The sequence below is a fragment of the Streptomyces sp. 1-11 genome (assembly GCF_007176755.1).
GTDB lineage: Bacteria > Actinomycetota > Actinomycetes > Streptomycetales > Streptomycetaceae > Streptomyces.
Map to the genome: position 1 here is coordinate 112,731 of NZ_BJTV01000003.1, position 55,428 is coordinate 168,158.

The following is a 55,428-nucleotide window of genomic DNA, read 5'->3' on the forward strand; positions in this document are numbered from 1 at the left end:
CGCACCTCCTCCAGGGCCCAGTCGGCGCCGGACAGCGCCGCGGAGCCGCGGGCGCCGCGCAGGGCGGCCTCGGAGGTGATCTCGTTGCTGCGGCGCCGCATGACCCGGTGCCCGTAGACCCGGTCCACGGCCTTGCGCACGGATTCCACGGACTCGGCCACGCCGGGCAGCGAGCCCAGGGCCGCGAGCGGATCGGCGGTCGCGCCTGTCGTACTCATGAGTACGACACTACGCACCCCGCCGCCCCACCCCACGAAGGAGTGGTCTTCTTCACTTCGCCTGACACGTACAGCTATCTATTGACTACTGTTCGTGAACATGAAAATTGCTTTCGTCGGGAAGGGCGGCAGCGGCAAGACCACGCTCTCCTCCCTCTTCGTCCGCCACCTCGTGGCCGCCGGCGCCCCGGTGCTCGCCATCGACGCCGACATCAACCAGCACCTCGGTCCCGCACTCGGGCTCGACGAGGCCCAGGCGGCCGCGCTGCCCGCGATGGGCGAGCGGCTGTCGCTGATCAAGGACCACCTGCGCGGTGCCAACCCGCGCATCGCCTCCGCCGCGACGATGATCAAGACGACTCCGCCCGGCGAGGGCTCGCGGCTGGTCCGGGTGGGAGAGCCGAACGCGGTGTACGACGCCTGTGCGCGTCCGGTGGAACTCGACGGCGGTGCCGTCCGTTTGATGGTCACCGGCCCCTTCACCGACGCGGACCTGGGGGTCGCCTGCTACCACTCCAAGACGGGAGCGGTGGAGCTGTTCCTGAACCACCTCGTCGACGGCCCCGACGAGTACGTCGTGGTCGACATGACGGCTGGTTCGGACTCCTTCGCCTCCGGCCTGTTCACCCGCTTCGACATGACGTTCCTCGTCGCCGAGCCGACCCGGAAGGGGGTCTCCGTCTACCGCCAGTACAAGGAGTACGCGCGCGACTTCGGCGTGGCCCTGAAGGTCGTCGGCAACAAGGTTCAAGGGCAGGACGACATCGACTTCCTCCGCACGGAGGTCGGCGACGACCTGCTGGTGACGGTCGGGCACTCGGACTGGGTGCGCGCCATGGAGAAGGGCCGCCCGCCCCGGTTCGGTCTCCTGGAGGAGGCCAACGTCCGTTCCCTGCATACACTGCGGGCCGCCGCCGACGCCACGTACGCATCACGCGACTGGGAGCGCTACACGCGCCAGATGGTCCACTTCCACCTCAGGAACGCCGAGGCCTGGGGCAACGAGCGCACCGGGACCGATCTGGCGGCGCAGGTCGATCCCGGGTTCGTGCTCGGTGAGGGTCTGGCAACCCCTGTGTGACGTCTACTGCTTGACCGCCGGCGCCCCGGGGACGCCCTTGGGCGCCGGGGCCGGACGCCCGGACAGGAAGGAAGCCCAGCCCTGCCGGGGCGCCTCGCCCACCTTCAGAGTGCGCAGCTTGGCCAGCGTCTGCGGGTCCTGCGCGTCCAGCCAGTCCGCGAGCTGATGGAAGGAGACACAGCGCACCTCCGGCTTGTTGCACACCTCCTTCACCACCTCGTCGACGGCACGCATGTAGGTGCCGCCGTTCCAGGACTCGAAGTGGTTGCCGATGATCAGCGGTGCGCGGTTGCCGTCGTAGGCCCGGTAGAAGCCCTTGAGCAGGCCGTCACGCATCTGGTCGCCCCAGTAGCCGTACATGTCGGGGTCGCCCTGGGTCTTCGAGCCGGACTGGTTGACCATGAAGTTGTAGTCCATGGTCAGCTGCTCGTAGGTGTGCCCCGGGAATGGGACGAGCTGCATCGACAGGTCCCACAGGCCTTCCTTCTTCTCGGGCCACACCTGGTCGTCGACGCCGCTCGAGTCGTAGCGGAAGCCGAGTTGGCGGGCCGCCTTCCTGAAGTTCTTCTGGCCCTCGAGGCAGGGAGTCCGGGCGCCGATCAGCTCTTTGTCGTAGTCGAAGGGCAGGGGGGCGGCCTTCTTCATGCCGGTGTTGGTCCGCCAGCTCTTCACGAACTGCTTGGCCTGGGCGATCTCGCTCTCCCACTCCTTCACCGACCACTCGCCGACGCCGCCGTCGGGGCCGCAGAAGTGACCGTTGAAGTGGGTGCCGATCTCGTTTCCCTCGAGCCAGGCCAGCCGCACCTGCTGGAGGGTGTCGGCGATGCCCTGCGCGTCGTTGAAGCCGATCTCCGAGCTGCCCGGGGCGTGTTGGGGCGGTCTGTAGAGCTCCCGCTTCTCCTTCGGCAACAGGTACACGCCGCTGAGGAAGTACGTCATCGTCGCGTTGTTCTCCTTGGAGACCTTGCGGAAGTGGGAGAACAGCTTCTGGCTGTCCTCCCCCGCGCCGTCCCACGAGAACACCACGAACTGGGGAGGTTTCTCACCGGGCTTCAGCCGCTCGGGCACGGGCAGGTGGGGCTGCCCGCCGGTGTAGGCGGTCGATCCGTCGCCGATCAGACGGAGCACGCTGTTGGGCGCCGGCGCCCCCTGCCGCGGGCCGGACGCTCCTTCCTTCGGGCCGTCGCCGCCGGACGAGCAGCCGGCCAGCGACGCGGTACAGGCCGCGGCGACCATGACGCCCACGGCGATCCTCTGGGTGGCGGCCATCTTCCGCCTCACCTTCTTCCTTCTCTCAGGCCAACGCTGATGAGGGCGTTCTCAGGTGATGTGCCGGGTTGTGCCGACAGCGCCGCCAAGGTCGCACGGGGCCGGGAAGGAATTAGTACGACAAGCCGATGAAATGATCGCTTCGCCCGCAGAGGTGACTCTTTACCCCATTTGCCGCTAAAAGCTATGCATGACCTTTACTCTGGATTACGGTTCATTTACGAAGCGTTGATCTCTTCCCGCCACTGCACGCCGTGACCCCACGGCCGCGACCGAGCCCCCGCCATGACGGGGAACCCCCCAGTACGCGACCGCGCCACCCGGAGGAGACGGGACCATGTCAGCCTGCGCACCCGCGCCCACCCACCACTCCCACCCGCCGCACAGCCCGCCACAAACCCCGCGTCGCCGCCTCGTTCAGGGCGCCGACCTGTCCGCATCCATCGCGGTCTTCCTGATCGCACTGCCCCTGTCCCTCGGCATCGCCCTGGCGACCGGCGCCCCGCTCCAGGCCGGCCTGGTCGCCGCCGCGGTGGGCGGACTGGTCGCCGGCCGGCTCGGCGGCTGTCCGCTGCAGGTCAGCGGACCCGCCGCCGGACTCACCGTGGTCACCGCCGACCTCATCCACCGCTACGGCTGGCGGACCACCTGCGCCATCACCGTCCTCGCCGGACTCGCCCAACTGGGCCTGGGCTGCCTGCGGGTGGCCCGCGGCGCGCTCGCCGTCAGCCCCGCCGTGGTGCACGGCATGCTCGCCGGCATCGGCGTCACCATCGCCGTCGCCCAGTTGCACATCGTCCTCGGCGGCAGCCCGGACAGTTCCGTCCTCGCCAATCTGCGCGCTCTGCCCGCCCAGCTGGCGGACCTGGACCCGGCCGCCCTGTCGATGAGCGCGCTGACCCTGACCCTGCTGCTGACCTGGCCGCGCGTCCCCGGCCGGGCCGGCCGGCTGCTGCGCCGGGTCCCGGCCGCCCTGGTGGCCGTCACCGGGGCCACCGTCACCGCCGCGCTGACCGGGCTGGCCCTGCCCCGGGTCGACCTTCCGTCCTGGAGCAGCCACGCGCTGGCCGGATTTCCCGAGGGCCCGGGGCTCGGGATCGCCGCCGCCGTGCTCACCACGACCCTGGTGTGCAGTGTGCAGTCACTGCTCGGCGCGGTCGCCGTGGACAAGCTGGTCGCCGCCCGGCCCGGGCCCCCGCCCGATGTCGGACGCTCGGACCTCGACCGCGAGCTGCTCGGCCAGGGCGCCGCCAACATCGTCTCCGGAGCGCTCGGCGGACTCCCGGTGGCGGGGGTGGCCGTACGCAGTACCGCGAACGTGAACTCGGGTGCGGTGAGCCGGAACTCCACGATGCTGCACGGCGTTCTCGTAGTGATCGCCGCGCTGCTGATGGTCCCGCTCCTGGAGTGGATCCCGCTCGCCTCGCTCGCCGCCCTGGTGATGGCCGTCGGCATCCAGATGGTGTCCCTGCACCACATCCGCACGGTGACCCGCCACCGTGAAGTGCTGGTGTACGCCGCCACCACCCTCGGCGTGGTGATCTTCGGAGTTCTGGAGGGCGTTGTCCTCGGGATCGCCGTGGCGGTCGCCCTCGCCCTGCACCGCCTCGCCCACACCCGCATCTCGCACACGGAGAAGGAAGGAGTCCATCACGTACACGTGCGCGGCCAGCTGACGTTCCTCGCCGTGCCCCGGCTCAGCAGAGCCCTGCATCTCGTGCCCCAAGGCACGCATGCCGTCGTGGAGTTGGACGGTTCGTTCATGGACCACGCGGCGTACGAGTCACTGCAGGACTGGCAGAACACCCACACCGCGCGGGGCGGGACCGCCGAGCTGACCGGCCGGCGCGGAAGAGTCCGGCCGTCGGATCCGGGCCCGTCCGCGGAGTGCCGGTGCAGACCCTGGACGCCCTGGCGCAACCACCAGGCCTGCTTCGCGCAGGCCCCCGCCACCCCGGTCACCCATGACCTCGCCCGTGGCATCAGCTCGTTCCAGCGCAACACCGCCCCACTGGTCCGCGAGGAGCTGGCGCGACTCGCGCGGGAGGGACAACGGCCCTCGCAGCTCTTCCTCACCTGCGCGGACTCCCGGCTGGTCACCTCGATGATCACGTCGAGCGGTCCCGGTGACCTGTTCGTCGTCCGCAACATCGGCAACCTGGTGCCGCCGCCGGACGAGGAGCACGGCGACCACTCGGTGGCCGCCGCCGTCGAGTACGCGGTGGACGTGCTCGGGGTGCGGTCGATCACGGTGTGCGGGCACTCCGGGTGCGGGGCCATGCAGGCGCTGCTGGCCGCCGAGCCCGGGGGCGCGGGGACCCCGCTGGAGCGCTGGCTCGGGCACGGGCGGCCGAGCCTCGCCCGGATGGCCGGCGACCACCGCGTCCGGCCCCGGCTGGCCGGGCGTCCGCCCGCCGATGCGGTGGAGCGGCTCTGCCTGACCAACGTGGTCCAGCAGCTCGACCACCTGCGGGCCAACGAGACGGTCGCGCGCGCCTTGGCGGCCGGCGCGCTGGAACTGCACGGGATGTACTTCCACGTGGGCGAGGCGCAGGCCTATCTGCTCGACGCGGGCGGGGACGGCGGCGCGGTTTTCGAGTATGTGGCGGGAGCCGCGGGAAAGGAGGCGGAACAGAAGACGGGTACGGCCCCGGAGCTGCGGAGTCCGGTCTGAGTGCCGAGCCGGTCGACAGGTCTAAACCAATTTTGCCGTCGACCCTTGTCATCGGACCCCCGCGTCTGATGAGCTGTGGCCTGGGACACAACGGACACCCTGGGAAAGGGAGATGTCGTGAGCAACGAAAGCCTGGCCAACCTCTTGAAGGAGGAGCGACGCTTCGCGCCGCCCGCTGACCTGGCCGCGAACGCCAACGTCAGGGCAGAGGCGTACGAACAGGCCAAGGCTGACAGGCTCGGCTTCTGGGCCGAGCAGGCCCGCCGGCTGACCTGGGCCAAGGAACCGTCCGAGACGCTGGACTGGTCGAACCCGCCGTTCGCCAAGTGGTTCAAGGACGGCGAGCTGAACGTCGCGTACAACTGCGTGGACCGGCATGTCGAGGCCGGGCACGGGGACCGGGTCGCCATCCACTTCGAGGGCGAGCCCGGCGACAGCCGGTCGATCACCTACGCGGAGCTGAAGGACGAGGTCTCCAAGGCGGCCAACGCGCTGCTGGAGCTCGGGGTCCGCAAGGGCGACCGGGTCGCCATCTACATGCCGATGATCCCCGAGACCGCGATCGCGATGCTGGCCTCGGCCCGGATCGGCGCGGCGCACTCGGTGGTGTTCGGCGGCTTCTCGGCGGACGCGCTCGCCACCCGTATCCAGGACGCCGACGCCAAGGTCGTCATCACCTCCGACGGCGGCTACCGGCGCGGCAAGCCCTCCGCGCTCAAGCCGGCCGTGGACGAGGCGATCACCAAGGTCGACAACGTCGAGCACGTGCTCGTGGTGCGCCGCACCGGGCAGGAGGTCGCCTGGGACGGCGAGCGGGACGTCTGGTGGCACGAGCTGGTGGAGCGGCAGTCCGCCGAGCACACCCCGGAGGCGTTCGACGCGGAGCACCCGCTGTTCATCCTCTACACCTCGGGCACCACGGGTAAGCCGAAGGGCATCCTGCACACCTCCGGCGGCTACCTGACCCAGACCGCCTACACGCACTGGGCGGTGTTCGACCTCAAGCCGGAGACGGACGTCTACTGGTGCACGGCGGACGTCGGCTGGGTCACCGGGCACTCGTACATCGTGTACGGGCCGCTGGCCAACGGCGCGACGCAGGTCATGTACGAGGGCACCCCGGACACCCCGCACCAGGGACGCTTCTGGGAGATCGTGGAGAAGTACCGGGTCACGATCCTCTACACCGCGCCGACCGCGATCCGTACGTTCATGAAGTGGGGCGACGAGATCCCCGAGCGGTTCGACCTGTCGTCCCTGCGGGTCCTCGGCTCCGTGGGCGAGCCGATCAACCCCGAGGCGTGGATCTGGTACCGCAAGCACATCGGCGCCGACGCCACCCCGGTGGTGGACACCTGGTGGCAGACGGAGACCGGCGCGATGATGATCTCGCCGCTGCCCGGCGTCACCGAGGCGAAGCCCGGCTCGGCGCAGCGCGCGCTGCCCGGCATCAGCGCCACCGTCGTGGACGACGAGGCGAACGAGGTGCCCGACGGAGGCGGCGGTTACCTCGTGCTCACCGAGCCGTGGCCGTCGATGCTGCGCACCATCTGGGGCGACGACCAGCGGTTCATCGACACCTACTGGTCGCGTTTCGAGGGCAAGTACTTCGCCGGTGACGGCGCCAAGAAGGACGACGACGGCGACATCTGGCTGCTGGGCCGGGTGGACGACGTGATGCTGGTGTCCGGCCACAACATCTCCACCACAGAGGTGGAGTCGGCGCTCGTGTCGCACCCGTCGGTCGCCGAGGCGGCGGTCGTCGGAGCCGCCGACGAGACCACCGGCCAGGCCATCGTCGCCTTCGTCATCCTGCGCGGCTCGGCGTCCGAGGACGACAAGCTGATCGGCGCGCTGCGCGACCACGTCGGCGCCACCCTCGGCCCGATCGCCAAGCCGAAGCGGATCCTGCCGGTGGCGGAGCTGCCGAAGACACGTTCCGGCAAGATCATGCGCCGCCTGCTGCGGGACGTCGCCGAGAACCGTCAGCTCGGTGACGTCACCACGCTGACCGACTCCGCGGTCATGGACCTCATCCAGGCGAAGCTCCCGGCGACGCCGAGCGAGGACTAGGACGGGGCGCGGGCGGCGGCCACGCCGCCCGCCGGACCCGCGGGAGCGGCGGAAAGGGGCACCCGGACGGCAGGAGCACGCCGGGCGCCCCTTTTGCGTCTGATGTTCGGATCGCCGGATGCGTCCCGCGAGCACCTTGGGTAACCTGAACAGCGCTCGAAACGAAAGAGCCTCAAGGTGCGCCGGGAAGTCTGGTCGGCATGTGCTCAGCCCTGCCCGCCACACCCGGAGGTCTCCACCGTGCCCGCCCCCCGTGACACCGCGTCCCCCACCGCACGCACCGCCCGCAGGGTCCTGGAACGTCTGTCCCTGCCCGAGCGGAACGTCGTCGCGGACGCGCTGCGCACCGAGACCGTGGGCGGCATCCTCCTCCTCGCCGCCGCCGTCACCGCCCTGATCTGGGCGAACATCCCGGCGCTGCACAGCGGCTACGAGGCCGTGAGCGACTTCCACTTCGGTCCCGCCGTTCTCGGCCTGAACCTGTCCGTGGCGCACTGGGCCGCCGACGGCCTGCTCGCCGTGTTCTTCTTCGTCGCCGGCATCGAGCTCAAGCGGGAGCTGGTCGCCGGTGACCTCCGCGATCCCAGGGCGGCGGTGCTGCCCGTGGCGGCCGCGCTGTGCGGAATGGCCGTACCCGCCGTCGTCTACACGGTGACCAATCTGACCGGGCACGGCTCCACCGACGGCTGGGCCGTGCCCACCGCCACCGACATCGCCTTCGCACTGGCCGTCCTCGCGGTCATCGGCACCGCTCTGCCCAGCGCGCTGCGCGCCTTCCTGCTGACCCTCGCCGTCGTCGACGACCTCTTCGCGATCCTGATCATCGCCGTCTTCTTCACCGACCGGATCGACTTCGCCGCCCTCGGCGGAGCCGTCGCCGGGCTGGTGGTCTTCTGGCTGCTGCTGCGCGCGGGGGTGCGCGGCTGGTACGTGTACGTGCCGCTGGCGGTCGTCGTCTGGGCGCTGATGTACAACAGCGGCGTGCACGCCACCATCGCCGGCGTGGCGATGGGCCTGATGCTGCGCTGCACCCGCCGCGAGGGCGAGGAGTGCTCGCCGGGCGAACGCGTCGAGCACCTGGTGCGGCCGCTGTCGGCCGGGCTGGCGGTACCCCTGTTCGCGTTGTTCAGCGCCGGGGTGTCGGTGTCCGGCAGGGCGCTCGGGGACGTGTTCACCAGGCCCGAGACGCTCGGCGTGGTGCTCGGGCTGGTCGTGGGCAAGGCGCTCGGCATCTTCGGCGGCACCTGGCTGACCGTCCGCTTCACCCGGGCCTCGCTCAGTCAGGACCTCGCCTGGGCCGACGTCTTCGCGGTGTCCTCGCTCGCCGGGATCGGCTTCACCGTCTCGCTCCTCATCGGCGAGCTGGCCTTCGAGGGCGACACGGCTCTCACCGACGAGGTGAAGGCGGCCGTCCTCTGCGGGTCGCTGATCGCTGCCGTGTGCGCCACGGTGCTGCTGAAGATACGCAACGCCAGGTACCGCAGGCTCTGGGAGGACGAGGAACGCGACGAGGACCAGGACGGCATCCCGGACGTCTACGAGCAGGACGATCCGGCCTACCACCTGCGGATGGCGGAGATCCTGGAGCGCAAGGCCGCCGACCACCGCCGCGTCGCCGCCGAGAAGGCCGCCGCGGCGCGCGACGGGCTTCAGGAAGTACCGGGCGGGGCAGGCGATGAGGACGACCGTCCGGCATGATCTGACGAGACGGTACAAATCAAGACGGCACCCAAGACTCCACACGGCACGCAAGACTTCATAGGGAGAACGCGATGAGCGCACCCGACGGCACCCCGGTCGGCGCCGAACGCAGCATCGGCCAGCTGTTCGCCTCGGCGACGACCGATCTGTCGGCGCTGGTGCACGACGAGATCGCGCTGGCCAAGGCCCAGCTGAAGCAGGACGTCAAGCGGGGCGCGACCAGCGGCGGCGCGTTCAGCGCGGCCGGCATGCTGCTCCTGTTCTCCCTTCCGATGCTCAACTTCGCGCTGGCGTACGGCATCAGGACCTGGAGCGGCTGGAACCTCGCGGTCTGCTTCCTGCTGTCCTTCGCGGCCAACGTGCTGGTCGCCGGCCTGCTCGCGCTCATCGGCGTGATGTTCGCCAAGAAGGCCAAGAAGGGCCAGGGACCGCAGAAGGTCGCCGCGTCCGTGAAGGAGTCGGCGAGCGTGCTGCAGAACGCCAAGCCGCACCCGCGCCACGAGCTGCCGCAGGACCGTGCGCCCCACGCCATCGAAGCTGTGGCACGCTCGTCCTCATGACGGAACCCGCCGCGGCAGCGGCCGTACGGATCGGCCTTCCCTCCGGGGAGAAGGTGACACACCGGGACGTCGCGGCCAACGGCGCGCGCTTCCACATCGCCGAGGTCGGCGACGGCCCCCTGGTCCTGCTGCTGCACGGTTTCCCCCAGTTCTGGTGGACCTGGCGCCACCAGCTGACCGCGCTCGCCGACGCGGGCTACCGGGCCGTGGCGATGGACCTGCGGGGCGTCGGCGGCAGCGACCGCACCCCGCGCGGCTACGACCCCGCCAACCTGGCCCTGGACGTCACCGGGGTGATCCGCTCCCTCGGCGAGCCGGACGCCGCGCTGGTCGGCCACGACCTGGGCGGTTACCTGGCGTGGACGGCGGCGGCGATGCGGCCCAAGCTGGTGCGGCGGCTCGCGGTCGTCTCGATGCCGCACCCCCGGCGCTGGCGGGCCGCGATGCTCCGGGACGCCCGGCAGACGGCGGCCGGCTCCTACATCTGGGGGTTCCAGCGGCCCTGGATCCCGGAGCGTCAACTGACCGCCGACGGCGGCGCGCTGGTGGGCCGGCTGATCCGTGAGTGGTCCGGGCCGCGGCCGCTGGAGGACGAGGCCGTGGAGACGTACCAGCGGGCCATGTGCATCCCGTCGACCGCGCACTGCTCCATCGAGCCGTACCGCTGGCTGGTGCGCTCGCTGCTCCGCCCGGACGGCATCCAGTTCAACCGCAGGATGAAGCGGCCGGTGCGCGTGCCGACGCTGCATCTGCACGGCTCGCTGGACCCGGTGGCCCGGACGCGCAGCGCGGCCGGCTCGGGCGAGTACGTCGAAGCCCCTTACCGCTGGCGCCTGTTCGACGGACTCGGGCACTTCCCGCACGAGGAGGACCCGGCGGCCTTCTCCGCGGAACTGGTCAACTGGCTGAAGGATCCCGAGCCGGACAGGTGAGGGAACGGGCCCGTGGGGTACCCGGCACAGAACACCTGTTCCTCGAACGGCCACATGCCTGCCGCATAGGCCAATTGGGGGGCGCGGAGGCGGTTATCGACCTTCGGGCGGGGCAGATGTGGGGGTATGGGCTGGACGCACGACTACAGTGACGCACCCCGCAACCGCCGCTCGGCCTCCGGGCTGAGCTCCCCGCAGCGAGGCACTCCGCAGCTCGCGGAGGCGGACCTCAGGGTAGGAATTCCGCGTATCCTGCGCCGCCGTGCGCGCTGGGTCTCCGTGCGCCTGCGTCACCCGCGCGGCTGATCCGCCTCCCGGCAGTCACCGCGGCCCGGCCGCCCCGCCGGGGTCACAGGGCGCAGCTGTCGGTCCCCACCTGCTGGTTCGCCGTGCGGCCCCGGGTGATGTCCTGCTGGATCTCGTCCGCCGTGAGGGCGTAGCCGGTGTCGGCGTCGTCCAGGGACTTGGCGAACACCACGCCGTACACCTTGCCGTCGGGCGTGAGCAGCGGGCCGCCGGAGTTGCCCTGGCGGACGGTCGCGTACAGGGAGTAGACGTCCCGGCCGACCGTGCCGCGGTGGTAGATGTCCGGGCCGTTCGCGGTGATGCGCCCGCGCACCCGGGCGGCCCGCACGTCGTAGGAGCCGTTCTCCGGGAAGCCCGCGACGATCGCGCCGTCGCCGCCGGAGGCGTCCCGGGTGTCGAACTTCAGGGCGTTCGCCTTCAGGTCGGGCACGTCGAGCACGGCGATGTCGCGCTTCCAGTCGTACAGGACGACCGTGGCGTCGTACCTGCGGCCCACCCCGCCTATCTGCACGGTGGGCTCGTCGACGCCCCCGACCACGTGCGCGTTGGTCATGACACGCCGATTGGCGAAGACGAAGCCGCTGCCCTCCAGGACCTTGCCGCAGCTCTGCGCGGTGCCGGTGACCTTGACGATGGACCGCTGGGCGCGGGTGGCGACCGCGCTCCTCGCCAGGGCCGGGTCGGGCGGCTCCACGTCCTTGATCTGCTCGTTGGAGAAGGGGCTGAAGACCTGCGGGAAGCCGTTCTGGGCGAGGACCGAGGTGAAGTCCTGGAACCAGGTGTCGGCCTGGGCGGGCAGCGCCTGGGAGACGCCGAGCAGCACCTTGGAGCTGCGGACCTCCTTGCCGAGCGTCGGCAGGGTGGTCTGGGCCAGGGCGGAGCCGATCAGCCAGGCGACGAGCAGCATGGCGACGACGTTGACGAGGGCGCCGCCGGTGGCGTCCAGGGCGCGGGCCGGGGACCAGGTGATGTAGCGGCGCAGCTTGTTGCCGAGGTGGGTGGTCAGGGCCTGGCCGACGGAGGCGCAGACGATGACGACGACCACGGCGACGACGGCGGCGGTGGTGCTCACCTCGGCCTCACCGGAGACGGCGTCCCAGATGACGGGCAGCGTGTACACGGCGACGAGACCGCCGCCGAGGAACCCGATCACCGACAGGATGCCGACGACGAAGCCCTGGCGGTAGCCCACGACCGCGAACCACACGGCCGCGGCCAGCAACAGGATGTCCAGCACGTTCACTGCTTCAGGCCTCGCCTACTCCACTCCGGTCCCAGCAGCCTCGGCCGGGGGTCCGAGGGCCCGCGGCGCAGCCGCCGCCACTGCCCTCGGGCGAACACAGCACGGGGTCACCCTGTCATGACCGCCAGTCGAGCGGGACCTGGTTGTCCCGGTCCCAGGGGCGCTCCCAGCCCGAGTAGTGCAGCAGACGGTCGATCACGCCGGCGGTGAAGCCCCAGACGAGGGCGGATTCGACCAGGAATGCCGGGCCCCGGTGGCCGCTCGGGTGGACGGCGGTGGCCCGGTTGGCGGGGTCCGTGAGATCCGCCACGGAGACGGTGAAGACGCGGGCCGTCTCGTTGGGGTCGACGACGCCGACCGGGCTGGGCTCGCGCCACCAGCCGAGCACGGGCGTGACGACGAATTCGCTGACCGGGATGTAGAGCGCGGGCAGCACGCCGAAGAGCTGCACGCCGGACGGATCGAGGCCGGTCTCCTCCTCGGCCTCGCGCAACGCCGCCCTGAGCGGCCCGTCGCCCTCCGGATCGCCGTCCTCGGGGTCGAGTGCGCCGCCCGGGAAGGAGGGCTGGCCGGCGTGCGAGCGCAGGGAGACGGCCCGCTCCATGAGCAGCAGCTCGGGCCCGCGCGCGCCCTCGCCGAACAGGATCAGCACCGCGGACTGCCGTCCCGAGCCGTTCTCCGGCGGCAGGAAGCGGCTGAGCTGGAGCGGCTGGACCGTCTCGGCCGCCCGCACCACCGGGTCCAGCCAGTCGGGCAGGCCCTCCTTGCTCAGCGTCACCGGCCCCCTGTGCGTGTCGTGCGTGTACGTCATCGCCACCCCCGTCCTGCCGTGTCCAACGCCCGAGGGCACCGAGATCGTTCCGTCATCCGGCCCCCAGCGGCGGCGCGGGCCTGCCGCCGGCGTCGAGGTAGGCCTGCGGTGGCTTCAGGCGCTGGCCCGGGAAGCCGCCCTTCTCGTACTTCAGGAGCTTTCGCGCCTTCTCCGGGTCGGTCTCGCCCTCGCCGTAGGCCGGGCAGAGCGGAGCGATGGGGCAGGCGCCGCAGGCGGGCTTGCGGGCGTGGCAGATGCGGCGGCCGTGCCAGATGACGTGGTGGGACAGGTCGGTCCACTCGCTCTTGGGGAACAGCGCGCCGACGGCCGCCTCGATCTTGTCGGGGTCGGTCTCGGCGGTCCACCGCCAGCGCCGGACCAGCCGCTGGAAGTGCGTGTCGACGGTGATGCCGGGCCGTCCGAAGGCGTTGCCCAGCACGACGAAGGCGGTCTTGCGGCCGACGCCGGGCAGCTTGACCAGGTCCTCGAGACGTCCCGGCACCTCGCCGCCGAAGTCCTCGGCGAGGGCCTTGGAGAGCCCTATGACCGACCTGGTCTTGGCCCGGAAGAAGCCGCAGGGGCGCAGGATCTCCTCGACCTGCTCCGGGTCGGCCGCCGCGAGGTCCTCGGGGGTGGGGTACTTGGCGAAGAGCGCCGGGGTGGTCTGGTTGACCCGCAGGTCGGTGGTCTGGGCCGACAGGACGGTGGCGACCAGCAGCTGGAAGGGGTTCTCGAAGTCCAGCTCCGGGTGGGCGTAGGGGTAGACCTCGGCGAGTTCGCGGTTGATGCGCCGGGCGCGGCGGACGAGTGCGGTGCGGGACTCCCCGGCCGGGGGCTTCGCGGCGGCCTTCTTGGCGGGCACGGCCTTTCTGGCGGGCGCTGCCTTCTTCACCGGCGCGGTCTCGGCGTCCGCCACCGCCTTCCCGGCCGGCATGGCCTTTTTAGCCGTTTTGCGGCTTTTACTACTACCGCCGGAGCTCTGTTCGCCCACAGCGGAATCACGACGTACAACCACCCGTGCAGCCCCCTTGCCCTGTGCTCTCACCGGCGTTTTGGACACCCGGCCAGCCTAAAGCCCGGCACCGACATCCGCCCCGGACCCGGGGGATCGGCCCCCGATCGGACCCCTGCCGCGTACCCCGGGACATCTGTGCGGCATCCTTGTGACAGATCACACTGTTTGGACCGCCCGGCAAAACGGGGAACACGGTCCCCTGGTACACGGGGGATCATGAACCCCTGAGCAGGTCGACAAGGGAGAGAACTCGTGGACGACGTTCTGCGGCGCAACCCGCTTTTCGCGGCGCTCGACGACGAGCAGGCCGCGGAGCTCCGCGCCTCCATGAGTGAGGTGACCCTCGCGCGCGGTGACTCGCTGTTCCACGAGGGCGACCCCGGCGACCGGCTGTACGTCGTCACCGAGGGCAAGGTCAAGCTGCACCGCACCTCCCCCGACGGCCGCGAGAACATGCTCGCCGTCGTCGGCCCCAGCGAGCTGATCGGCGAGCTGTCGCTGTTCGATCCGGGCCCGCGCACCGCCACGGCGACCGCGCTGACCGAGGTCAAGCTGCTCGCCCTCGGTCACGGCGACCTCCAGCCCTGGCTGAACGTGCGCCCCGAGGTGGCCGGCGCCCTGCTGCGCGCCGTCGCCCGGCGCCTGCGCAAGACCAACGACGCCATGTCCGACCTGGTCTTCTCCGACGTCCCCGGCCGTGTCGCGCGCGCCCTGCTGGACCTCTCCCGCCGCTTCGGCGTGCAGTCCGAGGAGGGCATCCACGTCGTCCACGACCTCACGCAGGAGGAGCTGGCCCAGCTCGTCGGCGCCTCGCGCGAGACCGTGAACAAGGCGCTCGCGGACTTCGCCCAGCGCGGCTGGCTCCGCCTGGAGGCGCGGGCCGTGATCCTGCTGGACGTGGAGCGCCTGGCCAAGCGGTCCCGCTGACCGCCCTGGCGGCCCGCCGTCGCCGTCGGGCGCCGCGGCCATAATTCAGCGGCGCGGACGCCTCGCGCGCGGCACAGTGGCCGCATGACCGAAAGCGTGCGCCGTCCAGGACTCGACGCCGAGGGATACCTCGTCCGCGAGGGCTCCCTCACGCGCGTGACGGACGAGTTCCGTCCCGTGGTGGCCGCCGCGCGCGAACGGTTGCCGGAGCTTCTCGGGACCCGGCTGCACAGCGCGTACCTCTACGGGTCGATCCCGCGCGGCACCGCGCGCGTGGGGCGCAGCGACTTCGATCTGCTGCTCGCGCTGCGCGAGGAGCCCTCGGACGCCGACCGGGAAGCCGTCCGGTCCTTCGGCGAGGCGTTCGACGAGGAGTTCCCGCAGATCGACGGCGTCGGCACGCTGCTCTACGGCCGGGACCGGCTGCTGAGCGACCTGGAGCGGTACGACATGGGCTGGTTCGTCGCCTGCCTGTGCACCCCGCTGCTCGGGCCGGACCTGGCCGAGCACCTGCCCCGGTACCGACCCGACTCCCTGCTGGCCCGGGAGACCAACGGCGACCTCGCCCGGCTGCTGCCGCGCTGGCGCGAGCGGATCCGGCAGACAGCCGGCACCGAGGAGGCCCTGCGGCCGCTCGTCCGCTTCATGTCCCGGCACCTCGTGCGCACCGGTTTCACCCTCGTCATGCCCCGCTGGCACGGCTGGACCAGCGACCTGCGCGAGATGGCCGGGGCGTTCGGCGCCCACCATCCCGGGCGGGCCGCGCAGATGCGCCGGGCGGCCGAGTACGGCTACGAGCCCGTCGGCGACCCGGACGTGCTGCGGTCGTACGTGGATGACCTCGGGCCCTGGCTCGCCGCGGAGTACGCGCGCGTGCACGGCGTGAAGGCGCCCCGCCCCGAGGACCTCTGAACCGCCCCCGGGCCCCTGGAGCCCTTGAGCCCGCCGCACGGGCCTGCCATGGGCCCGCTATATGAGCCCGTGCTCGCTCAGGTAGTCCATCTGGGCCCGCACCGACAGCTCCGCGGCCGGCCACAGGGAGCGGTCCACGTCGGCGTAGACGCGCGCGACCACCTGGGCCGCGGTGCGGTAGCCGTCCTCGACCGCGGTCTCGACCTGGGCGAGGCGGTGGGCGCGGTGGGCGAGGTAGAACTCGACGGCTCCCTGGGCGTCCTCCAGGACCGGCCCGTGGCCCGGCAGGACCGTGTGCACGCCGTCGTCCACGGTCAGGGAGCGCAGGCGGCGCAGGGAGTCCAGGTAGTCGCCCAGGCGGCCGTCCGGGTGGGCCACGACGGTCGTGCCGCGCCCGAGGACGGTGTCCCCGGTCAGCACCGCCCGGTCGGCCGGGAGATGGAAGCACAGGGAGTCCGCGGTGTGCCCCGGGGTCGGTACCACCCTCAGCTCCAGGCCGCCGACCGCGATCACGTCGCCGGCGGCCAGTCCCTCGTCCCCGAGCCGCAGCGCCGGATCGAGGGCACGCACGCGCGTGCGGGTCAGTTCGGCGAACCGGGCGGCGCCCTCGGCGTGGTCGGGGTGGCCGTGGGTGAGCAGGGTCAGGGCGATGCGCTTGCCGGCCTTCTCGGCCGTGTCGACGACGGCGCCGAGGTGACCGTCGTCCAGGGGCCCGGGGTCGATCACCACGGCCAGGTCGGAGTCGGGCTCGGCGACGATCCAGGTGTTGGTGCCGTCCAGGGTCATCGCGGACGCGTTGGGCGCGAGCACGTTGACGGCCCGTTCGGTCGCCGGGCCGGTGAGGACACCGCCCCGCGGCTGACCGGGCAGCGCTGCCGCGTCCGTCATGCGAGGCCTCCCGCGTTGCTCGGCGCCGTCGTCCCGCGTCCCGTCCCAGGTGCCCCGTCGACGGCGGCCCCAGTCGTGGGCACGTGCTTGGTGAACTCGTCGTGCCCGGGCCAGGACAGGACGATCTCGCCGTCCACCAGGCGGGCCCTGGCCAGCACCGGGGTCATGTCCCGCGCCGGCGCCGCCGCGAGCGCCCCGGCCGCGGTGTCGTACGGCAGGAGCTGGCGCAGCGTGGCGATGGTGGGCGGCATCATCAGCAGCTCGCCCCTGTCGTACCCGGCCGCGGCCTCCCCGGGGCGGATCCACACGGTGCGGTCGGCCTCCGTGGAGGCGTTGCGGGTGCGCTGGCCCGCGGGCAGGGCGGCCACGAAGAACCAGGTGTCGTAGCGGCGGGACTCGAACTCCGGGGTGATCCAGCGGGTCCAGGCGCCCAGCAGGTCGGAGCGGAGCACCAGGCCCCGGCGGTCCAGGAACTCCGCGAACGACAGCTCGCGCGCGACCAGGGCGGCGCGGTCCGCCTCCCAGTCGTCCCCGGTGGTGTCCCCGACGACCGACCCGGCGTCGGGGCCGGCGAGCAGGACGCCCGCCTCCTCGTACGTCTCCCGCACGGCGGCGCACACGACGGCCTGGGCGCCGCTCTCGTCGACGCCCAGCCGCTCGGCCCACCACGCGCGCGCGGGCCCCGCCCAGCGGACCAGGCGGTCGTCGTCACGCGGGTCGACACCGCCGCCGGGGTACGCGTACGCGCCTCCGGCGAAGGCCATGGAGGCGCGTCTGCGCAGCATGTGGACGGCCGGTCCGGCCGGGGTGTCCTTCAGCAGCAGCACCGTGGCCGCGCGCTTCGGGGGCACCGGAGCGAGGGTGCCGTCCGCGAGCGCGCGGATGCGGTCGGGCCACTCCGGGGGGTACCACTGACCGTTCGCCATGGCCGGAGGCTATCCCGTGTAGGGCGAATGTTCGAGAGGCGTCCGGACCGGCGGGGTTACGGGACGAGCTCCACCTGGACCTCGACCTCCACCGGGGCGTCCAGCGGCAGCACCGCGACGCCCACCGCGCTGCGGGCGTGCACGCCCTTGTCGCCGAGCACCTCGCCGAGCAGCTCGCTGGCGCCGTTGACGACACCGGGCTGCCCGGTGAAGTCGGCGGCCGAGGCGACGAAGCCCACGACCTTCACCACGCGCGCGATGCGGTCCAGGTCGCCGGCGACGGACTTCACGGCGGCCAGGGCGTTCAGCGCGCAGGTACGCGCCAGCTCCTTGGCCTCGTCGGCCGTCACCTCGGCGCCCACCTTGCCGGTGACCGGCAGCTTGCCCTCCACCATCGGCAGCTGACCGGAGGTGTACACGTACGCACCGGACCGCACGGCCGGCTGGTACGACGCCAGCGGCGGTACGACCTCCGGCAGGGTCAGACCCAGTTCGGCCAGCTTCTCCTCGACCGCGCTCACGCCTGCTTCTCCCGCTTCAGGTACGCCACGAGCTGCTCGGGGTTGTTGGGCCCGGGCACGACCTGGACGAGCTCCCAGCCGTCCTCGCCCCAGGTGTCCAGGATCTGCTTCGTGGCATGGACGAGCAGTGGCACGGTTGCGTATTCCCACTTGGTCATGGGCCGACTGTAGCCGCTGCGGCCGCCCGGGCGGACGGCCGGCCACGGACGTCGCCGGCCAGGCCGGACACCCGGTCGGCGGAGGGCGGCCGACGCCGCTCACGAGGGCGGAGCGGACGCGTAGCGGGGCCGAACGGGAGCCCCGTTGTCCACAGCCTGCCGCGTGCCCGTCGACCGGACTGGTTAGGCTCGAATACGTGAGCAGGCTCCAGGTCGTCAGCGGCAAGGGCGGGACCGGAAAGACGACGGTCGCCGCCGCACTCGCGCTGGCCCTCGCCACCGAGGGGAAGCGGACGCTTCTCGTCGAGGTGGAGGGCCGGCAGGGCATCGCGCAGCTCTTCGAGACAGACGCGCTGCCCTACGAAGAACGGAAGATCGCGGTCGCTCCCGGTGGCGGGGAGGTGTACGCCCTCGCCATCGACCCCGAACTGGCCCTTCTGGAGTATCTCCAGATGTTCTACAAGCTCGGCGGCGCGGGCCGGGCGCTGAAGAAACTCGGCGCGATCGACTTCGCCACCACGATCGCGCCGGGGCTCCGGGACGTCCTGCTGACCGGCAAGGCGTGCGAGGCGGTCCGCCGCAAGGACAGGGCCGGGCGGTTCACGTACGACTACGTCGTGATGGACGCGCCGCCCACCGGGCGCATCACCCGGTTCCTCAACGTCAACGACGAGGTCGCCGGGCTCGCGAAGATCGGCCCGATACACAATCAGGCGCAGGCGGTGATGCGGGTTCTGAAGTCGCCGGAGACGGCGGTGCACCTGGTGACGCTGCTGGAGGAGATGCCCGTCCAGGAGACCGCCGACGGGATCTCCGAACTGCGCGCGGCCGGGCTTCCGGTGGGCCGGGTCATCGTGAACATGGTCCGGCCGCGGGTGTTGGACGCGGCGGACCTGGAACTCGTACGGACCGTGTCGCACTCCTCCGTCGCCCAGTCCCTGTCGGCCGCCGGGCTCGGCGGGGCGCGGCGCGGCGGGCACGCCGAGCGGCTGGTCGACCCGCTGCTGGAGCAGGCCTCGGAGTACGCCGAGCGGTACGCGCTGGAGCAGGAGCAGCGCGCGGTGCTGGGCGAGCTGGAGCTGCCGCTGCACGAGTTGCCGCTGCTCACCGAGGGCATGGACCTGGCGGGCCTCTACGAACTCGCCACCGAACTGCGGAAGCAGGGGTTGTCATGAGTACGGACCCGGCCGAGGCGCAGGACGCCGCCCGCCCCCACCTCTCCCCCGAGCACGTGCTGGACGTCGATCCGCTGCTGGACGACCCGGACACCCGGATCGTGGTGTGCTGCGGCTCGGGCGGCGTCGGCAAGACGACGACGGCCGCGGCGCTGGGCCTGCGGGCGGCCGAGCGGGGCCGCAAGGTGGTCGTCCTCACCATCGACCCGGCCCGGCGGCTCGCCCAGTCGATGGGCATCGACTCCCTGGACAACGTGCCCCGGCGGGTCAAGGGCACCGAGGGCGACGGCGAGCTGCACGCGATGATGCTCGACATGAAGCGCACCTTCGACGAGGTCGTGGAGGCGCACGCGGACGGGGAGCGGGCGGCCGCGATCCTGGCGAACCCCTTCTACCAGTCGCTCTCGGCGGGCTTCGCGGGCACGCAGGAGTACATGGCGATGGAGAAGCTGGGGCAGCTGCGGGCGCGGGACGAGTGGGACCTGATCGTGGTCGACACCCCGCCCTCCCGCTCGGCGCTGGACTTCCTGGACGCGCCCAAGCGGCTCGGCTCCTTCCTGGACGGCCGGCTGATCCGCCTGCTGACCGCCCCGGCCAAACTGGGCGGCCGCGCGGGGATGGCCTTCCTCAACGTGGGCATGTCGATGATGACCGGCACCCTGGGCAAGCTGCTGGGCGGTCAGCTGCTGAAGGACGTGCAGACCTTCGTGGCCGCGATGGACACCACCTTCGGCGGCTTCCGCACCCGCGCGGACGCCACGTACAAGCTGCTCCAGGCGCCCGGTACGGCGTTCCTGGTGGTGGCGGCGCCGGAGCGCGACGCGCTGCGCGAGGCGGCGTACTTCGTGGAGCGGCTGGCCGCCGAGGACATGCCGCTGGTGGGACTGGTGCTCAACCGGGTGCACGGCAGCGGCGCCGGCCGGCTGTCGGCGGAGCGGGCCCTGGACGCCGCGGAAAATCTTGCGGACCCCCGCATTGTGGATCAGGGGGACGGGAAAGCTGGACTTCGTAACTCTCCCGACACGTACGGCAGTTCAGGAACCCCCGCTGCTCCGACGGCTCCGGTCGAAGGCTCCCCCGCCGACACCGACGACGGCTCCCCCGCCGCGGACCCGGAGCGAACCGTGGACCAGCTCACAGCAGGCCTGCTGAGGCTGCACGCCGAGCGCATGCACCTGCTCGCGCGCGAGCAGCGCACGCGCGACCGCTTCCTGGCCCGCCACCCCGAGGTGGCGGTCGTCGAGGTGCCCGCGCTGCCCGGCGACGTGCACGACCTCACGGGCCTGCGCGACATCGGCGACCGCCTGGCGGCGGGGCGTACGGAGCTGTCCTAGCGCGGGGTGCGCAGACATGCCTGCGCACCCGTGCCCGTACCCCGCGTGCGTGTGCGCGCCCGCCGTGCGCGCGGCGCTGGCGCACCCGGGCAGGTGCGCACGGGTCTGCTCGGCGCACGGTGTTGGCGCGCGGGTGCCGACGCGCGCGCATGGCGCAGGTCACCCGCGCTGCGTACGACGCGCGTCACCAGCGCTGCGTACGGCGCGCGTCATCCGCGCTGCGAGCGGTGCGTGGACCGGCGCGCACCGGCCGTCCGGCGCCGCGCCGAGGGCCGGATCGTAACGCGGGCCGCTCTCGTGGCGGCCGTCGCCTCGACCGCGCCCGCCCGGACCCTGCCCACCCCGGGCGGCTGACGGGTCGGCACCTGAGGCGTCGCCCTCAGCTGACCGCGGCGTAGTTCTCGTAGACCTCGTCGCTGTCGAGGGACACGATGCCGGCGCCGCGCTCGTACTCCGAACGCGCGGTCTCCAGCAGCCGGCGCCATGAGGTCACGGTGGGCCGCCTGCGCAGCAGTGCGCGGCGCTCCCGCTCCGTCATGCCTCCCCACACGCCGAACTCGACGCGATTGTCCAGCGCGTCAGCCAGGCATTCGGTGCGTACCGGGCATCCGGTGCACACCGCCTTGGCCCTGTTCTGCGCTGCTCCCTGCACGAACAGTTCATCCGGATCGGTAGTGCGGCAGGCAGCCTGCGCACTCCAGTCGGTTACCCAGCCCATACCGGCGCCGTCCTCTCCCGAATCGAGGCTCCCCCACGGCGGCAGCGGCATATTCACCGCAGCCAGTTGAGGACGTTACGGAAGGTGGGCACGGCGCAACACCCCCGTCGGGCCCAATCTTGAATGGTCCGAACGGACTATGGGTAAGCGGCAGATCACCCGGGGGAGTGAGCTGACGACATGCGCGACCATCCCGGCATACCGGGACGGCTGCGGTGCGCCACACCGGGCGCCAGGTGACACACGAGGCGGATTCAGACACGCCCCGCCAGAGAACCAGGGGTACTTCCGGAACGATTCGGGGTCGTCGGACGTATTGATGTGTGGCCGCGCCGCTGTGACAGTTACGAGCAGCTTAGGCCAAGGCCTTTGCGCCTGTCCGGCGAATGAGAACCTGGGCCGCTCTTCGTCGTGCCGTGACAGCGGCCGCCGGCCGCCCGGCCCGGAACGCGCACGTCACGATCCGGCACCCGAACCTCCCGACGCAGGGCCGCTCCCTCGGAACGCTCATAAGTACGGATTAGGCTGCCCCCATGGCAAAGAAGCGCTCGAGCGGCGGCCTGTCCGCAACGCAGCAGGCTGCCAAGTTCCTCGGTGTCAGTGTGCTCGCGGGAGCCGTGATGGCGGGCATCGCGCTGCCCGCAGCCGGCGCCCTGGGCCTCGCGGCCAAGGGCTCGGTGCAAGGCTTCGACGAGATCCCGGCCAACCTCAAGAGCCCCCAGCTCAGCCAGCGCACGACCATACTGGACAGCAAGGGGCGGCAGCTCGCGACCGTCTACTCCCGTGACCGCACGGTGGTGGACCTCAAGAACATCTCGCCGTACATGCAGAAGGCGATCGTCGCGATCGAGGACTCGCGCTTCTACAAGCACGGCGCGATCGACCTCAAGGGCGTGCTGCGCGCCCTCAACAAGAACGCGCAGAGCGGCGGGGTCGCGCAGGGCGCCTCCACCCTCACCCAGCAGCTCGTGAAGAACTACTTCATCGAGGAGGCCGGCGACGACCCGACGAAGGTCGCCGAGGCCACCCAGCAGACCCTCGGCCGCAAGGTCAAGGAGCTGAAGTACGCGATCCAGATCGAGGAGAAGCTCGGCAAGAAGAAGATCCTCGAGAACTACCTGAACATCACCTTCTTCGGCGAACAGGCCTACGGCGTCGAGGCGGCCGCCCAGCGCTACTTCTCGAAGCACGCCAAGGACCTGAACCTGCAGGAGTCGGCGCTGCTGGCCGGCATCGTGCAGTCCCCGAGCCGCTACGACCCGGTGAACGACGAGGCCGAGGCCACCAAGCGGCGCAACACCGTGCTGCAGCGCATGGCGGAGGTCGGCAACGTCTCCCAGGCGGAGGCCGACCGGGCGAAGGAGGCGCCGCTCGGACTGCACGTCAGCCAGCCGAAGAACGGCTGCATCACCGCCACCAAGGGCTCGGCGTTCTTCTGCAAGTACGTGGAGAACGTCTTCCTGACCGACCCGACCTTCGGCAAGACCCGCGAGGAGCGCGCCAAGCTCTGGAACCGCGGCGGTCTGACGATCCGTACGACGCTCGACCCGCAGGCCCAGGACTCCGTCCAGGCCTCGCTGAAGGACCACGTCTACAAGTCCGACAAGGTCGCCGCGGCCGCCACGCTGGTCGAGCCCGGCACCGGCAAGGTCCTGGCCATGGGCCAGTCGAAGCCGTTCGGCTACGGCGACAACGAGACGGAGTACAACTTCTCGGTCAACCGGGACATGGGCGGCTCCAACTACGGCTTCCCGACCGGTTCGACGTTCAAGCCGTTCGTGGCGGCGGCCGCGATCGAGGGCGGCAAGCCCGCGACGCAGGAGTACTCGGCGCCGTACAAGATGAACTACCCGAGCCCCGTCCAGCGGTGCAGCAGCAACCCGTACGTCAACACCAAGGGCGAGACGGTCGAGAACGAGAACGAGTCGGAGAAGGGCCCGTACCGCATGAAGGAGGCGATGGCCAAGTCCATCAACACCTACTTCGTGCAGCTCATCTCCGACATCGGCCTGTGCCCGGTGGTCAAGATGACCGACGCGCTCCACGTGGTGCAGGGCGACGGCTCGAAGCTCCCGGAGACCCCGTCGATCGCGCTCGGCTCGATCGGCCTCTCCCCGCTGACCATGGCGAGCGCCTACGCCACCTTCGCCTCCCGCGGTATGTACTGCACCCCGGTCGCCATCGAGTCGATCGTCCAGAAGGTCGGCAACGAGCAGAAGTCGCTCGAGGTGCCCAAGTCGACCTGCTCGCGGGCGATGAGCGAGAAGACCGCAGACACGGTCAACACCCTGCTGCGCGGTGTGGTCGACTCCGGCACCGGCCAGGAGGCGGGCCTGAGCGACCGTGAGAGCGCGGGCAAGACGGGTACGACCGACGAGCGCAAGAACGCCTGGTTCGTCGGCTACACCCCCAACATGTCCGGTGCGGTCTGGGTGGGCAGCGCCAAGCAGAACGTGAAGATGACCGGGATCAGGATCGGCGGCGTCTACCGCGACCTGGTCTTCGGCGGGCAGGTCCCCGGTCCGATCTGGCGGGACGCCATGGCCGGCGCCCTCTCCGGCAAGGACGCCCCCGACTTCCAGCTGGTCGACATCCCGGACGACCAGAAGGACGGTGGTGACCAGGGAAAAGGCGATCAGGGGGGACGCGACAGGAACGGGGGAAACACGGGGGGAACACTCGGGGGCCTGATCGGCGGACTGACGGCCGGGGGAACAAGCCAGGGCGGTGACACCGGCGGCACCGCACCGACCCCGACCTTCTCCCTCCCCGGCGGCTTCCTCCAGGGCCAGACGAACGGCGGTACCCACGGGAACGGGAACGGCGGGCGCCGGGGATAGGCACGGCCTCTCGGCCCGGCGGCGACCGTGAAACGGCGGGGCCGCACCCTCGATGGATAAGCGTCAAACGGCGGGGCCGCACCCTCGATGGATGAGGGTGCGGCCCCGCCGTCGTGCGTGCGGCAGACCGGCCGGGCCGCACAGGGGTGCAGGTCGGGCCCGCGCCCCTGTGGGGGTACTGGGCCCCCGTGAGGGTACGGGTCCGGGTCCCCTTGGGAGTACGGGTCCGGGCCCCGTGGGTACGGGGCCGGGCCCGTGTCTCAGCCCTGCAGCAGCTTCTTCACCGCGGCGGCGACGCGGCCGCCCTCGGCCTGGCCGGCCACCTTCGGGTTCACGATCTTCATGACGGCGCCCATGGCCCGCGGCCCCTCGGCGCCGCCCGCCTTCGCCTCCTCGACGGCCTGGGCGACGATCGCGTTCAGCTCGTCGTCGCTGAGCTGCTTCGGCAGGTAGGCGGCGAGGACCTCGCCCTCCGCCTTCTCCCGCTCGGCCTGCTCGGGGCGACCACCCTGCGCGAAGGCGTCGGCCGCCTCACGGCGCTTCTTCGCCTCGCGGGTGATCACCTTCTGCACCTCGTCGTCGGAGAGCTCGCGCTTCTCCTTGCCCGCGACCTCCTCCTTGGTGATCGCGGTGAGGGTCAGCCGGAGCGTCGAGGAGCGGAGCTCGTCGCGCTCCTTGATCGCGGCGTTGAGGTCGTCCTGCAGCTTCGACTTGAGCGTGGTGGTCATGGGGACGATTGTCTCAGGTACCGGAGCGCGGACGCCCACCGATTTAGCGGCGGCCGGTCCCTGACCGACCGCCGGGTCTGACACGATGGTCGTATGCGCGCGCGATACGGAGTACCCCTGGGAATCATGGCGGCAGGCGCCGCCGGAGTGGCCTACGCGGCGGGCTTCGAGGCCCGTTCCTTCCGCCTCCGACGGGTGACGGTCCCGGTCCTCCCGCCGGGCATGGGCCCGCTGCGTGTCCTCCAGGTCTCCGACATCCACATGGTGCGCGGCCAGCGCAAGAAGCAGCGCTGGCTGCAGTCGCTCGCGGGGCTGCGCCCGGACTTCGTGATCAACACGGGCGACAACCTCTCGGACCCCGAGGGCGTCCCGGACGTCTTGGACGCGCTCGGCCCGCTGATGGAGTTCCCGGGCGCGTACGTCTTCGGCTCCAACGACTACTACGGCCCCAGGCCCCGCAACCCCGCCCGCTACCTGGTGGAGAAGATGAGCGGCCGCCACGGCCTGAACGGCAACCCCCCGGCCGTGGGCGTGGTCCACAACCCCTGGGAGGACATCAGGGACGGCTTCGACGCGGCGGGCTGGCTGAACCTGACGAACACCCGGGGCGCCCTGAAGGTGGAGGGCGTGTCGATCGAGCTGACCGGCCTGGACGACCCGCACATCAAGCGCGACCGCTACGCGCAGGTGGCGGGCGGCCCCTCCGGCTCGTACGACTTCTCGATGGGCGTCGTCCACGCTCCCTACCTGCGCGTCCTCGACGCCTTCACGGCGGACGACTACCCCCTGGTCCTGGCCGGCCACACGCACGGCGGCCAGCTGTGCATCCCCTTCTACGGCGCCCTCGTCACCAACTGCGACCTGGACACGGACCGCGTGAAGGGCCTGTCCCGGCACACGGCGGAGGGCCGCACGTCATACCTGCACGTCTCGGCGGGCTGCGGCACCAACCGCTACACCCCCGTCCGCTTCGCCTGCCCACCGGAGGCGACGCTGCTGACGCTGGTGGGGCGGGAGTAGCGAAACCCCGGGGGCGGGGGGCGGGGCTAGGGAGTCTCGGGGTCGATGGCCCGGGGCTCAGGACTGGGGGCCGGAGGCGGCCTCTGGTGCCCCAGCCGCCGCTGACGCTCCATGTGGCTCAGGGGCCCAGACGGCCCGGGCAGCTTGGGTGGCCCAGGCTGCCCCTGGGGGCTGGTGATTTCTTGGGCCGACGAATCTTGGTGGATCGGCGGTTCTCAGTGGATCGGCGATTGTCGGTGATGACCAGCGGATGTCGGTGACCAGCGGATCTCTCCGAGAGAGCGAATCTCGCTGCCCGGCGAACGTCGGTGGCCCGGCAGCCACACACCCATTCAGACCGCCCCAATAGCCCCATTCATCCCCCCTGCCTAGCGTGAGGGCATGACCGCCCCGATACCCAGGGACATCCCGGACCTGCCCGCGCTACCGCACCCGCCCCGCCGGCTGCCCGCCCCGGTCCCGGCCACGGCGGTGGTGGCCCCGGTGCACCGTCCGCTGGCAGCGCTGTTCCGGCTCCTGACCGCCGTCACGGCGGCTGCCGGTGTCGCCCTGGAACTGCTCCTCGGCTCCCCCACCCGGACCCTCAGCCACTTCAGCGTCCAGGTCGGCATCCTGCTGGCCGTCGTCATGCTCTCGTCGGCCTCCAGAGCCTGGCGGACCCGACGTCCGCTGCCCGCGGCCGTGACCGGCGCCGCGCTGCTGCACATCCTGATCGCCGCGCTGACGTACCACCTGCTGCTGGCCCACACCACGCCCCCGTTCACCATGACGGGAGCGGCTCCGCCGCCGGCCCGCTGGCACGGCCAGTGGGCGGCGCTCCAGCTCCTCCACACGGTGGCCCCGCTGGCGGCCCTCCTGGACTGGCTCCTGCTCACCCCCGCGGCCCGCCTGCACCTCCGCAACGCCGCGACCTGGCTCCTCTACCCCCTGGCCTACCTGGCCTTCTACCTCGCCCAGGCCGCGTTCCTGCCCCCCTCCACCCCGTCCCGCTACCTCTATCCCTTCCTCGACGCCCAGACCCACGGCTACCGCGACACCCTGGCGAACGCCCTCCTCATCGGCCTCGCCATCTACGCCGTGGCGGTCCTCCTCGTCACCCTGGACCACGTCCGCCCGAGCCCGGTCCGCCACCGTGGCTAAACCGGATTTCGTCTCCGGCCACCAGTGGGCTAAAGTAAACGACGTCGCCGCGAGAGCAGCGACATCGGGGTGTAGCGCAGCTTGGCAGCGCGCTTCGTTCGGGACGAAGAGGTCGTGGGTTCAAATCCCGCCACCCCGACAGCCGTAACAGCAGGTGAGGCACCTAGGAACGTTCCTAGGTGCCTCACCTGTTTCTGCTGACTACCGCTTCTCGCCTGCCCACGGGCGCCGTTCCTGCGCGCCGAAGATGCCGTCCATGACCACAGCTCCAGTCTGGATCACGGGCCGGATCTACTTCCGCCACCTTCTCAGTCACGGCAGTCCTGGAGTGCCCGACGAGCCGAGAGATCTCCTCCAGAGGGATGCCCCGGTCGGAGAGCAGCGAGACAAGTCTGTGCCGCTGTACGAGTAAGCGCGTCGGTGTGTACGGGTTCGGAGAAGCGTCCAGCTCACTGAGCGTTTTCCAACCTCAGGCTGAAGGGGACAGGAGCCAATGGCGGGGCCTGGCAAGAACAGCGCGAGCATTCGCGAGGTAGCACAGGTTGCGACTCAAGCTCACTGCGGTCTAGGACAGGGACTGACCTAAAGCGCCCATATCGTCGCTGCTGCCACCAACATCAGCGAAAGGACCGCGATGCCCGAGCAGACCAGCCCCGCGCCGGAGGGCTACACCACCGTTGCGCCCTGGGTCGTCACCGACGACACGGGGGCCTTCCTCGACTTCGTAGCCCAGGCGTTCGGGGGTGAGGTGCTCGGGCGGGTCTCGACCGAGGATGGCTTGATCGGTCACGGTGAAATTCGAGTCGGCGACACCGTCGTGTTGGCCTTCGACCGACACGCGGACTGGCCCACCATGCCGAGCCTGCTGCGCGTGTTTGTTGCCGATGCGGACGAGGCGTTCTCACAGGCTGTCGCAGCCGGCGGCCATATTGTCACTTCCCTGACCGACGACGCCTTCGGACAGCGCGGAGGGCGCATCAAGGACCCCTTCGGCAACATCTGGTGGGTGGTCAGCTGCGTGGAGGACGTCTCTGAGGGCGAGATGTGGAAGCGACTGCAGGACCCCGTATACGCCGAGGCCATGCGCGTGGCTCAAGAGACACTCGACGCCGAGCTCAGCGGTCGACCCCGCGGGCGCAGCAGTGCACCGGTCAGGACAACCAGCTGACCCATGATGTCGGGGTTCGCATGCGCGAGATCGTTAGCCAAGGAGCGTTTTCATTCTGCTTCGGCAGCTTGCCAGTTGGCCTGACACACGGGTGAAGCCCCTGGTAGATGGTTTTCGACCAAGAAATCCGTCTCTACTAAAGGCTTCACGTGCTTGTTTACCCGTCGGGGCTGGACGTGTCCAGTTCTGCCCTCCGCTTCCTCTCCGCCCGTCTGCGGGAACACCGCCGTAGTCTCGGCACCCGGTGGCGGCGACTGAGCCCGGGTCGGCAGGCTCTGCTCGCCCTCGCCCATCTCCGCAACGGTCATCCGTATGTGCAGCTTGCGGCCGGGTTCGGAGTGGGCACCACCACCGCCTACCGCTACGTCACCGAGGCGGTTGAGGTCCTGGCCGTCCTTGCCCCGACGCTCGCCGAGGCGGTCCGGGCGGCGTCGATGAAGGCATTCGTCCTGCTGGACGGGACGCTGCTGCCGATTGGCCGAATCGCCGCCGACCGGCCTTTCTACTCCGGCAAGCACAAGAAACACGGGATGAACGTGCAGGTGATCGCGGATCCTTCCGGCCGCCTGGTGTGGGCCTCGCCAGCCCTGCCCGGGGCCGTTCACGACGTCCGTGCGGCACGGAAGCACGGCATCATCGACGCGCTTGCCGAGGCCGACGTCAACTGCTGGGCCGACAAGGGCTACCAGGGCGCCGGAGGCACGGTCCGTGTCCCCTGCCGCGGCCGGTGGGAGACGCTTTCTGCAGGGCAGCAGGCCGTCAATCGATCCCACGCCAAGATCCGGGCGCTCGTCGAGCAAGCCGTCGCCACCCTCAAGTCCTGGCGACTCCTCCGCAAGCTCCGTTGCTCGACAACCCGCATCACGGTCCTCGTCCAGGCTGTCCTCTGCCTGCATCAGGCCAGCTCAACTTGAGCATGGAAAACGCTCACTGAGCAGACGGTCGTACTAGATCACGCAGGGAACGACGGGAACCAACCAAGCCAGCCAACCCCCTCAGCCCCCATGCCAGGTCACCCCGGCATCTGCCCGTGGACGAGCTAATGGCCCGTTACCGTTGCCACGGGCCGGCCGTCACGACTTGCTCTGGTCGACGACACCTACAGCGTGGCGGGGGCCGGCGGGGGTGCAGCGGAGCACACGCGCGCGTCACTGGTCAGCCGACGCGCCGTCGTGGCTGACTGTCGTCGACCGGGGCTCAAACCTGCACCCGCCGCACGCCGGTGCAGGCGGTCAGCTTGCTGCCGTCATCAGTGAGGAACAGCATGAACGTCCACGAGCCATCGGCAGTCCTGATCTGCCCCAAGCGAACCGGCTGCTGATGCCGACCGAGCAACTCCACGGCGCGTTCCAAGTTGGTGGTCTCGATGCCCCGACGACGCGTAAGTCGCAGCCGGCGTCCATAGACACGGGCGAGCAACTCGGCCGACGTAGCCCCGTCCCAGACCATGTAGGAGCCGCCGCAGCGGAGCGCCGCCAGAGCGGCTACAGACGCCTCATCGCTACCGACCAGCAGTCGTTCGAGTCGTTCCCGCTCCACCCCCGTCACCCCCGCCCGGATCCTGCTGTACAGCAGCCAGATACAGCCACCACAGCAACCGGCCCCACCCCGTAGCGCCCCCTGGAGGCCAGAACGCAACCTGTATGACCGTCTCCGACCCATCTCTCTATAGCTACGGATCAGAAAGCTTCTGACATCCACTGCTGACATCAACGACGGCGGATGGGGGCGGCCCCCTTGCGTAGCTAACCGGCCGTCGTACCAGCCACCAACAGCAGCCACAGAGTGCTCGGATCGAACTCCTAAAGCGGTGGTCGGCGGTACCCCGTTCGGTGGCAGGCGGCCGTACGCCTACTCGCAGGTCGGAGCGGCTGCCATCAGCATGCTGCTGATCGAGCCTGTGTCGGCGGCGGCGCTCGTGGGATCGATGCTCGATTCCTCTGCGACCGTCGTGGCCCAGCAATCTCCCCAAGTGGCTGCCCAGTCACCAGCGAGGTCGCTGTCGGGATCGAGATCCTCGGGCTTGCCCGTGATTCCGTAGGCATCGAGAAGTCGTCGCTCCACGCCGAACGGTTCGCCCATGGCGAGCTCCGGGTACTCACTGATCCAGCGCCTGAGAATCCGTCCGCCTTCGGCGATCAGCCACGCTTCTCCGTCGTTCTGTTCACTGTGGAAGAAGAGTTGGGCCTTACCGAAGACCGCGCTCAAATCTCGGCACAGGCTGGTGACGTGCGCCGTCTGCTGGGTGTATGGCAGGCCGAAGTACGGCCCGATGACCAGGGTCCACCCCTGCATCGGCGGCGTGACTACAACGGTGGAGAACGGCTCCTCCTCGTCGTGCGCCACCTCGTCGATGAGTGCCACACCCTCGGTCCAGCTCGTCTCCTGTACCTCCGTCAAGCCGAGGGCCATCACTACCTCCGCCTGATCGACAGTCTCGACCGCGAGCCATGAAAGCCAACAGGCGCGTATGAGCGGTGCGGAATCAGATGTCCCCATGGCCTGCATCGTAGGGGCGCAGGTGTTCGCCGACCTGAGGCAGTCTCTGGGCATCTGCGGTGGTTGCTGTACAACAGCGAAGTACAGCAACCACCGCAACCGACCACCAAAGGCCGTGGAAGACCCCACGACCTGCGTGCTGGACCGCAATGGCCGTCCCGCCGAGAGTTCAGGACGAAGAGGTCGTGCCAGACCCGTGCCAGATCGTGCGGAGAGCCACGGGGAACACTGGGGAGCCAGCCGACCTCGCACCAGGCGTCGGCGCCGCTCAGTCGCAGGTCAGCCTCGGGGTAAGCCCTAGATGCCCTTAGCTCTTCCCAAGCTCAAGTCTCGTCTACGTGACCGTTCAGATGGAAGAGGAGCCATTCGAGCCAGTCCGGTGTGACACCAAGCTCCGAGGCCCAGACGTGCATGGCACTGACGTAAGTGGTGTATCGGGTGGGCCAATGGCGGGTGCCCGCCGCCTTCCAGCTCGACCACCCGAGGGCGTTCAGCGAACGAAAGACGCGGTCGTCGAGGATCAAGGCCCGTTCACACGCGGCTTCACGATCGTCCACGGCCGCGAACCACTTGGTAAAGAAGGATCGTCCCACTCCACTAAGGACGAACTGCCGGTAGGCCCCGCTCAGGTCTCCGCTTCGGACGGCATGGCGTGTGGTCCGAAGGACTCTGGGCAGGCGCGGGTCGGACAGGGCCGCTTCGGTGTACCGCGGCCCGCGTCCGTTGGTGGTGCCTGAGCCCCAGACCATGACAGCTACGAACAGGTCACGCAGGCCGTCGGGGTCATCACCAGCGAGGTCACGGAGACGGGCCAAGTCGCCGCGTTCGATCAGACGGTCACCGGCCGGCTTACCCAGGGATTCAACGCCGATATCGAGTACATGCGCCGCCCCATGCGACGCCAACCGCGGGTGCCATGTTCCTGGACGGAAGCGCACGGGCTTCTGTGCACATTCGCCGTAGCCGACAACGAGCCTCTGAAGCTGCTCCACCATGCTCCCCCTGGCCATGACGGCGGCATGCCGTGGGCCGTAGCGTATGGGAAGTCGACCATGAGCGCAGGTGAATGGCCTCGTCCACCGCCTCCTGGAGCACCCACCGAACACTGAAGGCTTGTATGCGCGACGTGCTGTACCTACTCGCGCGCGCACGGAGCTTTCACACCGTGGATTATGCGCCCTACACAGTGCTTGCGCGACGCTGCACGCTGAGTGCCGAGTCTTCAAGCGGACTACCCGGGGGGGAACCGTGGGCGAGTGGAAGCAGAGCAAGTGCGGCTGGCCGACGGCATCTGGAGGGCGTTGCCAGAACAAGACGCTGAAGGGCACCTCACGCTGCTACCGACACCAAGGCGACTGGACGAAGCGCGGCCAGGCCGAGCTGAAGAAGAGGGCGAGCAAGCGTCGCAAGAAGTAGGGCGCAGTCGGGGGTGAGTGCCCAACTGCGTGACAACGTCGGCGCACACCGGCGAACGAGCACGGACGCCTGCGGACCATTGACGCAGGTGAGAAGCACACCAGCCCAAGGCCGCGCCCCCGCCCAAGTTGCTTCGGGACGAAGAGGTCGTGGGTTCAAATCCCGCCACCCCGACAGCCGAAACAGAAGATAAGGCCGGTACTGAATTCAGTACCGGCCTTATCTGCTTCCGGTAGACCTCCTCGGTCACAGCCGTCCCGGAGTGCCCGACAAGCCGAGAGATCTCCTCCGGAGGGACAAGGCGTCCATTCGTCGGCGTTGATCCCGTCGATGCCCTTGAGCGCCTGGCGGAAGGCACGGCGGACGTTGGCGGCATCGAGTGGCTTGCCCACGGCCGAGGAGATGGGCCCGGGGTTCTTCCGTACGGGCCGCGGTCGGGAGCGCGACGTCGATGTACGCGTGCATCGACCCGCAGGTCAGGCGGTCGGCCGCGTCGTGTGTGCTGGCCGGGGTCAGGCCGCGTGACCACCGTCGGCGTTCAGTTCGGTGCCGGTGATGTAGCCGGCCTCTTCACCGGCGAGGTATGCGATGAGCGAGGCGATCTCGTCGGCGGAACCGAAGCGGCCGAGGGCGGTCGTCGCCCGCTGTGGTTCGGCGAACGGGCCGTCCGCGGGGTTCATGTCCGTGTCGACGGGGCCGGCCTGGATCAGGTTCACGGTCACCCCTCGGGGACCGAGCTCCCGCGCCAGCGCCTTGGTCAAGCCGATCAGGGCGGACTTGCTCATGGCGTACAGCGTGCCGCCAGGAGCTCCGGCATACCGCGAGAGGGCGGTACCGAGCGAGATGATTCTGCCGCCGTTCTCCAGACGTGCGGCCGCAGCCTGGGACGCAGCGAAGACGCCTCGCACGTTGACGGCCAGGACCCGGTCGACGTCGGCCATGGTGAGACCGTCGATCGGGCCGAGGACGCCCACTCCGGCGTTGTTGACAAGGACGTCCAGTCGGCCGAACCGATCGGCGGCGGTCGCCACGGCACGCACCACCGCTGAGACGTCCGCCGCATCGGCCTGCACGGCCAGCCCACGGCGCCCGGTGGACTCGATCTTCTGCACCACGTCGCGCGCCGCTTCCCGGTCCTGCACATACGTGATCGCTACGTCAGCGCCCTCCTGGGCTAACCGGAGCGCCGTCGCCGCCCCGATCCCCCGGCTCCCACCGGTGACCAGAGCGACCTTGCCGCCGAGCGGATTTTGGCTGTTCATCAGATCTCCCTCGATGTCGCGTCGTTGCGACTTCAAGGACATCGCAGATGCGGAGCCGCCGCTGGCGGGAAGCAGACGTCACGCTGGGATCGGACGTCGCGGTCGATCGACGTAGCGGCTCGACGGCAGTGGTGACGGCAACAAGGTGGACGAGCGCGAAAAGACGTCGTTTCGGTTGTGGGCTGATCATCGGCCGCTCAACCCTGGAGGAGCCGGGGATCGCATCGGCCGACATGCTGGGCCGCCGCACTACAGCAGCGTGCCGACGATCAGTTGACGCCGGCGAGTCAGTCCCACCAGAACGACCAGTGCGTCCGCAGCGGCAAGCTTTTCGCGTAGTCGGGGAAGGGTGTCGGCGGATCATCGACGATGTTGTCGGCGGTCGACAGGACGTGCTCCAGGGCAAGAAGCTCGGCGTGCGCCGCGGTCTGCGGCGGGCGGGCGACAGAGACGAACAACTCGCCTCCCATTCCCACCACCCGGGCGCCGAACCGCTCCTCCCAGCTGCGCAGCAGCGCGCACACCAGCGGCAGCGGAGCGTCCGCATTCCAGCCGAGAAGCGCCGGGACGTCGGCGCTGCGCTGTGCAGGGACCAGCACGAGGCGGCACCCGTTCAGCCCGTACGGGTTTGCAGCCATGAGGTGACCGATCGTCCGCGCCGCAGCGTCCGCCGCCGAGGGATCGGCATCCGTGACCGGCGTCGCCGGTGCCAGACCCGGCCATGTCTCGAAGGGTGGGCCCGGATCGTGCGGCCACGGCGCGATGCCCTCCGGCACCGGCACCGGCTGCGGATTCGTCCACCAGGACAGACGGCGGCGCCGGTACTCGGCGAAGTCCGAGGCCAGTACGTTCTCCAGACGGACAGCGGATATCTCGGCCAGGCCCGTCGGACGGCCCAGGAACGGGCCGCCGAGCAGCGGCACCAGCCCGGTGTCTTCCTGCCCGTGCAGCAGGCGTCGCCACACGCCATCGACGTCGGACGGCGGTTCGTCCGCAATCCAGACACACACCGACCCCGAGGAGACGAACCGCCCCGGGGGAAGACCCTCTGGCAAGGCGAAAACCATGCCTGGACAATAGACCTCGGCTCCCTTCGGTCGCACACCGCCCTGAACGCCCGGGAAACAGCGGCGCTGATCGCGCCCCGGCCCAGGTAAGTGCCCTGTCATGTCAGCCGCGATCCGCATTCGGATTCCGCCGAAGCGGTGAACGTGGCGGCGCCCGTCGTCCGGGTGGGCGACGGGGCGTTGAGCTGCGTCATCCGCTCTTGTCGACTGGTTGACCGACTCCGTGGACCCCCAGCGATCCCGACGCCAGGTCGCACCCTGTGGACATGCCTGCTCGCGAACCCTTGCCAACTGCGCCTGATGCGCATCTCCGCCCCCGGACGGCAAGCGTCCGGGAGGCCCTCGGTCAGGCGGATCACCGGGTGAGCGGCCAGGCGCTCCAGGACTGAGCGGGCCGGCCGGAGCCTCGGTCGGGACGCCCTGTCAGGCTGCCGCCGGGGCGATCTCGTCGACGAGGGCCCGGACGCGCTGCTCGATGTCGTCGCGGATGGGGCGTACGGCGTCGACGCCCTGGCCGGCCGGGTCGGGGAGCTGCCAGTCGAGGTAGCGCTTGCCGGGGAAGACCGGGCAGGTGTCGCCGCAGCCCATGGTGATCACGACGTCGGACGCCTGGACCGCTTCGGCCGTGAGCACCTTGGGCACCTCCGCGGTGATGTCGATGCCCGCCTCCGACATGGCTGCCACGACGGCCGGGTTGACGCTGTCGGCGGGGGCCGAACCGGCGGAGCGGACCTGGACGCGGTCGCCCGCGAGGTGGGTGAGGAAGGCGGCGGCCATCTGGGAGCGGCCGGCGTTGTGGACGCAGACGAACAGCACGGACGGGGCTGTGGTGTCAGGCATGTGCGGGGTCTTCCTCGGGGGCGGGGGCAAGGGCCGGTGCGGATGCGGCCGGATCGGTGAAGTGGCGGCGGGCGTACAGGGCGACGTACACGAGGCCGATCAGCACGGGTACTTCGATGAGGGGGCCGACGACCCCGGCGAGTGCCTGGCCGGACGAGGCGCCGAAGGTGGCGATGGCGACCGCGATGGCCAGCTCGAAGTTGTTGCCCGCGGCGGTGAAGGCCAGCGTCGTGGCGCGCGGGTGGTCCAGGCCGACGGCGCGGCCCAGGGCCATCGAGCCGGTCCACATGACGGCGAAGTAGACCAGCAGCGGCAGTGCGATCCGGGCGACGTCGAGGGGTCGTGAGGTGATCGCGTCACCCTGCAGGGCGAAGAGGACGACGATCGTGAACAGCAGCCCGTACAGGGCGAAGGGGCCGATGCGCGGGAGCAGCCTGGTCTCGTACCAGGCGCGGCCCTTCGCGCGTTCGCCCACGCGGCGGGTGAGGTAGCCGGCCGCGAGGGGGATGCCCAGGAAGACGAGCACGCTGCGGGCGATCTCCCACACCGGCACATCCAGGCCGGTCTGCTCCAGGCCGAGCCAGCCGGGCAGGAGGGACAGGTAGAACCAGCCCAGCGCGGAGAACGCGACCACCTGGAAGACGGAGTTCAGGGCGACCAGGACGGCGGCGGCCTCGCGGTGGCCGCAGGCGAGGTCGTTCCAGATGATGACCATGGCGATGCAGCGGGCGAGGCCCACGATGATCAGGCCGGTGCGGTAGGCGGGCAGGTCCGGCAGGAACAGCCAGGCCAGGGCGAACATGAGCGCCGGGCCGGCGATCCAGTTGAGCAGCAGCGACGGCAGCAGCAGGCGGCGGTCGCGGGTGACGGTGCCGAGGCGGTCGTAACGGACCTTGGCCAGCACCGGGTACATCATCACCAGCAGGCCGAGGGCGATCGGCAGGGACACCCCGGCCACGGTCACCCGGGCGAGTGCGTCTCCGAGGCCCGGGACCAGGCGGCCCAGGCCGAGCCCGGCGGCCATGGCGGCGAGGATCCATACGGCGAGGTAGCGGTCGGTGAAGGACAGCCGGGCCGCCACGTTCGACCCGGGGGCGGCTGCGCTCACGAGGCGGCTCCGGCCGGTGCGGTGCGGCCGGGGAGGGGCCGGCCCGCGGGGCGGCTCAGGATGCCCGCGAGGCGGTCGGTCATCTCCGGGACCAGCCGGTAGTAGACCCATGTGCCGCGCCGCTCGGAGTCGATCAGGCCGGCCTGCCGCAGCAGTTTCAGGTGGTGGGAGATCGTCGGCTGGGACAGGTCGAAGGCCGGGGTCAGGTCGCAGACGCACACCTCTCCGCCCGCCCTGGAGGCGATCATCGACAGCAGGCGCAGCCGCACGGGGTCGCCCAGCGCCTTGAACACCTTGGCCAGTTCGACGGCCTGGCCCTCGTCCAGGGGAGCGGTCAGCAGTTCGGGGCAGCACGCATCGGCGCCGTCGCCCCGGCCGAGTACCGCCGGCTCTTGATTCGACATGCCTCTATGTTGACAGTCTTCGATACAGCACGCAATCTTGCATCGAAAGGCATCGATACAAGCCGATGGGGGTCCGTCATGTCCCGTGTTCAGCTCGCCCTGCGCGTCAGCGACCTGGAGGCGTCGATCACCTTCTACTCGAAGCTGTTCGGCACCGAACCGGCCAAGCGGCGCCCGGGCTACGCCAACTTCGCCGTCGCCGAGCCGCCGCTCAAGCTCGTCCTGATCGAGGGCGAGCCCGGCGAGGAGACCCGCCTCGACCATCTCGGCGTCGAGGTCGGGTCCACCGGACTGGTCCGCGCCGCCACCGCCCGCCTCGAGGAGGCCGGCCTGGCCGCCTTCGAGGAGAACGACACCTCGTGCTGCTACGCCCTCCAGGACAAGGTGTGGGTCCACGGCCCCGGCAAGGAGCCGTGGGAGGTGTACGTCGTGAAGGCCGACGCGGACACCCTCGGCAGGAGCGCCGACCCCGGCGCGCCCGACCCCGGCGCGCCCGACCCCGGCGCGCCCGACCCCGGCGCGCCCGGCGCCGGCTGCTGCGCCGACCGGGCGCCCGAGAAGGCTCCGGCGGCCGAGGAGGCTCCGGCGGCCGAGGAGGCTCCGGCGGCCGAGGAGGCTCCGGCGGCCGGTGATCCGGGCGGCGCCGGGGTTCCACCGGCGCCCGGCCCGCCTCGTGTGCCGGCACCTACGGCTGAGGAGTCGGGCTGGGGCTTGTCGGACTGGTCCTAGCGCACGTCGACGAAGTCGCCGGTGGCGTTGACCGCGGGGGTGGTCGCCGTGCCGGCGAAGCTGTAGCGGAAGTAGCCGTCGACGGAGGCGGTGACCGTGGTCTTCAGGCTGCCCGTGGAGGTGGTCCTGATGGTCTTCAGGGTGGTGTAGGTGCTGCTGCCCTTCTTGCGGAACTGCAGCTTCACCGGCTGGCTCGCGTAGCCGTGGTACTGGTTGTCCTCCCAGTTGGCGCGGGAGAGCTTGCCGGTGACCGTGATGGCGCGGCCCTTCTTCACCGGCTCCGGCGAGGCGTCGGCCGTCAGCTTCGAGGCGCGCTGCACCTTGAACGTGGTGGCCGCGTCGCGGTGGATGAAGTCGTGGTCGTTGGCCGAGACGAGCGTGCCGAGCTTCCAGGTGGCCGCCGCGCCGTTGTCGACGAAGCCGGTCGACGCCTGCGGGTCGAACGTCAGCGTGCCCGAGCAGGTGGACGTGGTGGCGTTCGTCTTGACGCAGGTGATGTCGCCGTCGTCCGCCCAGATCTGCGCGAAGTTCGGGGTCGGCCCGAAGGCGCTGATGTACGTGGTCTCGGCGATGCCCGAGTCGTCGGACGCGGTGACGGAGACCTTGGCGGACACGGCCTTGGTGGTTCCGACCACGACCGGCTTGCCGCCGTTGACGACGACCTTGTCGATCGTGATGTCGCCGCTGCCGCCGTCCCCCGCCTGGGCCGGGGAGACGCAGACGGCGGTGGTGAGCAGCGAGACGCCCGCGCCGAGAAGCGCGAGACGCGTGGTGGTGCGCATGGAGGTCCCCCTACGAAATCCTGATCGATCAAGGAGGAGCGTAGGACGTCGGCCAAGGGTTCGGCACGCCCTTTGCGTGCTCCGGCGCCCCGGCCCGGCATTCGGGTGGCATATGCGGTCATAAGTACCGTTTCATGACCCCTTGTTCCATTCTTGGGAGGTCGCGAGTCCGCGAGCCGCAATCACGGAGAGGGTCGCCCATGACCACCACGATGCAGGACGTCATCACCACGAAGCTCGAGCGCAACTTCGACGCCATGGACGCCAACCACGACGGGTACCTGGACTGGACGGACTACCAGAAGCTCGCCGACCGCTACATCCAGGCCTACCGGCTCGACAAGAACGACCGCCGGGCCAGGGCGCTCCAGACGTTCTGCCAGATCTACTGGCTGGAGCTGCTGCGGCACGCGGGCGTGGACGGCGACCGGCTGACGAAGGACCAGTTCGTCACCGCCAACCGCCTCGCGGTCATCGACACCAGCCGCCTCAACGTGACCGAGGGCGGCGGGCACGCCATCTTCGACGTCATCGACGTCGACGGCGACAACGAGATCGGCAAGGACGAGTTCGCGCGCTTCCTGCGGGACGTGTGGCGGAGCGACGCGCCGGACGCGATGTACGCGTTCGACAAGCTGGACACGGACGGGGACGGCGCCATCTCGCGCTACGAGTTCATCCGCGCGATCCGTGAGCACTTCCTGTCCAACGACCCGGAGGCCCCCGGCAGCATGTTCTTCGGGCGCGTCTGAGGACCGACCGCCCGAGTGACCCGCCGGCTTCCGCCAGGCCCCTCGCACGGCCGTCTCCTGGCTTCCAGGGGGCGGCCGTCGCCCTTCGCCCGTCAAGCCCGCGCCGGCCCGTGCCGCACGCCCGGATGAACACCGCTCGACCCGGGAACCCCGCCGCGAACTTCTACGTTGCTGTAGAAGATGCGGTCGCGCTTCCCAGTGGCCGCAACGCCGTCTATCGCATGTGGAGTTGGTTGGCATGGCCCTGTGGGACCGCATCAAGGAGTCCGCGTCTCAGATGCAGACCCAGTTGGTGGCGAAGAAGAACGACCTCAAGAGCGGTGCCTTCCGTGACGCGAGCATGGCCATGTGCGCGCTGGTCGCGGCTGCCGACGGAACCGTCGACCCCTCCGAGCGGCAGCGCGTGGCCCAGCTCATCGGCACCAACGAGGTGCTGCAGAACTTCCCCGCCGACGACCTGCGCCGCCGTTTCGAGGAGAACCTGAACAAGCTCACCGCCGACTTCGCCTTCGGCAAGGTCAGCGTCATGCAGGAGATCGCCAAGGCGAAGAAGAAGCCCGCCGAGGCCCGGGCGGTGATCCAGATCGGCATCGTCATCGGCGGCGCCGACGGCGACTTCGACAAGGACGAGCAGGCCGTCGTGCGCGAGGCGTGCTACGCGCTGGACCTGCCCCCGCACGAGTTCGACCTCTGACGGGAGGGACCCGGGCGGGTGCGCCCGGGGCCCCTCGCCGGGGCGGTGCCGGCCCGAGCAGCCCTCAGGAGGGCGACGCGGGTCTCCGGCCGCCTCTCAAAGGGGCGTCGCCGCCTGGAGGATGAGGTACATCGTCACGGCCGAGTTCGCCGACGACATCGCGGACACGGCCGTGCCCACCGCAGCGCCCCAGGCCGCCAGGCCCGCCGACGTGGACACCGGCGGCCAGCGGCGCCCCGCCGGGGCCGGTGCGAGCAGCGCCGCCACCCGGCGCGGCACCGGCCCGGGCGCGGCGAGGCACGGCAGCGTCGTGACCGGGGCGCGGGGCGAGGACAGGGCGGCCAGGCCGATCGCCCGGGCCACCGTGCGGCGGCTGCCGACCACGCGGGCCGCCTCCTCGTCCGCCCACCGTTCCGCCGTGTACGACACCGCCGTGCGCAGCGGGCGCAGGAACGGGTTGGCGCGGGCCGCCAGTTGGACGACCAGCAGGAGGCGGTGGTGCCGGGCGGCCAGGTGGGCGCGCTCGTGCGCGAACAGTGCCCGACGCTCACCGGGCCGGAGACGGTCCAGCAGGGCCGTGGTGACGACCACGCGGTCCCTGCGGCCCATTCCGTGCCCGAGCCCGCGTCCACGTCCGCGTCCGCGCCGGCCGGGGAGCGCGTACGCGTACGGCGTCCCGTCGCGGAGCACGGCCACCTCGGTGCCCGGCAGGCCGGCCAGTGCCCGGTGTGCGCGGCGGCGGGTCAGGGCATGGCTCCACAGGGTCCGCCCGCACGCCCCGACCACCGCACACAGGGCGGGGATAGCGGCCTTGCCGGCGATCTCGTCGTAGGGCACCGCGGCGCGCACCTCGGGGTCGGACCAGGCGTCCGGCAGCGGGTTGCCGGGGAGCTGGGCGGTGCCGACCACCATCACCAGGCCCAGGCACACGGTGCTGCACACCGCCATCACCGCCGCGACACCGGTCAGCAGCCGCGTGGCGGAACGGGGGTGCAGGTGCTGTTCGGCCAGGCGCGCGACCGGCCACGCGGTCAGCGGCAGCACCAGCGGCAGGAAGACGAAGAATCCCATCAGAAGGCCCCCATCAGACCTCAGTCGTCCTCCAGCAGGTCTTCCCCCAGCAGTTCGCGCAGCAGCCGCTCGTCCTCCGGTCCGAGGCCGGTGACGAAGCTGGCCAGCACGGCCTGCCGGTCGCTCCCTGCGTCCAGCACCTTGCGCATCTTCCGCGCGGCCAGGTCCGCCTCGTCCGACACGGGCGTCCAGGCGAAGGACCGGCCCGCCCGCTCCCTGGTGACCGCGCCCTTGGCCAGCAGCCGGGTGAGGATCGTGACCACCGTCGTGTAGGCGAGGTCCCCGCCCAGGCGCTCCTGCACCCAGCCGGCCGTCGCGGGTCCGCCCGCCTCCCGCAGCACCGACAGGACCTGCGCCTCCAGCTCGCCCTGCCCGCGCCTGCAACGCCGCCGGTCAGCCGTCACGCCCTGTCTCCTCTCCGCCGCCCCACACGTCGTGGGCGGTACATCGTAGGTACACCGGGCCGGTCCCCGCCGAGGCCGCCCGCGCCGGGGTCCGGTCGGCGGCCGCGTCCTGGGGCCGCCGGGGTCCGGCCGGCGGCCGTGTCCCGGGGCCGCCGGGCCCTTGTCGGCGAGGGTCCGGCGGACCTCTTCGCCCCTGCCCCTCAGCCGAACATGCCCGGCTCGTAGTCGCCGGCCGGCTGCTGGACGACGACGTTCAGACGGTTGTAGGCGTTGATCAGGGCGATCAGGCAGACCAGGGCGCCGAGCTGCTCCTCGTCGTAGTGCTTGGCGGCGTCGGCCCAGGCCTCGTCGCTGACGCCGCCGGCCGCGTCGGCGATACGGGTGCCCTGCTCGACCAGTTCCAGCGCGGCGCGCTCGGCGTCGGTGAAGACCTTGGCCTCCCTCCAGGCGGCGATCAGGTTCAGGCGGACCGCGGTCTCCCCCGCGTGCGCGGCGTCCTTGCTGTGCATGTCGGTGCAGAATCCGCAGCCGTTGATCTGGCTGGCGCGCAGCTTCACCAGTTCCTGCGTGGCGAGCGGCAGCGTCGAGTCCGACAGGACCTTCCCGGCCGAGTTGATGTAGCGGAAGAACTTGCCGGCGACCGGGTTCTCGAAAAGGTTCAAGCGAGCGTCCATGACGTCCTCCTGGGCGGTTGCTGTTGGCTACACCTCTCTGACGGAGCGGCCCGGAGAGATGTGACAGCAGCGGCTGTGACGTGGGTCACCCGAGGCGGGAGGGGTGTGGACCGGCGGTCCCGAGCCGGTCATGGATCCGCAGGAAATGTGTGCAGGAGCGCCACACAGGCCGCACACAGTCTGCGGAATGCCTCGTTAGCGTTGCTGGCCGACCGGTCCCCCGTGCGACCGCTCGGTCTCCCGTGCGAACGTGAACAGGCCCCGGCCGTGGCCGCAGGCGCCGTCGACCCAGGAAGACGTGAATGGACTACTGCTCCTCTTGCTGTCGGCATCTCAACGGCGCCCTGGTGTGCCCCGGCTGCGGCGCCTACGCCCCCGACATCGCTCCGCCGGTGGCGGTGAGCACGCCGGGCGCGACGCCGGGCACACCGGCAACGGCCGCGCAGGCGCACCCCGTCGACGCGTTCGACGCCTTCGGCACCGGTGACTGGTACGACGACTCGGCCGAGGCCGGCGAGGAGCCCGCGCCGGCCTCGGCGCCGCGGTTCCAGCCGTCCGGTGAGGCGGGCGGCCCTCCCGCCGCGTCCCGTGGGCGGGCGGCCCGGCGCCGGCAGCTCGCGCGCTGGAAGAAGAACAAGCGCCGGGCGGCGGTCGCGACCGCCTTCGCGATCGTCGGCGGCGGGCTGACGCTGGCCTCCGTGGACCGGCAGTCAGGTGACCGCGCCCAGGCGGCCGCGGCGCCCGACAGCCACACCATGGGCGTCGCGGAACGGCAGACCTCCGCCGAGTCCCGGCCCGACACGGCACCGCCCAGCGGCCGGCACCGGACGCCGCGGCCCGCGCACACCCAGGCGGCGCCCGCGGACGCCCCTCGCTCCGCGTCCGGCGGGCAGGGCAGGCACGCCATGGTCGCCGGGACGCCGGCCTCCGCGCCGGCCGGCGGGACGGACGCCGCGGCCACGCCGATTCCGGCGGTGACCCGGGCGGTCGAGGAGACGGCCGGCTCGGTGTCCGGGACGAAGTCCGGGACCGGCACGGGGTCCGGGTCCGGCGCGGGGTCCGTGACCGGCACGGGGACCGGGTCCGCGTCCGGGGCGGGGTCCGCCTCCGGGAGCGGCGGGTCTGCGGCGCAGGCGCCGGCCGGCTCGGTGTCCTCGAACGACGGCGGCGGTACCGGCTCGGGGACGTCCGCGACGACTCCCTCGCCCGCGGCCACCTCGCCGTCGCGGCTGTGCCTGCTCGTGGTCTGCCTCGGCTGAGCCGAGTTCATCCGGTCGCTGGAACCACCCTTGCCGGTGGGGCAGTCTTCTCCCTCGTGGCGAGCGTTCCGAATCAAGGTGGGGCCGGCGCGGGAGCGGCGCCGATGGTGGTGTGCGGCGACGACGGTCTCGCGCACCGGCTGGCCGCCGAACTGCGCACCGTCCACGGCGGGCAGGTCACCCTCGTGGTGCCGCCGAACGAGCGCCTGGCCCGGCCCCCGGTGGTCGGGCGGGCGCGTGCCGCCTCGGCCGCGCTGTTCGACCGGGTGGTCAGCGCCGCGGTGGGCCGGGCCGGGAACGGCGGCGGCGGTACGACGGCGGGGTCCGTCGGCGGCGTCGGCGTCGGCGGCACCGCCCAACGCGCCGACGGCGAGCGGGTGCTGGAGGCCTTCGACGTCACCGAGGCGGTGCTCGCCGAGGCCGGGGTGGAGCGGGCCGCCGCGCTGGCGCTCGTGTACGACGACGACGAGACGAACATCCGGGCCGCGCTGACCGCCCGCCGGCTCAACCCACGTCTGCGGCTCGTGCTGCGGCTGTACAACCGGCGGCTGGGCCAGCACATCGAGGGACTGCTCGACCAGGCGGCGACCCTGGCCTCCGGCGAGGGACCGGACGGCGGGCCGGAGGCGTCCACGACCGTGCTGTCCGACGCCGACACCGCCGCGCCCGCACTGGCGGCGGCCGCCGTCGCCGGCACCACCAGGGTCGTGCAGACCGAGGGTCTGCTGCTGCGCGCCGTGGAGCAGCCGCCCGGCCGGGACGGGCGGCTCGCCGAGCGGGGACTGTGCACCCTGGCGCTGCTGTCCGGCAACGGCGGCGGGTCCGCGCGGGCGGGCGGTGCGGGCGGAGGCGCCGGGGGCGAGGGGGCTCACGGGAGCGGGCACGGCGTGGAACAGGAGCCCCGGCTGCTGCCGGACGACGACGAGGTGCGGCTCGCCCGCGGGCGGTCCGCCGTGGTGCTGGAGCAGGTGTCGGCCGCCGATGGCGCCGGGGCGGACGCGGCGGGGCGCGGCTCCGGGGCGGGCACGGGGGTCGGCGCCGAGGTCGTGCCCGCGCTCGCCTCCCTCTTCTCGCGGCGGCTGCGGTGGTCGCTGGCCGGTCTGGTGGCGTGTGTGGTCGCGCTCGCCGTCGCGCTGTGGGTGGTCACGGACATCCACCCGTTGCGGGCCTTCTACCTGACGCTGCTGGACCTGTTCGCCATCGACGATCCGGCGATCGGGCAGTCGCTCGGGCGGCAGATCCTCCAACTGCTGTCCGGGCTGGTCGGGTTGCTGCTCCTGCCGGTGCTGCTGGCCGCAGTGCTGGAGGGGCTCGGCACCTTCCGGACCGCGTCCGCGCTGCGCAAGCCGCCGCGCGGGCTCGGGGGGCATGTGGTGCTGCTGGGGCTCGGGAAGATCGGTACCCGGGTGCTGACCAGGCTGCGCGAGCTGGACATCCCGGTGGTGTGCGTCGAGGCCGATCCGGAGGCGCGGGGGCTGGCGACCGCGCGGCGGCTGCGGGTGCCGGTGGTACTGGGGGACGTCACGCAGGAGGGGGTGCTGGAGGCCGCCAAGATCCACCGTTCGTACGCGCTGCTCGCGGTGACCAGCGCGGACACGACGAACCTGGAGGCCGTGCTGTACGCGCGGTCGGTGCGGCCGGATCTGCGGGTGGTGCTGCGGCTGTACGACGACGACTTCGCCACGGCGGTGTACCGGACGCTGCGGGTCGCGCATCCGCGTGCCTCGACGCGGAGCCGGAGCGTGTCGCACCTCGCGGCGCCGGCGTTCGCGGGGGCGATGCTGGGGCGGCAGGTGCTGGGGGCGCTGCCGGTGGAGCGGAGGGTGCTGCTGTTCGCCTCGGTGCCGGTGGCCGGGCATCCGGAGCTGGAGGGGCGGACGGTGGGGGCGGCGTTCCGGGCCGGGGCGTGGCGGGTGCTGGCGGTCGAGGGGCGGGTGGACGCGGGCGCGGACCACCTGCTGGGGGCCGGTGACCGGGTCGTCGTCGCCGCTACTCGCCGGGGGCTGGCGGAGTTGGGGTGAGCGCCCGGGGGGGGGCTGCGCCCCCTGGGCCACTGTCCTCGCCCGCCACACCCACACCCACACCCGTCTCGGCCGGCCGGGAAGGGCCCGTGCGTGTCCGGGGCGGACGGGTGGGGCCGCCCCGGACCGCGGTGGATGGGATCAGGCGTTGTTCAGGTGGCGGTCGGCGAAGTCCAGTTCCAGACGCACCTGCTTGATCCGTTCGTCGACGACCAGGGAGCCGTGGCCCGCGTCGTAGCGGTAGACCTCGTGCACCGTGCCGCGGCCCTCCAGGCGCTCGACGTAGTTGTCGATCTGCCGGATGGGGCAGCGGGGGTCGTTGACGCCCGCCGAGATGTACACCGGGGCCTTGACCTGGTCGACGTAGGTCAGCGGGGACGACGCCTCGAAGCGGTCCGGGACCTCCTCCGGGGTGCCGCCCAGCAGGGTGCGGTCCATGGCCTTCAGGGCTTCCATCTCGTCGTGGTACGCGGTGACGTAGTCCGCGACCGGCACTACCGCGATGCCCACCGCCCACGCCTCCGGCTGGGTGCCGAGGCCGAGGAGGGTGAGGTAGCCGCCCCAGGAGCCGCCGGTGAGGACCAGGCGGTCCGGGTCGGCGAGGCCGGAGGAGACCGCCCAGTCGCGCACGGCGGCCACGTCCTCCAGCTCGATCAGGCCGACCCGGTGCTTCAGGGCGTCCGTCCAGGCGCGGCCGTAGCCGGTGGAGCCCCGGTAGTTGACGCGGACCACGGCGTAGCCCCGGTCCACCCAGGCGGCCGGGCCGGCGGCGAAGGCGTCGCTGTCGTGCCAGGTCGGGCCGCCGTGCAGGTCGAAGACCGTGGGCAGCGGGCCGGTCGCGCCCGCCGGCTTCTGGATCAGGGCGTGGATGCGGCCGCCGGGGCCCTCCACCCAGACGTCCTCCACCGGGACCGACGGCGGGCACTTCATGCCGGGCGGGTCCAGGACGACGCGGCCGGAGGTGGAGCGCACCGCGGGCGGCTCGGCGGCCGACGACCACAGGTACTCCACGCTGCCGTCGGGCCGGGCCGTCGCCCCCGAGACCGAGCCGGGCGGGGTGGGGATGCGGGTCAGCTCACCGGCGGCCAGGTCGTAGCGGAACAGCTCGCTGCGGGCCTCGTGGCTGTGGACGACGAGCAGTGCGGTGCCGTCCGGGTACCACTCGGCGCTCACGTCGCCGGGCAGGTCGAGGGCGAGGTCCGTCTCGGCGCCCGTGGCCACGTCCCACACCAGCGGCTCCCAGCGGCCCCGGCGCTGGTGGCCGATGAGCAGCCGGGTGTCGCCGTCCACGGGGGCGAAGCCCAGCACCTCCAGGCCCAGTTCCCGGGTGCCGCCCTCGGTGTCGTCCAGCTCGGCGACCGTGGTGCCGTCCGGGCGCAGCACGCGCAGGGCCGCGTGCATCGCGTCGCCGTGCTCGGTGTGCTCGACGGCGATCAGGGCGCCGTCGTGGGAGAGGTCGCCGACGCCGGCCGACTCGCGGTGGCGGTAGATCTCCACCGGGTCCCGGCCCTCGCGGGCGAGGTGGATGGTCGTGCCCTCGTCGTCGGTCGAGCGGCCGACCACCGCCGTACGGCCGTCCCTGGCCAGGGCCAGGCCGGCCGGATAGGAGGGCTTCAGGCCGGGGACGGCGGCCTCGTCCGCGCCGCCCGTGAACGGCTGGCGGCGCCAGACGCCGAACTCGTCGCCGTCCTTGTCGTCGAACCACCAGATCCACGCGCCGTCCGGGGACAACACGCCGTCCGTCGTGCCGTTCGGCCGGTCCGTGGCCTGCCGCTGCCCGCCCGTCGCCCGGTCCCAGGCGTACAGCTCGTACGTGCCCGTCGCGTTCGACACGAACAGGGAGCGGTCCGGCGCGTCCTCGGCCCAGTCGGGCAGCGAGACCCGCGGCGCCCGGAAGCGCTTCTCCCAGTCCGGCATGTCCGGTGTGTCCGGCGTCCTGCTCTCACTCTTCGCCCCAGTCATGCGCCCATAGTGCCTGGTCCCACCGGCAGTCCGCTGGCGGTGCCCCCAGCCTGTGGACAACTTCCCGATCACACCCGCCGTGCCCGCGCGACGGGCGCGTGTCCGGCCGCACGTCCGGGCGGGCGCACCGGCACGCCCGCGCGGGTCGGTCGGCGCGCGCGCGTGGCCGACCCCGGGGCGGGGCCGCCGCACCGGAGCCGTACCGTTGAGGGCGTGTACCGGTTTCTGCTGACTCCCCGCTGGTGGGGCATCAACGTCTTCGTGCTGCTCGCCATCCCGTTCTGCGTGTTCATGGGGTCCTGGCAGCTCAGCCGGTTCGAGGGGCGGGTGCAGGACCACCGCGCCGCGACCGAGCAGGCCGCGTCGGACGGGCACGGGACGGCCCGGCCCCTGGACACGATGCTGCCCGTCGACAAGAGCACCTCGGGACGGCGGGTCACCGCGAGCGGCCGGTACGGCAGGCAGCTCCTGGTGCCCGGGCGGGAGCTGGACGGCAAAAACGGCTTCTACGTGCTGACGCTGCTGCGCACCGACGCCGGCCGGTCCCTGCCCGTGGTGCGGGGCTGGCTGCCGGGCGCGGCGGACGCGGGCAAGGCGCCCGCCGCGCCGTCCGGCGAGGTCACCGTGACCGGCGCGCTGCAGGCCTCCGAGACGCCGGGCGACAACGGCGCCGGCGCCCAGGGCGGTCTGCCCGCCGGGCAGACCGCGGCGATCAGCTCGGCCACGCTAGTGAACCTCGTGCCGGACCGCCTCTACGACGCCTGGGTCACCCTCGACCGGGCGGACGCGGGGATGAAGGCCGTGCCCGCGACCGCGCCCGAGGGCACCGGCCTGGATCTGAAGGCCTTCCAGAACCTCGGTTACACCGGCGAGTGGTTCGTCTTCGCGGGCTTCGTGGTCTTCATGTGGTTCCGGCTGCTGCGCCGCGAGGTGGAGTTCCAGCGGGACGCGGCGCTCGGTCTGGTGCCGGACCAGGAGCAGGAACAGGACGGGGAGCGGGAGCGGGAGGGCGAGGAGCAGGGGAACCCCTCCGCTCCCACCGCCGTCTGACCCGCCTCACCCCGCGGTAGCGGCCGGTCCGGTCGCCGTCCGGGGTCCGGACGGCGACCGGCGAGGGCTACGACGCCGCCAGCACCCCGGTGTAGTACACGGTGCCCGCGCACGCGTCGGGCACCGTCGCGGACGCCGACGGGGATCCCGTCTCGCCGGTGTAGCCGACGACGACGCTGCCGTCCGCCGTGCCCTCCTCGGTGAGGAGCTGGGTGGTGGTGCCCGACGTGCCGCCGGTTTCCGTGCCGCCGCCGACGCTCGCGGACTGCGAGGGCGTCGGGTCGGGCGAGGGGTCGCCGCCGTCGGTGCCGCCGGTGGTGGGGGTGCCGCCGCCGGCGGCGGGACAGGTCTCGGAGGGCACGAAGGCGAACCGCTCCTCGTAGGCGCCGCCGGGCTGCAGGACCAGCTTGGCGACCTCGAGCGAGGGATCGGGCAGCGCGGCCGCCGCGTCCCCGGCCACATGCCGGACGGCGCTGACCTTGGCCGGGTCCGCCGCGCCCTGCGCCACCGCGCTGACCACGACCCCGCCGGTCACGGTGCAGGCGGTGCCGGAGGTGTTGGTGACGCGGAAGGTGCCGTAGACGACGCCCGTCGAGTCGGGGCCGTCGGCGCCGCCGGTGACGGAGCCCAGCTGGACCGCGGTGCACAGCGCGGCGCCCGAGGCCGAGGGCGCGGACGAACCGGTGCCGCCGGACGAGCCGTTGCCGCCGCCGGTGCCGCCCTGCTCACCGGTCTTGCCCTTGTCCTTGTCCCGCTCTGGGGTGCTGCTGTGGGAGCCGCCGGTGCCGCCGGTGCCGGCCTGCGGGTCCTTTCCCTGGCTCGCGCCGCCCTGCGCCTCGGAGGACTGCCCGGCCATGGCGGTGTTGGGGTCGGTGCCGCCGGCGTTCGAGACGTGCACGAGGGCGGGGACGGCGGTGCCGATGAACAGGGCCGCGGCGGCCATGCCGACGGCGGCCTGGCGCTTGCGGGCGCGGCGGGCCGGCACCGCCCGGCGCAGGTGGTCGAGGGTGCCGGTGCGCGGTTCGAGGCCGTCGACCGCCGAATGCAGCAGGCTGCGCAGGAGCTCGTCCGAGCCGGGCCCTCCGAGCCCGTCGAGGCCCGTGCCGGGCGCCTGGGAGCCCTTTTCGTCGGGGCCGTGGTTCACAGTTCTGTTCCCAGCGTGCGATTTCAGGTGCTCTTGCCCCTGCCCCTGCGCCGGCTCGCGCCGGGCGGGGGCTTCATGGGGCTCGTCGGAGAGGTCCTCGGGCGAGGCGTTCACGTCCGACGGGTCCTCGGGCGACGGGTTCTCGCCCGAGGAGGTCTCGTGCGAGGAGGTCTCGCCCGAGGAAGTCCCGTGCGAGACGTTCTCGGGCGCGACGTTCTCGGGCGCGACGTTCTTCTCGTGCGGGACGTCCTCGTCGCCGCGCTCGGTGTGCTCGCTCATACCGGCGTCTCCATGGCCACCCGCAGGGCGGCGATGCCCCGGGAGCCGTACGCCTTCACCGAGCCCAGCGATATCCCGAGCGTCTCGGCGACCTGGGCCTCCGTCATGTCCGCGAAGTAGCGCAGCACCAGGACCTCGCGCTGGCGGCGCTGCAGGCCCTTCATCGCCTTGATGAGTTCGCGCCGCTCGAGCTGGTCGTAGGCGCCCTCCTCCGCGCTCGCCATGTCCGGCATCGGCTTGGAGAGCAGCTTCAGGCCGAGGATGCGGCGGCGCAGGGCGGAGCGGGACAGGTTGACGACCGTCTGGCGCAGGTAGGCCAAGGTCTTCTCGGGGTCGCGGACGCGTTTGCGCGCCGAGTGGACGCGGATGAAGGCCTCCTGGACGACGTCCTCGCAGGAGGCGGTGTCGTCGAGGAGCAGCGCGGCGAGTCCGAGCAGCGAACGGTAGTGCGCGCGGTAGGTCTCGGTGAGGTGGTCGACGGTGGTGCCGGCGGCCGCCGCGTCCGCGGCCGGCTCGGCGGCCGCGGTCTCGTCGGAACCGTCACGCTGGCTGGGGATGCGGGTGGGCCGCGCTGCAGGCATGGGCGCGATCACCGGCATGCCGCCGGGCATGCGCGGCCGGAGCGCCGCACGGGGCGGCCTGAGGGCCGCTGTACCGCGGGCCGCACTGAGTTCGAGTACCTCTGCCACGCCTGTTGGACACGCTTCCCCCCGGGAGGGTTGTACGTGCCGGGCGTCACATGTGCGACTACCGGCGGTTCCTCAACTGCCGTCATGCGTCCCGCTCTTCCCTTATGTCCCATTTGAACGGGCGTCCCCCACGCCCGGGATCACGGCGTCCCCACGCCGGGATCCTCACGCTCCGCCTCGCAAGGGTCAATGCAAAGACGCTCCCCGCCCTCCGCAGGGTTGCGGGGGACGGGGAGAAAATCCTCTGACGCCGGGAAGCGCGGATCAAGTGGTTTGGACCAGGTTCCCGGCCACGCTGCTTACATGAATACTACAAATGCTCTAACTACGGGTGGCTGTCTGCCCCGTGAGCTCCGCCGCCAGCAGCTCGGCGATCTGAGCGGTGTTCAGCGCGGCGCCCTTGCGCAGGTTGTCGCCGCAGACGAAGAGCTCCAGCGCGGTCGGGTCGTCCAGCGCGCGCCGCACCCGCCCCACCCAGGTGGGATCGGTGCCCACCACGTCGGCGGGGGTGGGGAACTCACCGGCGGCCGGGTCGTCGCACAGCACCACGCCGGGTGCGGTGGCGAGGATCTCGCGGGCGCCGTCGACGGTCACCTCGCCCTGGAAGCGGGCGTGCACGGTGAGGGAGTGCGTGGTGATCACCGGCACCCGTACACAGGTGACGGCGACCGGCAGCGCGGGCAGTCCGAGGATCTTGCGGGACTCGTCCCGCACCTTCATCTCCTCCGAGGACCAGCCGTCCTCCCGCAGCGACCCGGCCCACGGGACGACGTTGAGCGCGACCGGCTCCGGGAACGGCCCGGTGTCGTCCCCGACGGCCCGCCGCACGTCACCGGGCTTGGTGCCCAGCTCGGTCCCGGCGACCAGGGAGAGCTGGGCGCGCAGGGTGTCCACCCCGGCGCGGCCGGCGCCGCTCACCGCCTGGTACGACGACACCACCAGCTCGCGCAGCCCGAACTCGGCGTGCAGCGCGCCCAGGGCGACGATCATCGACAGAGTGGTGCAGTTGGGGTTGGCCACGATGCCGCGCGGCCGGTTGCGCACCGCGTGCGCGTTGACCTCGGGCACGACGAGCGGCACGTCGGGGTCCATCCGGAAGGCGCCGGAGTTGTCGACGACCAGCGCGCCGCGCGCGGCGGCGAGCGGCGCCCACTCGGCGGCGACCTCGTCGGGCACGTCGAACATCGCGACGTCGACGCCGGTGAAGGCGTCCTCCGACAGGGCCGTCACCTCGATCTCCTCCCCGCGCACGGCCAGCTTGCGGCCGGCCGAGCGCGCGGAGGCGATCAGACGGATCTCGCCCCAGACGTCCGCGCGCTGGGACAGGATCTGGAGCATGACCGCGCCGACGGCTCCGGTCGCCCCCACGACCGCGAGCGTCGGCTTGGCGGTCATCGGCCGGTGCCCCCGTAGACGACGGCCTCGTCGGTGTCGGAGTCGAGCCCGAAGGCGGTGTGGACGGCGCGGACGGCCTCCGGCACGTCGTCCTTGCGGGTGACGACCGAGATGCGGATCTCGGAGGTCGAGATCAGCTCGATGTTCACGCCCGCGTCGCTGAGCGCCTCGAAGAACGAGGCGGTGACGCCCGGGTTGGTCTTCATGCCGGCGCCGACCAGGGAGATCTTGCCGATCTGGTCGTCGTAGCGCAGGGAGTCGAAGCCGATGCCGCCCTTGTTGCGCTCCAGGGCGTCGATGGCCTTGCGGCCCTCGGTCTTCGGCAGGGTGAAGGAGATGTCCGTCAGGCCGGTGGACGCGGCGGACACGTTCTGCACGACCATGTCGATGTTGATCTGGGCGTCGGCGATGGTCCGGAAGATCGCGGCGGCCTCGCCCGGCTTGTCCGGGACGCCGACGACCGTGATCTTGGCCTCGGAGGTGTCGTGCGCGACGCCCGAGATGATGGCCTGCTCCACCTTCTTCTCCCCTTGCTGCTGTGTCTTCGGCACCACTGGCTCGCTGCTGACCCACGTGCCCTGCAGCCCGCTGAACGAGGAACGGACGTGGATCGGGATGTTGTAGCGGCGGGCGTATTCCACACAGCGGTGGAGCAGCACCTTGGAACCGGAGGCCGCGAGTTCCAGCATGTCCTCGAAGGAGATCCAGTCGATCTTCTTCGCCTTCTTCACCACGCGCGGGTCGGCGGTGAACACGCCGTCGACGTCGGTGTAGATCTCGCACACCTCGGCGTCGAGAGCGGCCGCCAGGGCCACCGCCGTGGTGTCGGACCCGCCGCGGCCGAGCGTGGTGATGTCCTTCTTGTCCTGGCTGACGCCCTGGAACCCGGCGACGATGGCGATGTTGCCCTCGTCCAGCGCGGTGCGGATGCGCCCCGGCGTGACGTCGATGATCCGGGCTTTGTTGTGGACCGAGTCGGTGATGACGCCTGCCTGGCTGCCGGTGAACGACTGGGCCTCGTGCCCCAGGTTCTTGATCGCCATGGCCAGCAGCGCCATGGAGATGCGCTCGCCGGCGGTCAGCAGCATGTCGAACTCCCGGCCGGCAGGCATCGGCGAAACCTGCTCGGCGAGATCGATCAGCTCGTCCGTCGTGTCGCCCATCGCGGAAACGACGACAACCACCTGGTTGCCGTTCTTCTTCGCTTCCACGATCCGCTTGGCGACGCGCTTGATGCCTTCGGCATCGGCTACGGAGGAGCCTCCGTACTTCTGCACGACAAGGCCCACGTGCGCTCCTCGCTCGGTTCGTTTGTGTCGGCTCAGTTTACCGAGCGTCCGTTTTCCGCCCCCCTGCTCCCGCATGGTGAGACACCGGACGCCCGCAACCGGCACCTGCCCAGCCCCCGGCGGAGCACGCGCAAAGTGCCCCGCGTCACAGCGCGGCGGCTACTTGCCCGGGCCGCCCAGTCCGAGGGGGCCGCCGATCTCCTCGGCCATGACCCGGCCCGCCTCGAACTCCAGGGTCTCGTCGCCCATGCCCTGGTCGGTGTCGAGGCCGTCGAGCTCCTCGAGGGGCTGGTCGAGGCGGACGTGGATCAGCACGGACTGCAGGGCGCGCAGCACGGCGGAGGCGGTGGGGCCCCAGTTGGAGAAGTAGGAGAACTGCCACCACCACAGGGCCTCCGTGATGCGGCCCGAGCGGTAGTGGGCCATGCCGTGGCGGAGGTCGGTGATGATGTCGGCGATGTCGTCGGAGATCCGGGCCGGCACGGACGCCCTGCGCGGCTCGTAGGGGTCGAAGACCTCGGAGTAGACGTCCACCGGCTCCAGCAGGCGGGCCAGGTTCTCGCGGAGCCCGTCCACGTCCGGTTCGGGGCCCAGGTCGGGCTCGTAGCGCTCGTCCGGGACGAAGTCCTCGTGGGCGCCGAGCCGGCCGCCGGCCAGCAGGAGCTGGGAGACCTCCAGGAGCAGGAAGGGAACGGTCGAGCCGGGCTCGTCTCCCCTCGCCACCTCCGTGACGGCCACCAGGAAGCTCTCGACCTGGTCCGCGATCTGGACCGAGAAGTCGTCCGGGTTACGCGTCGAGTCGTGCAGCGTGGCGTCAGACATCTAGGAGTCGTCTCCCCTCGAAGGCGCGGCCGAGAGTGACCTCGTCCGCGTATTCCAGGTCGCCGCCCACCGGGAGGCCGCTGGCCAGGCGGGTGACCTTCAGGCCCATGGGTTTGATCATGCGGGCGAGGTACGTGGCCGTCGCCTCGCCTTCGAGATTGGGGTCGGTGGCGAGGATCAGCTCGGTCACCGCGCCGTCCGCCAGCCGGGCCAGGAGCTCCCTGATGCGCAGGTCGTCGGGGCCCACGCCCTCGATCGGGCTGATCGCGCCGCCCAGGACGTGGTAGCGGCCGCGGAACTCACGGGTGCGCTCGATCGCGACGACGTCCTTCGGCTCCTCCACCACGCAGATGACGGCCGGGTCGCGGCGCGCGTCGCGGCAGATGTTGCACAGCTCCTCCTGTGCCACGTTGCCGCAGACCGCGCAGAAGCGGACCTTCGCCTTGACCTCCAGGAGAGCCTGCGCGAGCCGCTTCACGTCGGCCGGCTCCGCCTGCAGGATGTGGAAGGCGATCCGCTGCGCGCTCTTGGGACCGACGCCGGGCAGCCGCCCCAGCTCGTCGATGAGGTCCTGGACCACGCCTTCGTACAACGGACTGACCTTCCTGGAGACCTTTCGGTACGTACGGTAGTCGGCGGCCGCCCGTCCTTGGAAGGCGGCGGGCATGTCGCTCCGGTGGCCGGCACCGGAACGGCCGGCGGATCAGAAGGGCAGGCCCGGGATCCCGCTGCCGCCGCCGAGGCCCTGGGCCAGCGGGCCCAGCTTCTGCTGCTGCAGCGTCTGCGCGTTCTCGTTGGCCGCCTGCACGGCGGCCACGACCAGATCGGCGAGGGTCTCGGTGTCCTCGGGGTCCACCGCCTTCGGGTCGATCTTCAGAACCCGCAGCTCGCCGGAACCCGTGACGGTGGCCCGCACCAGACCGCCGCCGGCCTGCCCCTCGACCTCCGTGTTCGCCAGTTCCTCCTGGGCGCGCTGGAGGTCCTGCTGCATCTTCTGGGCCTGCTGGAGCAGCTGCTGCATGTTGGGCTGGCCACCACCGGGAATCACGATCGGCTCCTGCTTCCTCGTCCGCTGCGTTGTCGTTCGCTGTGCACGAGCCTACGTGGTCCGCCCGGCCCTCGCCCCGCCACTCTTTCGAGTGACAACAACGGCAGCCCTATACCTGATCAAGGCCCTCTTCCGGGCGGAAAAGCCGGCAAAGCCACGTCCGCGCCACCCATTGGGCGGTAGGAAGGGGGCCGCACGTCGGCATCCGGTGTCACGCGGTGTGACGGGGGTGCGCGTTGGCGTGTTCGGTGTCGTGTTCAGTAGGGAGTGCCGGGTGGGTCAGCCGGAGATGCAGCCCGAGGGTCCGCCGCAGGACGGGCGGGGCGAAGGTCCGGCCGGACCGCGGCCGGGCGATCTGACCGGGCGGACCTTCCCGCTCGGGGACTGGGGGGAGCCCGCCGAACGCCTGGAGGAGCTGTACCGGTGGGTG

At 71.4% G+C, this 55,428-nt stretch carries 53 protein-coding genes, 1 tRNA gene and 3 pseudogenes (2 of these 57 running past the window's edge); 24 read left to right on the top strand and 33 right to left on the bottom strand.

What is annotated here, in order from left to right; translation table 11 throughout:
• A protein-coding gene (locus tag TNCT1_RS07490) for a Fic family protein (RefSeq protein ID WP_143629676.1) crosses the window boundary here: on the bottom strand, positions 1-218 show its start. Its footprint begins 607 nt before the window's first position; the window shows 218 of its 825 coding nt (coding positions 1-218); the start codon lies at positions 216-218; its stop codon lies beyond the left edge, outside the window.
• 100 nt (positions 219-318) lie between these two features.
• Between TNCT1_RS07490 and TNCT1_RS07495 the strand changes: the two genes are divergently transcribed.
• Complete coding sequence (locus TNCT1_RS07495) at positions 319-1,299, top strand: ATP-binding protein (RefSeq protein ID WP_143629678.1); 981 nt, start codon at positions 319-321, stop codon at positions 1,297-1,299.
• A 3-nt stretch (positions 1,300-1,302) separates the two neighbouring features.
• Here TNCT1_RS07495 and TNCT1_RS07500 read toward each other — a convergent pair whose 3' ends face one another.
• Positions 1,303-2,568: a hypothetical protein gene (locus tag TNCT1_RS07500; RefSeq protein WP_143629680.1), complete on the bottom strand. Its 1,266-nt coding sequence runs from the start codon at positions 2,566-2,568 to the stop codon at positions 1,303-1,305.
• A gap of 337 nt (positions 2,569-2,905) precedes the next feature.
• Between TNCT1_RS07500 and TNCT1_RS07505 the strand changes: the two genes are divergently transcribed.
• From TNCT1_RS07505 to TNCT1_RS36160, 6 genes are all read left to right on the top strand, one after another.
• A complete protein-coding gene (locus TNCT1_RS07505; RefSeq protein ID WP_143629683.1) occupies positions 2,906-5,242 on the top strand; it encodes a bifunctional SulP family inorganic anion transporter/carbonic anhydrase in 2,337 nt (778 codons plus the stop codon).
• A 117-nt stretch (positions 5,243-5,359) separates the two neighbouring features.
• Positions 5,360-7,315, top strand: coding sequence for an acetate--CoA ligase (gene acs, locus TNCT1_RS07510; RefSeq protein ID WP_143629685.1), 1,956 nt, complete (start codon positions 5,360-5,362; stop codon positions 7,313-7,315).
• A gap of 240 nt (positions 7,316-7,555) precedes the next feature.
• Positions 7,556-9,013, top strand: coding sequence for a Na+/H+ antiporter NhaA (nhaA, locus tag TNCT1_RS07515; RefSeq protein ID WP_143629688.1), 1,458 nt, complete (start codon positions 7,556-7,558; stop codon positions 9,011-9,013).
• A gap of 74 nt (positions 9,014-9,087) precedes the next feature.
• A complete protein-coding gene (locus tag TNCT1_RS07520; protein ID WP_143629691.1) occupies positions 9,088-9,576 on the top strand; it encodes a phage holin family protein in 489 nt (162 codons plus the stop codon).
• Positions 9,573-10,508 (top strand): alpha/beta fold hydrolase, encoded by a 936-nt coding sequence (locus TNCT1_RS07525; protein ID WP_143629694.1) that lies wholly within the window; start codon positions 9,573-9,575, stop codon positions 10,506-10,508. Before TNCT1_RS07520 ends, TNCT1_RS07525 begins: the two co-directional genes overlap by 4 nt.
• A gap of 126 nt (positions 10,509-10,634) precedes the next feature.
• Complete coding sequence (locus TNCT1_RS36160; protein ID WP_143629697.1) at positions 10,635-10,814, top strand: hypothetical protein; 180 nt, start codon at positions 10,635-10,637, stop codon at positions 10,812-10,814.
• 43 nt (positions 10,815-10,857) lie between these two features.
• Here the strand turns inward: TNCT1_RS36160 and TNCT1_RS07535 are convergent, their stop codons facing one another.
• The 3 genes from TNCT1_RS07535 to nth all read right to left on the bottom strand — a co-directional run bounded on the left by TNCT1_RS07535 (position 10,858) and on the right by nth (position 13,802).
• Complete coding sequence (locus tag TNCT1_RS07535; protein ID WP_143629700.1) at positions 10,858-12,057, bottom strand: MarP family serine protease; 1,200 nt, start codon at positions 12,055-12,057, stop codon at positions 10,858-10,860.
• Positions 12,058-12,172: 115 nt separating this feature from the next.
• The gene (locus TNCT1_RS07540; protein ID WP_143629703.1) at positions 12,173-12,868 is read right to left on the bottom strand and encodes a CoA pyrophosphatase; all 696 of its coding nucleotides are present in this window, start codon (positions 12,866-12,868) and stop codon (positions 12,173-12,175) included.
• Between the two features lie 52 nt (positions 12,869-12,920).
• The gene (gene nth, locus TNCT1_RS07545; RefSeq protein ID WP_235902410.1) at positions 12,921-13,802 is read right to left on the bottom strand and encodes an endonuclease III; all 882 of its coding nucleotides are present in this window, start codon (positions 13,800-13,802) and stop codon (positions 12,921-12,923) included.
• A 333-nt stretch (positions 13,803-14,135) separates the two neighbouring features.
• Here nth and TNCT1_RS07550 point away from each other — a divergent pair, with 333 nt between their 5' ends.
• Positions 14,136-14,810 (top strand): Crp/Fnr family transcriptional regulator, encoded by a 675-nt coding sequence (locus tag TNCT1_RS07550; protein WP_143629705.1) that lies wholly within the window; start codon positions 14,136-14,138, stop codon positions 14,808-14,810.
• A gap of 84 nt (positions 14,811-14,894) precedes the next feature.
• Positions 14,895-15,722, top strand: a complete 828-nt coding sequence (locus TNCT1_RS07555; RefSeq protein ID WP_143629708.1) for a nucleotidyltransferase domain-containing protein — start codon at positions 14,895-14,897, stop codon at positions 15,720-15,722.
• Between the two features lie 57 nt (positions 15,723-15,779).
• Here the strand turns inward: TNCT1_RS07555 and TNCT1_RS07560 are convergent, their stop codons facing one another.
• From TNCT1_RS07560 to TNCT1_RS07575, 4 genes are read right to left on the bottom strand one after another with little or no spacing between them, the layout of a single operon-like run.
• Positions 15,780-16,610, bottom strand: coding sequence for an MBL fold metallo-hydrolase (locus TNCT1_RS07560; protein ID WP_143629711.1), 831 nt, complete (start codon positions 16,608-16,610; stop codon positions 15,780-15,782).
• Entirely contained in the window at positions 16,607-17,536 is a 930-nt protein-coding gene (locus TNCT1_RS07565) for an NUDIX hydrolase (protein ID WP_143629713.1), read from the bottom strand. The genes TNCT1_RS07560 and TNCT1_RS07565 overlap by 4 nt, the downstream gene beginning before the upstream one ends.
• 56 nt (positions 17,537-17,592) lie before the next feature.
• Entirely contained in the window at positions 17,593-18,057 is a 465-nt protein-coding gene (locus TNCT1_RS07570) for a RidA family protein (RefSeq protein WP_143629715.1), read from the bottom strand.
• A complete protein-coding gene (locus TNCT1_RS07575; RefSeq protein ID WP_003975360.1) occupies positions 18,054-18,215 on the bottom strand; it encodes a DUF4177 domain-containing protein in 162 nt (53 codons plus the stop codon). The genes TNCT1_RS07570 and TNCT1_RS07575 overlap by 4 nt, the downstream gene beginning before the upstream one ends.
• Before the next feature lie 197 nt (positions 18,216-18,412).
• Between TNCT1_RS07575 and TNCT1_RS07580 the strand changes: the two genes are divergently transcribed.
• Together TNCT1_RS07580 and TNCT1_RS07585 are read left to right on the top strand one after the other, a co-directional pair.
• Positions 18,413-19,390, top strand: coding sequence for an ArsA-related P-loop ATPase (locus TNCT1_RS07580; protein ID WP_143629717.1), 978 nt, complete (start codon positions 18,413-18,415; stop codon positions 19,388-19,390).
• Positions 19,387-20,724 carry an ArsA family ATPase gene (locus TNCT1_RS07585; RefSeq protein ID WP_143629720.1) on the top strand — a complete coding sequence of 446 codons (1,338 nt, stop codon included), beginning with the start codon at positions 19,387-19,389 and terminating at the stop codon, positions 20,722-20,724. Before TNCT1_RS07580 ends, TNCT1_RS07585 begins: the two co-directional genes overlap by 4 nt.
• 379 nt (positions 20,725-21,103) lie before the next feature.
• Here the strand turns inward: TNCT1_RS07585 and wblA are convergent, their stop codons facing one another.
• Entirely contained in the window at positions 21,104-21,442 is a 339-nt protein-coding gene (wblA, locus tag TNCT1_RS07590) for a transcriptional regulator WblA (protein WP_174266212.1), read from the bottom strand.
• A gap of 533 nt (positions 21,443-21,975) precedes the next feature.
• On the opposite strand from wblA, the gene TNCT1_RS07600 reads away from it, so the two are divergent.
• Positions 21,976-24,282: a transglycosylase domain-containing protein gene (locus TNCT1_RS07600; RefSeq protein WP_143629722.1), complete on the top strand. Its 2,307-nt coding sequence runs from the start codon at positions 21,976-21,978 to the stop codon at positions 24,280-24,282.
• A gap of 260 nt (positions 24,283-24,542) precedes the next feature.
• Here the strand turns inward: TNCT1_RS07600 and TNCT1_RS07605 are convergent, their stop codons facing one another.
• On the bottom strand, positions 24,543-25,010 hold the full coding sequence (locus tag TNCT1_RS07605) for a GatB/YqeY domain-containing protein (protein WP_143629724.1): 468 nt from the start codon (positions 25,008-25,010) through the stop codon (positions 24,543-24,545).
• A 93-nt stretch (positions 25,011-25,103) separates the two neighbouring features.
• On the opposite strand from TNCT1_RS07605, the gene TNCT1_RS07610 reads away from it, so the two are divergent.
• The 3 genes from TNCT1_RS07610 to TNCT1_RS07620 all read left to right on the top strand — a co-directional run bounded on the left by TNCT1_RS07610 (position 25,104) and on the right by TNCT1_RS07620 (position 27,309).
• Positions 25,104-26,030: a metallophosphoesterase gene (locus TNCT1_RS07610; protein ID WP_143629726.1), complete on the top strand. Its 927-nt coding sequence runs from the start codon at positions 25,104-25,106 to the stop codon at positions 26,028-26,030.
• Positions 26,031-26,411: 381 nt separating this feature from the next.
• A complete protein-coding gene (locus tag TNCT1_RS07615) occupies positions 26,412-27,170 on the top strand; it encodes a Pr6Pr family membrane protein (protein ID WP_143629728.1) in 759 nt (252 codons plus the stop codon).
• Between the two features lie 65 nt (positions 27,171-27,235).
• Positions 27,236-27,309, top strand: a tRNA-Pro gene (locus tag TNCT1_RS07620).
• Between the two features lie 62 nt (positions 27,310-27,371).
• On the opposite strand, the pseudogene TNCT1_RS36165 reads toward TNCT1_RS07620, so the two are convergent.
• Positions 27,372-27,597, bottom strand: a pseudogene (locus TNCT1_RS36165) (hypothetical protein); the annotation flags it as partial.
• 207 nt (positions 27,598-27,804) lie between these two features.
• Between TNCT1_RS36165 and TNCT1_RS07630 the strand changes: the two are divergent.
• Positions 27,805-28,338 (top strand): VOC family protein, encoded by a 534-nt coding sequence (locus TNCT1_RS07630; RefSeq protein ID WP_143629730.1) that lies wholly within the window; start codon positions 27,805-27,807, stop codon positions 28,336-28,338.
• A 149-nt stretch (positions 28,339-28,487) separates the two neighbouring features.
• On the top strand, positions 28,488-29,252 hold the full coding sequence (locus tag TNCT1_RS07635; RefSeq protein WP_143629732.1) for an IS5 family transposase: 765 nt from the start codon (positions 28,488-28,490) through the stop codon (positions 29,250-29,252).
• Positions 29,253-29,535: 283 nt separating this feature from the next.
• On the opposite strand, the gene TNCT1_RS07640 is transcribed toward TNCT1_RS07635, so the two are convergent.
• The 9 genes and pseudogenes from TNCT1_RS07640 to TNCT1_RS07680 form a co-directional block, all read right to left on the bottom strand.
• Complete coding sequence (locus TNCT1_RS07640; RefSeq protein ID WP_308789271.1) at positions 29,536-29,886, bottom strand: hypothetical protein; 351 nt, start codon at positions 29,884-29,886, stop codon at positions 29,536-29,538.
• Between the two features lie 303 nt (positions 29,887-30,189).
• On the bottom strand, positions 30,190-30,837 hold the full coding sequence (locus tag TNCT1_RS07645) for a hypothetical protein (protein ID WP_143629734.1): 648 nt from the start codon (positions 30,835-30,837) through the stop codon (positions 30,190-30,192).
• 323 nt (positions 30,838-31,160) lie between these two features.
• Positions 31,161-31,832 (bottom strand): hypothetical protein, encoded by a 672-nt coding sequence (locus tag TNCT1_RS07650; RefSeq protein ID WP_143629737.1) that lies wholly within the window; start codon positions 31,830-31,832, stop codon positions 31,161-31,163.
• A 623-nt stretch (positions 31,833-32,455) separates the two neighbouring features.
• Positions 32,456-32,654, bottom strand: a pseudogene (locus TNCT1_RS36170) (site-specific integrase); the annotation flags it as partial.
• Positions 32,655-32,765: 111 nt separating this feature from the next.
• Positions 32,766-33,515 carry an SDR family oxidoreductase gene (locus TNCT1_RS07660; protein ID WP_143629739.1) on the bottom strand — a complete coding sequence of 250 codons (750 nt, stop codon included), beginning with the start codon at positions 33,513-33,515 and terminating at the stop codon, positions 32,766-32,768.
• Between the two features lie 287 nt (positions 33,516-33,802).
• Complete coding sequence (locus TNCT1_RS07665) at positions 33,803-34,582, bottom strand: DUF4253 domain-containing protein (protein ID WP_143629741.1); 780 nt, start codon at positions 34,580-34,582, stop codon at positions 33,803-33,805.
• Between the two features lie 423 nt (positions 34,583-35,005).
• Positions 35,006-35,422 carry an arsenate reductase ArsC gene (locus TNCT1_RS07670; RefSeq protein WP_143629744.1) on the bottom strand — a complete coding sequence of 139 codons (417 nt, stop codon included), beginning with the start codon at positions 35,420-35,422 and terminating at the stop codon, positions 35,006-35,008.
• A complete protein-coding gene (gene arsB, locus TNCT1_RS07675; RefSeq protein WP_143630428.1) occupies positions 35,415-36,503 on the bottom strand; it encodes an ACR3 family arsenite efflux transporter in 1,089 nt (362 codons plus the stop codon). The genes TNCT1_RS07670 and arsB overlap by 8 nt, the downstream gene beginning before the upstream one ends.
• Positions 36,504-36,526: 23 nt before the next feature.
• Positions 36,527-36,934 carry a helix-turn-helix transcriptional regulator gene (locus TNCT1_RS07680; protein WP_143629746.1) on the bottom strand — a complete coding sequence of 136 codons (408 nt, stop codon included), beginning with the start codon at positions 36,932-36,934 and terminating at the stop codon, positions 36,527-36,529.
• Between the two features lie 78 nt (positions 36,935-37,012).
• Between TNCT1_RS07680 and TNCT1_RS36175 the strand changes: the two are divergent.
• Positions 37,013-37,507 (top strand): annotated as a pseudogene (locus TNCT1_RS36175) (ArsI/CadI family heavy metal resistance metalloenzyme); the annotation flags it as partial.
• A 152-nt stretch (positions 37,508-37,659) separates the two neighbouring features.
• Here the strand turns inward: TNCT1_RS36175 and TNCT1_RS07690 are convergent.
• A complete protein-coding gene (locus tag TNCT1_RS07690; protein ID WP_143629748.1) occupies positions 37,660-38,445 on the bottom strand; it encodes a calcium-binding protein in 786 nt (261 codons plus the stop codon).
• A gap of 200 nt (positions 38,446-38,645) precedes the next feature.
• Between TNCT1_RS07690 and TNCT1_RS07695 the strand changes: the two genes are divergently transcribed.
• The gene (locus tag TNCT1_RS07695; RefSeq protein ID WP_143629750.1) at positions 38,646-39,197 is read left to right on the top strand and encodes an EF-hand domain-containing protein; all 552 of its coding nucleotides are present in this window, start codon (positions 38,646-38,648) and stop codon (positions 39,195-39,197) included.
• 238 nt (positions 39,198-39,435) lie between these two features.
• Positions 39,436-39,891: a tellurite resistance TerB family protein gene (locus tag TNCT1_RS07700; protein ID WP_143629752.1), complete on the top strand. Its 456-nt coding sequence runs from the start codon at positions 39,436-39,438 to the stop codon at positions 39,889-39,891.
• Between the two features lie 96 nt (positions 39,892-39,987).
• Here TNCT1_RS07700 and TNCT1_RS07705 read toward each other — a convergent pair whose 3' ends face one another.
• The 3 genes from TNCT1_RS07705 to TNCT1_RS07715 all read right to left on the bottom strand — a co-directional run bounded on the left by TNCT1_RS07705 (position 39,988) and on the right by TNCT1_RS07715 (position 42,040).
• Entirely contained in the window at positions 39,988-40,962 is a 975-nt protein-coding gene (locus TNCT1_RS07705) for a M56 family metallopeptidase (protein WP_143629753.1), read from the bottom strand.
• A gap of 20 nt (positions 40,963-40,982) precedes the next feature.
• On the bottom strand, positions 40,983-41,366 hold the full coding sequence (locus tag TNCT1_RS07710) for a BlaI/MecI/CopY family transcriptional regulator (protein ID WP_143629756.1): 384 nt from the start codon (positions 41,364-41,366) through the stop codon (positions 40,983-40,985).
• A 200-nt stretch (positions 41,367-41,566) separates the two neighbouring features.
• Complete coding sequence (locus TNCT1_RS07715) at positions 41,567-42,040, bottom strand: carboxymuconolactone decarboxylase family protein (RefSeq protein WP_143629758.1); 474 nt, start codon at positions 42,038-42,040, stop codon at positions 41,567-41,569.
• Positions 42,041-42,342: 302 nt separating this feature from the next.
• On the opposite strand from TNCT1_RS07715, the gene TNCT1_RS07720 reads away from it, so the two are divergent.
• Entirely contained in the window at positions 42,343-43,299 is a 957-nt protein-coding gene (locus TNCT1_RS07720) for a hypothetical protein (protein WP_143629760.1), read from the top strand.
• Positions 43,300-43,403: 104 nt separating this feature from the next.
• Positions 43,404-45,320 (top strand): NAD-binding protein, encoded by a 1,917-nt coding sequence (locus TNCT1_RS07725; RefSeq protein WP_143629762.1) that lies wholly within the window; start codon positions 43,404-43,406, stop codon positions 45,318-45,320.
• 141 nt (positions 45,321-45,461) lie between these two features.
• Here the strand turns inward: TNCT1_RS07725 and TNCT1_RS07730 are convergent, their stop codons facing one another.
• Positions 45,462-47,282, bottom strand: coding sequence for a prolyl oligopeptidase family serine peptidase (locus tag TNCT1_RS07730; protein ID WP_143629764.1), 1,821 nt, complete (start codon positions 47,280-47,282; stop codon positions 45,462-45,464).
• A gap of 213 nt (positions 47,283-47,495) precedes the next feature.
• On the opposite strand from TNCT1_RS07730, the gene TNCT1_RS07735 reads away from it, so the two are divergent.
• Positions 47,496-48,332, top strand: a complete 837-nt coding sequence (locus tag TNCT1_RS07735; RefSeq protein WP_143629766.1) for an SURF1 family protein — start codon at positions 47,496-47,498, stop codon at positions 48,330-48,332.
• A 67-nt stretch (positions 48,333-48,399) separates the two neighbouring features.
• On the opposite strand, the gene TNCT1_RS07740 is transcribed toward TNCT1_RS07735, so the two are convergent.
• From TNCT1_RS07740 to TNCT1_RS07770, 7 genes are all read right to left on the bottom strand, one after another.
• On the bottom strand, positions 48,400-49,755 hold the full coding sequence (locus tag TNCT1_RS07740) for a hypothetical protein (protein WP_235902413.1): 1,356 nt from the start codon (positions 49,753-49,755) through the stop codon (positions 48,400-48,402).
• Positions 49,752-50,444 carry a SigE family RNA polymerase sigma factor gene (locus TNCT1_RS07745; RefSeq protein WP_143629768.1) on the bottom strand — a complete coding sequence of 231 codons (693 nt, stop codon included), beginning with the start codon at positions 50,442-50,444 and terminating at the stop codon, positions 49,752-49,754. The genes TNCT1_RS07740 and TNCT1_RS07745 overlap by 4 nt, the downstream gene beginning before the upstream one ends.
• 321 nt (positions 50,445-50,765) lie before the next feature.
• Entirely contained in the window at positions 50,766-51,839 is a 1,074-nt protein-coding gene (locus TNCT1_RS07750; RefSeq protein ID WP_143629771.1) for an aspartate-semialdehyde dehydrogenase, read from the bottom strand.
• Positions 51,836-53,128 (bottom strand): aspartate kinase, encoded by a 1,293-nt coding sequence (locus TNCT1_RS07755; protein ID WP_143629774.1) that lies wholly within the window; start codon positions 53,126-53,128, stop codon positions 51,836-51,838. Before TNCT1_RS07755 ends, TNCT1_RS07750 begins: the two co-directional genes overlap by 4 nt.
• A gap of 159 nt (positions 53,129-53,287) precedes the next feature.
• On the bottom strand, positions 53,288-53,950 hold the full coding sequence (locus tag TNCT1_RS07760; protein WP_143629776.1) for a DUF5063 domain-containing protein: 663 nt from the start codon (positions 53,948-53,950) through the stop codon (positions 53,288-53,290).
• Entirely contained in the window at positions 53,943-54,542 is a 600-nt protein-coding gene (gene recR, locus TNCT1_RS07765; RefSeq protein WP_143630430.1) for a recombination mediator RecR, read from the bottom strand. The genes TNCT1_RS07760 and recR overlap by 8 nt, the downstream gene beginning before the upstream one ends.
• Before the next feature lie 111 nt (positions 54,543-54,653).
• On the bottom strand, positions 54,654-54,998 hold the full coding sequence (locus TNCT1_RS07770) for a YbaB/EbfC family nucleoid-associated protein (RefSeq protein WP_143629778.1): 345 nt from the start codon (positions 54,996-54,998) through the stop codon (positions 54,654-54,656).
• A 274-nt stretch (positions 54,999-55,272) separates the two neighbouring features.
• Between TNCT1_RS07770 and TNCT1_RS07775 the strand changes: the two genes are divergently transcribed.
• A protein-coding gene (locus TNCT1_RS07775; RefSeq protein ID WP_143629780.1) for an SLATT domain-containing protein crosses the window boundary here: on the top strand, positions 55,273-55,428 show its 5' end (the start). It continues 594 nt past the right edge of the window; 156 of the gene's 750 nt are visible here — the first part of the coding sequence; it begins with the start codon at positions 55,273-55,275; its stop codon lies beyond the right edge, outside the window.

Bases quoted from the DNA above. Each gene is read 5' to 3' on its own strand.
- TNCT1_RS07505 (WP_143629683.1), top strand. From the start codon at position 2,906: ATGTCAGCCTGCGCACCCGCGCCCACCCACCACTCCCACCCGCCGCAC.
- TNCT1_RS07660 (WP_143629739.1), bottom strand. From the start codon at position 33,515: ATGAACAGCCAAAATCCGCTCGGCGGCAAGGTCGCTCTGGTCACCGGT.
- TNCT1_RS07705 (WP_143629753.1), bottom strand. From the start codon at position 40,962: ATGGGATTCTTCGTCTTCCTGCCGCTGGTGCTGCCGCTGACCGCGTGG.
- TNCT1_RS07760 (WP_143629776.1), bottom strand. From the start codon at position 53,950: ATGTCTGACGCCACGCTGCACGACTCGACGCGTAACCCGGACGACTTC.
- TNCT1_RS07585 (WP_143629720.1), top strand. From the start codon at position 19,387: ATGAGTACGGACCCGGCCGAGGCGCAGGACGCCGCCCGCCCCCACCTC.
- TNCT1_RS07630 (WP_143629730.1), top strand. From the start codon at position 27,805: ATGCCCGAGCAGACCAGCCCCGCGCCGGAGGGCTACACCACCGTTGCG.
- TNCT1_RS07500 (WP_143629680.1), bottom strand. From the start codon at position 2,568: ATGGCCGCCACCCAGAGGATCGCCGTGGGCGTCATGGTCGCCGCGGCC.
- TNCT1_RS07690 (WP_143629748.1), bottom strand. From the start codon at position 38,445: ATGCGCACCACCACGCGTCTCGCGCTTCTCGGCGCGGGCGTCTCGCTG.
- TNCT1_RS07665 (WP_143629741.1), bottom strand. From the start codon at position 34,582: ATGGTTTTCGCCTTGCCAGAGGGTCTTCCCCCGGGGCGGTTCGTCTCC.
- TNCT1_RS07615 (WP_143629728.1), top strand. From the start codon at position 26,412: ATGACCGCCCCGATACCCAGGGACATCCCGGACCTGCCCGCGCTACCG.
- TNCT1_RS07715 (WP_143629758.1), bottom strand. From the start codon at position 42,040: ATGGACGCTCGCTTGAACCTTTTCGAGAACCCGGTCGCCGGCAAGTTC.
- TNCT1_RS07520 (WP_143629691.1), top strand. From the start codon at position 9,088: ATGAGCGCACCCGACGGCACCCCGGTCGGCGCCGAACGCAGCATCGGC.
- TNCT1_RS07670 (WP_143629744.1), bottom strand. From the start codon at position 35,422: ATGCCTGACACCACAGCCCCGTCCGTGCTGTTCGTCTGCGTCCACAAC.
- TNCT1_RS07575 (WP_003975360.1), bottom strand. From the start codon at position 18,215: ATGACCAAGTGGGAATACGCAACCGTGCCACTGCTCGTCCATGCCACG.
- TNCT1_RS07740 (WP_235902413.1), bottom strand. From the start codon at position 49,755: ATGAGCGAGCACACCGAGCGCGGCGACGAGGACGTCCCGCACGAGAAG.
- TNCT1_RS07495 (WP_143629678.1), top strand. From the start codon at position 319: ATGAAAATTGCTTTCGTCGGGAAGGGCGGCAGCGGCAAGACCACGCTC.
- TNCT1_RS07750 (WP_143629771.1), bottom strand. From the start codon at position 51,839: ATGACCGCCAAGCCGACGCTCGCGGTCGTGGGGGCGACCGGAGCCGTC.
- TNCT1_RS07600 (WP_143629722.1), top strand. From the start codon at position 21,976: ATGGCAAAGAAGCGCTCGAGCGGCGGCCTGTCCGCAACGCAGCAGGCT.
- TNCT1_RS07695 (WP_143629750.1), top strand. From the start codon at position 38,646: ATGACCACCACGATGCAGGACGTCATCACCACGAAGCTCGAGCGCAAC.
- TNCT1_RS07540 (WP_143629703.1), bottom strand. From the start codon at position 12,868: ATGACGTACACGCACGACACGCACAGGGGGCCGGTGACGCTGAGCAAG.
- TNCT1_RS07720 (WP_143629760.1), top strand. From the start codon at position 42,343: ATGGACTACTGCTCCTCTTGCTGTCGGCATCTCAACGGCGCCCTGGTG.
- TNCT1_RS07610 (WP_143629726.1), top strand. From the start codon at position 25,104: ATGCGCGCGCGATACGGAGTACCCCTGGGAATCATGGCGGCAGGCGCC.
- TNCT1_RS07645 (WP_143629734.1), bottom strand. From the start codon at position 30,837: ATGGGGACATCTGATTCCGCACCGCTCATACGCGCCTGTTGGCTTTCA.
- nth (WP_235902410.1), bottom strand. From the start codon at position 13,802: ATGCCGGCCGGGAAGGCGGTGGCGGACGCCGAGACCGCGCCGGTGAAG.
- TNCT1_RS07560 (WP_143629711.1), bottom strand. From the start codon at position 16,610: ATGACGGACGCGGCAGCGCTGCCCGGTCAGCCGCGGGGCGGTGTCCTC.
- TNCT1_RS07525 (WP_143629694.1), top strand. From the start codon at position 9,573: ATGACGGAACCCGCCGCGGCAGCGGCCGTACGGATCGGCCTTCCCTCC.
- TNCT1_RS36160 (WP_143629697.1), top strand. From the start codon at position 10,635: ATGGGCTGGACGCACGACTACAGTGACGCACCCCGCAACCGCCGCTCG.
- TNCT1_RS07725 (WP_143629762.1), top strand. From the start codon at position 43,404: ATGGTGGTGTGCGGCGACGACGGTCTCGCGCACCGGCTGGCCGCCGAA.
- TNCT1_RS07605 (WP_143629724.1), bottom strand. From the start codon at position 25,010: ATGACCACCACGCTCAAGTCGAAGCTGCAGGACGACCTCAACGCCGCG.
- wblA (WP_174266212.1), bottom strand. From the start codon at position 21,442: ATGGGCTGGGTAACCGACTGGAGTGCGCAGGCTGCCTGCCGCACTACC.
- TNCT1_RS07730 (WP_143629764.1), bottom strand. From the start codon at position 47,282: ATGACTGGGGCGAAGAGTGAGAGCAGGACGCCGGACACACCGGACATG.
- TNCT1_RS07650 (WP_143629737.1), bottom strand. From the start codon at position 31,832: ATGGTGGAGCAGCTTCAGAGGCTCGTTGTCGGCTACGGCGAATGTGCA.
- TNCT1_RS07700 (WP_143629752.1), top strand. From the start codon at position 39,436: ATGGCCCTGTGGGACCGCATCAAGGAGTCCGCGTCTCAGATGCAGACC.
- TNCT1_RS07565 (WP_143629713.1), bottom strand. From the start codon at position 17,536: ATGGCGAACGGTCAGTGGTACCCCCCGGAGTGGCCCGACCGCATCCGC.
- TNCT1_RS07555 (WP_143629708.1), top strand. From the start codon at position 14,895: ATGACCGAAAGCGTGCGCCGTCCAGGACTCGACGCCGAGGGATACCTC.
- TNCT1_RS07680 (WP_143629746.1), bottom strand. From the start codon at position 36,934: ATGTCGAATCAAGAGCCGGCGGTACTCGGCCGGGGCGACGGCGCCGAT.